The following is a 52,609-nucleotide window of genomic DNA, read 5'->3' on the forward strand; positions in this document are numbered from 1 at the left end:
CGAAGAGGCGCCCCTGCTAAGGGCGTAGGGTCTTAACGGGCCGCGAGGGTTCAAATCCCTCTTACTCCGCCAAAAGAAAACCGCGTATACATGAGGAAATCTCATTGTTGCGCGGTTTTCTTTATGTGTGATACTGCATAATAATGTAAAATACAGTATGAATTTAGGTTGTATTTGAGTCGTAAAGTCGTAAAAAAATCGTATAAACAAAGCCCCCGACTTTCCGGAAATTCCGAACAGTTGGGGGCTTTTCTATGGCCTATTTTGTATATTCAGATCAATCAGTTCAATTTGAAGCTGTCCTTCAGGATCACAATGCGGTTGTACACATGCGGATCATGGCTGTCCGGCGTGAAGTAACCGGTGCGCACGAACTGGAACCGTTCACCGGGCTGGGCGCCTTCCAGGCTCTTTTCCAGCTTGGCATGGGGCATGACGGTGACGCTTTCCGGGTTCAGATAATCCTTGAAGTCGGCGTCGTCGGGGATGCTGTTCATGTTGGCTTCGGTAAACAGCTTGTCATACAGGCGCACCTCGGCATCCACACAGTGTTCGCAGCTCACCCAATGGATGGTGCCGCGGACCTTGCGGCCATCGGCGGGGTTGCCGTTGCGTGTTTCCAGGTCGGCCTCGGCGTGAATGGCGGTGATGTTACCCTCCGCATCCTTGTCCACGCCGGTGCAGCGCACCAGATAGGCACCCATCAGGCGGACTTCGCTGCCCAGGGTCAGGCGCTTGAACTTCGGCGGCGGGACCTCAAAGAAGTCACTGCGGTCGATCCAGACTTCCCTGGTGAAGGCCACCTGCCGGGTGGAAGAATCGTTGGCCTCCCGGTTGGGGTTGTTGGGCAGGTCAAAATATTCGCAGCTGTCGGCGGGGTAGTTGTCGATGATCAGTTTGACCGGGTCCAGAACCGCCACGCGGCGCTGGGCGCTCAGTTCCAGCTCGGCGCGCAGCACAGCTTCCAGCTGACGCATGTCCACCAGACTGTCCGCCTTGGAGATGCCGGCGCCGCGTACGAACTCAAAGATGCTGGTGGGAGTGTAGCCCCGGCGGCGCAGACCGCTCAGAGTGGGCATGCGGGGATCGTCCCAGCCGTCCACAATGCCTTTTTCCACCAGTTCCCGCAGATACCGCTTGCTCATGACGGTGTTGGTCACGTTCAGGCGGGCAAACTCGCGCTGTTTGGGAAATTCGCCGCCGAAGATGTTCCGGATGACCCAGTCATACAGCGGGCGATGGTTCTCGAATTCCAGACTGCACAGGGAGTGGGTGATCCCCTCGATGGCGTCCTGGATGGGATGGGCAAAGTCGTACAGGGGATAGATGCACCACTTGTCGCCCTGGCGGTGATGATGCACGTGCTTGATGCGGTAGATGGCCGGATCACGCAGGTTCATGTTGGGGCTGGCCAGATCGATCTTGGCGCGCAGGGTCTTTTCGCCGTCGGCAAACTCGCCGGCGCGCATGCGGCGGAACAGGTCCAGGTTCTCCTCCGGCGTGCGGTCACGGTAGGGGGAAGGCCGGCTGGGCTTGCCCGCATCGTTGCCGCGGTACTCCTGCATCTCTTCCCGGGTCAGGTCGTCCACATAGGCCTTGCCTTCTTTGATGAGTTTCTCAGCGTACTCGTAGCACTTTTCAAAGTAATCGCTGCCGTAGAAGATGCCACCGTTGGGTTCGGCGCCCAGCCACTTCAGATCGCGCAGGATGCTCTGCACATATTCGTCGTCTTCCCGGGCGGGGTTGGTATCGTCATAGCGCAGATTGAACTTGCCGCCGTAGGTTTTGGCCACCATGTAGTTGATGTAGATGGCCTTGGCGGAACCGATATGCAGGTAGCCGTTGGGTTCCGGCGGGAACCGGGTGTGGATCTCCTTGACCTTGCCTTCGGCCAGGTCGGCGTCGATGACCTCGGTTATAAAATTGGAAAATTTTTCTTCAGACATAATGACACCCCAAATCGAATGTTACAATCCCATATTTTACAATAAATGGCCGTAGAACGCAACCCCTCACCGGTAGTCGATCTCCAGGGTAGGCAGGCCGTTGAGGGTCCAGTCGGCCAGGTTGTCGTCCAGATACTCATAATACCCTTGTGCTGCGATCATGGCTCCGTTGTCTCCGCAGTATTTCAGCTCGGGCAGATACACCTTGGCGCCAAGCTTCTGTACGCCGTCGTTCACCAGCTGGCGCAGCCGTCCGTTGGCTGCCACGCCGCCGGCAAGACAGACCGTCTTGGCGCCGTTGTCGGCTGCGGCGGCCAGAAGCTTCTTGGCCAGGATCTGGGCAATGCGCTCCTGGAAGCTGGCGGCCATATCGGGCACGCTCACCGTCTCGCCCCGCTGCTGAGCGTTGTGGACCTCGTTGACCACGGCGGTCTTCAGCCCGGAAAAACTCACGTTGTATTTGCCCTGTACATGGGGCACCGGCAGGCGATAGGCATGGGGGTCGCCGGTGCGGGCCGCCTGGGATACGCTGGGGCCGCCGGGGTAGGGCAGGCCCAGGGTGCGGGCGACCTTGTCAAAGGCTTCGCCGGCGGCATCGTCCACCGTGCGGCCCAGGATCTGATACCGGCACCAATCCTGCACCAGTACGATGTGGCTGTGCCCGCCGCTGGCCACCAGACACAGGAAAGGCGGCTTCAGGTCCGGGTGGGTCAGATAATTGGCCGCGATGTGGCCGCGCAGATGGTGCACCGGCACCAGGGGCTTGCCGGCGGCGTAGGCCAGCCCTTTGGCAAAGTTGACCCCTACCAGCACAGCACCGATCAGCCCCGGCGCAAAGGTCACGGCCACGGCGTCGATGTCTGCCATGGTCAGGTTGGCATCCGCCAGGGCCTTTTCGGCCACGGCGCTGATGTTTTCCGCATGACGGCGGCTGGCGATCTCCGGCACCACGCCGCCGTACAGGGCCTGCTCGGCCACGCTGGTGGCAATGACGTTGGAGCAGACTTCCCGCCCATCCTTGACCACAGCGGCCGCGGTCTCGTCACAGGTGGATTCAAATCCCAGTATATACATAAAAATCCCAGTCCTCTTTTTATATTCAGTGTGCTTCCAGCCAGGTCTTGCCGGTTCCCACCTCGGCGGTCAGGGGCACGCGGTACTGCACCACCTGCTCCATCTCCTGCTTCAGCAGGGCCTTGACCTGTTCCACTTCCTCCAGCGGTGCTTCCACAATCAGTTCGTCGTGCACCTGCAAGAGCAGCCGGGACCGCAGGCCTTCGTCCCGCAGCCGCTGCCACACATGGACCATGGCCAGCTTGATGATGTCCGCGGCCGTTCCCTGGATGGGGGTGTTGCGGGCCATCCGCTCGCCGGAACTGCGCACCTGGAAGTTGGAACTGGCCAGCTCGGGCAAAGGCCGGCGGCGGCCGAAGAGGGTCTCCACATATCCCTTTTCCTTGGCGTGGGCAATGCAGTCTTTCATATATCCGTCCACACTGGGGAAGGTGTTCAGATAGGTCTGCAAAAACCGTTCGGCTTCCTTCACCGGAATGTTCAGGTCCTTACCCAGGGAGAAGGCCCCCTTGCCGTACATGATGCCGAAGTTGATGGCCTTGGCAGCGCTGCGCAGCTCGTGGGTGACTTCCTCTTCCGGAATGTGGTAGATCTTGGCCGCGGTGGAGCGGTGGATGTCCGCCCCGGAGGCGAAGGCATGGCACATGGCCTCGTCGCCGGTGATGTGGGCCAGGATCCGCAGCTCGATCTGGGAATAGTCGGCATCCACCAGGGTGCAGCCCTCCCCGGCCACAAAGTAGCCCCGAAGACGGCTGCCCAGCTCGGTGCGGATGGGAATGTTCTGCAGATTGGGTTCGGTGGAGCTGATGCGCCCGGTGCGGGCTTCGGTCTGGATGAAGGTGGAATGGATGCGCCCGTCCGGCCCCTGGGCTTTCAGCAGTCCCTCCACATAGGTGGAAAGCAGCTTGGCATAGGTGCGGTATTTCAGGATGTCGTCCACCACTTCGCTGTAGGGGCGCAGGCTTTCCAGCGTCTCGGCGTCGGTGGAATACCCGCTCTTGGTCTTTTTGCGGGGCGGCAGCCCCAGCTTGTCAAACAGGGCTTCGGCCAGCTGTTTGGGACTGTTCAGATTGAACTCATACCCCACGGCGTTGTAGATGCGCCGCAGAATCCCGTCCAGTTCCGCCCGCAGACTGTCCCCGAAAGCGCGGATGCCCTCGGCGTCCACCGCAAAGCCAATGCGTTCCATGTCCGCCAGCACCCGGGCCAGGGGCAGTTCCATCTCGGCCAGCAGCCTGTGCTGCCCCTGCTCATCCAGGTGTTGGGCCAGGGTGTCGCACACAGCGGCCAGCACGCCGGCATCCGGGTATTCCTCGCAGGCAAAGGCAGGGGCAACACCGTATTCTGCCGCCAGAGGCGCTACCTGGTAATCACTGGCGGACGGATTCAAAAGGTAAGCGGCCAGCTTGCCGTCAAACCGGATGGCGGCTCCCACGCCGCCGTGCTCCAAGGCCAGCCGGTACAAAGGCTTGGCATCAAACACAAACAGATCGGCGCTGCTGTCCAGCAGTCCGGACAGGCGGCTTTCGTCCAGGGCGAACACCTCGCTGCCCTGCACGGCATACCAGGCCCCGCCCTCCTTACCGGCGGTGCAGGCCAGATAATACCGGCCTTCCGGCACCAGAGGCAGGGCAGAGGCGGTCACCTTCGGCAGTTCTTCCTGGGGTTGTTCGGCGGATTCCGCCTGGTTCAGCCCCCAGCGGGCGGCCAGCTTGTGCATTTCCAGTTCCGCCAGCAGCTTGGCTGCGGCGGCGGGGTCCCCCTTGGTCCGGCGGTAATGCTCCGGGTCGGTGTCAATGGGGGCATCCCGGCGGATGGTGCCCAGCATGTGGGAGAGGTCGGCCATCTCCCGGGAAGCTGCCAGCTTTTCCCGCTGCTTGGGTTTGATGGCCTTGTCATCCAGATGCTCGTACACCCCTTCCAGGCTGCCGAACTTCTGGACAAGAGCCAGGGCGGTCTTTTCGCCGATTCCCGGCACGCCCGGAATGTTGTCCGAGGAATCCCCCATCAGGCTCTTCACTTCAATGAGCTGAATGGGCTCCACCCCGTACTTTTCCCGGATGGCGGCCGGATCCATGACAAGAGTCTCCTTGTTGGTGGCAAGCAGAACGGTGGTGTTGTCGTCCACCAGCTGCAGGCTGTCCCGGTCCCCGGTGGCCAGCAGGGTCTGTCCGCCGGCGGCCTCACAGGCGGCGGACAGGGTGCCCAGGATGTCGTCGGCTTCCCATCCGGCCAGACTCACCTGGGCAAATCCCAGGTCGGTGAGCAGCTGCTTCATCACCGGCATCTGCTCGGCCAGTTCGGGGGGCATACCGTGACGGGTGGCCTTGTACCCGTCAAAGGCGTTGTGGCGGAAGGTGGGGGCGCGTTCGTCCCAGGCAATGGCCACGGCGTCGGGGCTGTGGTTTGCCAGCAGATTCAGAAGAATATTCTGGAATCCGAAAATGGCATTGGTGTACTTTCCGTCCTTGGTGGTCAGTACCCGAATGCCGAAAAATGCGCGGTTCAAAAGGCTGTTGCCATCCAGTACCAGCAGTTTCATTTTGTCCTCCGTTGTAAAAGTTCGGCTGAAACAGCCGGAACCAGTATATCACAAATTGCGAACTTGTGGGGAGTGTGGTACAATAATCTGACCGGGCGCACGGCGCCCGTACCGTTTTGTAAGAAAGAGGTCCCCATGCAGTTACGAAACCTGAATATCCCGGCGGGAGCGGTGTTCGCCCCCATGGCCGGATTATCCGACGCCGCCTGCCGGCATCTTATGATGCGGCACGGTGCGGCCTGGAGCGTCAGCGAGATGGCCAGTGCCAAGGCCATCACCTTCGGCGATCATAAAAGTGTGCAGCTTTTGCGGGATGATGCCCCCGGCGGGGTATATGCCATCCAGCTGTTCGGCAACGAGCCGGAGATCCTGGCCCATGCCATTGCCATTGTGCGGGAAAAGGGCGTCAAATTCGATATCCTGGATATCAATATGGGATGTCCGGCGCCCAAAATCACCGGCAGCGGAGCGGGCAGCAAACTGATGCTGGACCCGGATCTGTGCGGGGCCATGGTCAAAGCCGCCCGACAGGCTCTGGGCCCGGATACCCCTCTCACCGTCAAGATGCGCATCGGCTGGGACGAGGAACACCTGACCGGTCCCCGGGTGGCTGCTGCCTGTGAGGAAAATGGCGCCGACCTTCTGGTGGTGCACGGCCGCACCCGGGAACAGATGTACATCCCGCCGGTGAACGTGGAAGCCATCGCCGAGATGAAAAGGGCGGTGTCCATCCCGGTACTGGCCAACGGCGACATCACCACCGCCGAGGGCGCCATGGAGATGATGGAACGCACCGGCTGTGACGGTGTCATGATCGGCCGGGGCGCCTTGGGGGATCCCTGGCTGTTTGAGCGGGTGCGGGCTGCCATGCTGGGTCAGCCCCAGCCGGCGGAGCCCACCCTCAACCAGCGGATGACCGCCCTTCGCAACCAGATCTACGAAATGTGTGAGGAAAAAGGGGAGTGGGCGGCCATGCCCCAGGCCCGCAGTCAGGCCATGCATTATATGAAAGGTCTGCGCGGGGCGGCCGCCCTGCGCCGTGCCTGTGCCACCCTGTCTCATTTTGAGGATGTGGACAAACTCATCGACGCGGTCTACCGCTGTCAGGAGTAAGGCTCAGAACCGTCCCCGGGTCAGCTCGTCCAGGTTCTGGGTGTAGCAGGGGAGCATGTGCTCCATGAAATAGTCGGCTTCCGGACAGTGCATGTCCACCAGCGCCTGACGCTGCTGCGCCATGGCCGCCTCGAATTCCCGGTTGCCGGCCTGACTTTCCTCTATGCACTTGATCAGGGCCGAAAGCCGGTCCGCCGCTTTCAGCAGTTTGCGCTCCGCATCGGAAAGCACGGTCCCGGTCAGATACAGCACCCCGGTGTTCTGCAATTCCGGGGGCAGCAGTCCGGCCATAGCCCGGGCGCTCTCCGCCTCCACTGCCTTGTAGGCGGTGCGCAGGGCATCGTTCTTGTATTTTACCGGCGTGGGCATGTCTCCGGTCAGGATCTCCGGGGCATCGTGGTACAGTGCCGCGGTGGCCACCGTGTCCGGTCGGATGCCGGCTCCCGTACCGGTGCAGTTCTGGGCGATCAGGCACAGGGTGTGGGCGATGAGAGCCGTGTCGGCGGTGTGTTCGCTCAGGCTTTCGGGCCGGCCATTGCGCATCAAAGCCCATCGTGTGATGTATTTCATCCGCCCCAGCAGGGCGTTGAAGGGAAACGTTTTCATCTGAGCAGATCCTTTCTGAAACAATAGATTCAGTATACCACATTCCCCGGCGTTGGAAAACGGTTTTTTCCGTCCAAAGGAGGGTTTTTCCATGTCGTTGCTGCCTTTGCGTGCGCGCCGCACCTGCTACTGGCAGGTGTTCGGCCTTTGTCTGGTGCTGGCGGCCGTTCTGTTCGTGCCCCATTGCATCATTGACGGGGTCACCGGCGGCTTCTTCCATTATGCAGGCGACTTCAACGACCAGATGATCCCGTTCTACGCCTACGCCAACGATTTCGTCAAGCAGGGCGGTTCTTTCAGCTGGGCCACCGACCTGGGCAGCGGGTTCCTCAATGCCTACTCCTATTATTGCCTGGGATCGCCCTTTTTCTGGCTGACCATCCTCATCCCTGCCCGCTGGATGCCCTTTACCATGGTGCCCATGCTCTGCCTGAAATTTGCCGTGGCAGGGGGCGGGGCCTACCTTTGGATGCGCCGGTGGGTGCGCAGTGAGGAATGGAGTATCATCGGCGGCGTGCTGTACGCATTCTGCGGATTCAATATCTACAATATCTTCTTTTATTTCTTTCTGGACGCCCCGGCTTTGTTCCCATATATGCTCAACGCCCTGGATGAGGCGGTGCTGGACCGTAAATATGGCCGGTTCCCCTTCTGGGCGGCCCTGAACCTGCTCAACAATTATTTCTTCTTTGCAGGACAGGCGGTGTTTCTGGTCGTCTACTTTGTGTGCATGTGCCTGTCAAAGCGGTATCGCCTGACCCTGCGCCTGTTTGGCCGCCTTGCCCTGGAAACCCTGCTGGGCTGTGCCATGGGGTGTGTACTGCTCCTTCCGGCGGGACTGTCTCTTCTGCAGAATCCACGGACCATCGATCCTTTCAATGGATATGGCTATCTGGTGTACGGCAATCCCCAGCAGTATCTGGCCATCCTGTACAGTGCCTTTATGGCGCCGGATGCGCCCTATCTCACCGACCTGTTTACCCAGGGCATCACCAAATGGACCAGCCTGACGGCGTATCTGCCGGTGGTGGGGATCGTGGCCGGTCTGGCCTTCTGCCGGGTCTGGCGGCGGCACCCCTTCACCCGGATCCTGAAAGTCTGTGTGGTCTGTGCCTTCGTGCCGGTGCTCAACAGTGCCTTTTACGCCCTCAATTCCAGCTATTATGCCCGCTGGTACTACATGCCCATCCTGATTCTGTGTGCGGCCAGTGCCATGGCCCTGCGCCACGAAGGCGTGCGGGAAACGGAAGTCCCCCGGGCCCTGGGGCTGGCAGCTGTGGTGACTGTATCCGCCGCCGCCTTTGCCCTGGTGCCCAACACCGACGAGGACGGCAATTTTGTGCTGGGCGTGGTGGATAACCAGTACCGTTTCTGGGGATTGTTCATCCTCAGCCTGTTGGGGGTGGGGCTGTTTGCCTTGCTGCTGCGCTACGGCCTGCGGCGTCCCCGCCGTTTTTCTTCGGTGCTTCTGGCGGGCATCCTGGGGTTTACCTTTGTGTACGGTACCGTGCACATTTCCATTTGCAAATACGGACAGTGGGACCATGACCTGGACTATCCTGCCGAAACCTGGGGTGATGTGGACGAACTGAACGACGCTCTGCCCTCGGACGGCTTTTACCGGCTGGACGCCTATGAGTGCTACAATAATATGGGCATCTGGCTGGACAAGAGCTGCATCCAGTGTTTCCATTCCACGGTGGCGCCCCATATTCTGGAATTCTATCCCTCTGTGGGCGTCACCCGGGATGTGAGTTCCAAACCGGATATGGACCTGTATGCCCTGCGGGGATTGCTCAGCGTGCGCTATACCCTGGTGCCGGAGGACAAGGTCTCGGCCTGGGAAGCCGATATGACCCGCAGCTGGGCCCTGGTCAGTTCCACCGAACACTACGCGGTGTACGAAAATCAGGATTGGGTCCCTATGGGATTTACCTATGAGTATTATATCACCCCCGACCGCTTTGAGAATCTGCCGGAAAATGAGCGGGCCCAGGTTCTGATGAAAGCCCTGCTCCTCACCGAAGAACAGGCCGAAACCTGGGGCGGCTCCCTCCAGCCGCTGCCGGAGGACCTGCTGGAATCCCGGGACTACGAGACGTATGTGCAGGACTGTGCCGACCGCCGCTCCAGCGGGGTGACCGGTTTCACGGCCACCCGCACCGGGTTTTCTGCCGTGAGCAGCCAGCAGGAAGACACGCTGGTCTTTTTCAGCGTTCCCTACGATGACGGGTTTACCGCCACCGTCAACGGACAGGAGGTGCCCATCCTCAATGTGGATAACGGGCTGATGGCGGTACCGGTGCCGGCAGGGGAGAGCGAGATTCTCTTTACCTACCGCACCCCCGGCCTGTCCGTGTCGGTGCCCGTCAGCCTGACGGCTCTGGCCGCATATGCGGTCTATCTGCTGGTTTTGCGCCGCCGGAAGCAGCCCGAAAACCACCTATCATAAATTTTATATATCTTTAGTATATAAAAGGTCATTTCAGTGAAAAAGGAGAAACCATGAGCAACTACGCCGAACAAATCGCACAGGAACTGTCCCTGTCCGCCAAGAACGTCCAGGGGGCCATTGACCTGATCGATGCGGGCAATACCATCCCGTTCATTGCCCGTTACCGCAAGGAGGCCACCGGGTCCATGGACGACCAGGCGCTGCGCACCCTGGGGGACCGTCTGGAATATCTGCGCGGTCTGGACAAACGAAAGGGCGAGGTGGAATCCTCCATCAGTGAACAGGGGGCCATGACGCCGGAACTGTCCGCAGCCCTGTCTGCCGCCAAGACTCTGGCGGAGGTGGAGGACATCTACCGCCCCTTCAAGCCCAAACGCAAGACCCGGGCCAGCATCGCCCGGGCCCGGGGGCTGCAGCCTCTGGCGGATGCTCTGCTGGCGCAGCGCGCTGACTTTGACCCTGAACAGGAGGCCGCCGCCTACTGCACCGAAGAAGTGCCCGATGCGGCCGCCGCCCTGGCCGGTGCCCAGGACATCATTGCCGAGTTCATCTCGGATGATGCCCGCTGCCGTGCCGAGCTGCGCCGGTATTACCGTGCCTTTGGCCAGATCCGGAGCGTGCAGGCAAAGAAAGAGGACAGCGTTTACGCCCAGTATTATGATTACAGCGAACCCCTGTCCAAGATTCCCGGCCACCGTGTACTGGCCCTGGACCGGGGCGAGAGGGAAGGTTTTCTCAAGGTCAGCATCGCTGTGGATGCCGAGCGTGCCGCGGCCATTGTTGCCTGGATGTTTGCCCGCAAAAAGACCGGCGGTGCCAGCGCTCTGCTGGTGGAAGCCGCCGCAAAGGATGCCTATACCCGGCTGATTCACCCCAGCCTGGAAAACGAGCTGCGGGCCGACCTCACTGCCGCGGCGGCGGAAGGGGCCATTTCGGTCTTTGGCGATAACCTGCGCCAGCTGCTGCTGCAGCCGCCCATCCCGGGCAAGGTGGTCATGGGTCTGGACCCCGGCTACCGTATGGGCTGCAAGGTGGCGGTGGTGGACCCCACCGGCAAGGTGCTGGATACCGGTGTGGTCTATCCGGTGCCGGAATTCAAGAAGGTGGACCAGGCAAAGGCCAGGATCAAGTCCATGGTCCTGCAGCATCATGTGGAGCTCATGGCCATCGGCAACGGCACCGCCGGACACGAGACCGAGGAGTTTGCCGCCCAGGTCATCCGGGAACTGGCCGCGGAAAAAGGCCTGCATCTGCAGTACATGGTGGTCAGTGAGGCCGGCGCCAGCGTCTACTCCGCCTCCAAACTGGCGGCGGAAGAGTTTCCCCAGTTTGATGTGAACCTGCGCAGCGCCGTGTCCATCGCCCGCCGCCTGCAGGACCCCCTGGCCGAACTGGTCAAGATCGATCCCAAGGCCATCGGCGTGGGCCAGTACCAGCATGACATGCCCCAGAAGCGCCTGACCGAGACCCTGGACGGTGTGGTGGAAGACTGCGTCAACTCGGTGGGCGTGGACCTGAACACCGCCTCGGCGCCTCTGCTGCGCCGTGTGGCCGGCATCACCGCCGCCACCGCCAAGAATATCGTGGCCCGACGGGAGGAGGAAGGCGCTTTCACTTCCCGCGCCCAGCTGAAAAAGGTCAAGGGCCTGGGCCCCAAGGCCTTTGAGCAGTGTGCCGGTTTCCTGCGGCTTCCCGGCGCCAAGAATCCCCTGGACGGCACCGCCGTTCACCCCGAAAGCTACGCCGCCGCCAAGGGGCTGCTGGATGCCTGCGGCTACACCGCCGCGGACATCGGCACCGACACCATGCAGGAGCTGCCCCGCCGCATCAAAACCAAAGGCGCCGCCGCCTTGTGCGAGACCCTGGGCGTAGGCGAACCGACCCTTATGGACATCGCAGCGGAACTGTGCCGCCCCGGCCGGGATGTGCGCGACAGCCTGCCCAAGCCGCTTCTGCGCAGTGACATTATGGGGATGGAGGATCTCAAGCCCGGTATGGAACTCACCGGTACGGTACGGAACGTCATTGATTTTGGCGCTTTTGTGGATATCGGGGTGCATCAGGACGGCCTTGTGCACATTTCCCAAATCTCGGACCGCTTTGTCAAACATCCCCGGGACGTGCTCAAGGTCGGCCAGGTCGTCAAGGTGAAGATTCTTCAGGTGGATACGGCAAAAAAACGCATTGCACTGACAATGAAGGGCGTTGCACAGTAAAAAATGACGGGATCGGGGGAGAAAAACCGAAAAACCTTTTCATTATGGAGTAATGTTGTGCGTACGATGCGAACAACCCTTATACAGAATGTGCAAAAAATGGAAAAAAAGGCCCGAAACCATAAAATGGAAAACTATCATATAAAAATAAAGAAATAATGATATAAAAACTGGTGATAAAAAGGCGGAAGTGTTCACTGAAAATTGTAATAGCCCACAAAACGGAAAATGAAGAAATAGCCCTTTTGTGCATCCTGTAGAAAACAAGACCTCCGTTGTCTGCAACATGAATTCCAGGGCGATAATCATGCTATAATACCCACGCAAGGCAAAGGTACGGAGCGCGGCTCCCGATGCCTTGTCCGCGCCGGAATAGGCCGGCGCGTGGGGATATGTATGGAGGTCTTCAATATGGTAAGACAAGTCAAGGTTTCCAACTTCACCGAAGTACAGGGGATCGTGTCTGCCGCTGCCAAATGCTATAACGAGGTTGGCGTGCATGACATGAAGGGCAGCATCGCCGATGCGAAGAGCATCCTCGGCATGATGAGCCTGGACTACAGCCGCCCTGTCAAGATCGTCTGCGAAGACGAGCAGGAACTGGACCGCGTTGTCCGTGCGCTGAAGCAGTAATGAAGGAAACCGCCCCGCAACGGGGTTGAAAAAAGCAGGGCCCGCTCCCGGTCAGGGAGCGGGCCCCTTTTGTTTTTCACAGCAAAAAAATCAGGCGGCGGACCGATAGGCCCACCGCCTGATTCTGATTTGGCAGGGAGGATCAGATCACCTTGTGTTCCATCCATTTGCCGCGCACGAACCGTACCATAAAGAAGATGCCGCGGCAGATCCAGTCAATGAACATGCCCAGCCATACGCCCAGCAGACCCATGTGCAGCTGCAGCACGAAGAAGTAGCTCAGGATCACCCGGAACAGCCACATGCTGAAAATGCTCACCGACATGGTATATTTGGTGTCGCCGCCGGAGCGAAGGGCATTGGGCAGCGTAAAGCTGCATGCCCAGAAGAAGATGCTGAACACCGCAAACCAGCGCAGGACCTGCTCACACATGATGGTGGCTTCGGGACTCAGATTGTACAGACGGCACATCAGCGGAGCGCTGAGGAACAGGGCCATGTTGGTGGCTGCCAGCCCGATTACCGCGATTCCCAGCAGCAGCCAGGCGTAGTGCTTGGCCTGCTTTTTCTCACCGGCCCCCAGGCATTGCCCCACCACCGGGATCATGGCAAGGCTCATGGTATTGCCGGGGATGTTGGTCAGGCTGCTGATGGAGTTTGCCACCGCATTGGCTGCAATGGCCGACGTGCCAAGGGTGGATGTCAGGCTGCTCACGCAGAGCTTGCCGATCTGGAACATGCCGTTTTCCAGCCCGGAGGGGATACCGATCCCCAGAATGCGCAGGATCATGGTCCGGTCAGGGCGCATATCCTGCCATTTTTCAATGCGCAGGGGATTTTCAAACTGCTGCTGCTGCCAGAACACCCAGCAGGCTGCGAAAATACGCCCCACCAGGGTGGCCAGGGCCGCACCCAGTACGCCGAGTCCGAATCCATAGATCAAAAGGGCATTGCCCGCAATGTTGATGATGTTCATGACCAGGCTGGCCAGCATGCTGATGCGGCTGTTACCCTGGGCACGGAACAAAGCCGCGCCAGCGTTGTACGCGCCGATAAACGGGTAGGAGATGGCGCTGATGATGAAATAGGTCTGGGCAAAGTTCATCACGTCGTCATCGATCTGCCCGAATACCAGCCGCAGAATGGGGCGGCAGAGCAGAAGGGTGACCAGCATGACCGAAATGGTGGAAACCGCCAGCACCGTGTACAGCTGGGCGGCGCTGCGGCGGGCATTGTCCTCGTCGTGCCGGCCGATGTACTGGCTGCCGATGACCGCGCCGCCGGTGGCCAGGGCGGACAGGATCTGGATGATCAGAATATTGATGCTGTCTACCAGACTTACGCTGGAAACCGCCGCTTCGCCCACGCCGGATACCATCAGGGTATCCGCCATACCCATGGTCACACTCAGAAGCTGTTCCAGCAGCATGGGAAAAATCAGCCGCTGCAGGGCCTTACGGCTGAACATGGGCTGTCCCGCCCGAATCTGTGCCGTGTCTGTCATTTCTGGATGCACTTCCCCTTCACATGTTTCGGCAAAATGCCGTGTATCGGCTATTATACGCCCCTGCCCGGGGAAATGTCAATATCGATGCAAAACGCATAAATATTGCGCTTTTTGCTTTCGGAGACAAGGGCATAATACCCGGCAAACAACCGGCAAAAAGGGGAAGAGAGCGGGACACCTGCCGGGAACGCATCTTTTTTGCACCGGAGGAAGAACCACTACCAAAATGTGCCGGACGGCGGTATAATAAAAAAGGCGGCTGCCTGTGCGGGACAGCCGTTGGGGATGGCTTATGGTTTGGCGGGGCGGTTCAGATACCGGTAAACGGTGGGGACCGACACCGAAAGCTGTGATGCAATCTCGCTGACGGCGCCCTTGATGTTCATGACGCCGCTTTCGCTGAGACGATGCACCACTTCCACTTTTTCCGGCACCGACATCCGGGCCGGCGGAATGCCGTATTCCCGGATCACGTCGGAGACACGCTGCTGCATCATGGAAGTCAGGGTGGGGACGGACAGTGCAGGGGCTGCCTCCCGGGGCTGTTCCAGCGCGAACCGTTCCAGCACAGCCTGCAAAGCGCCGTTCAGCTCCCTGGCGGGGGAGAGATCCCTGGTTATGCACAGCAGCCCTGCGGGGTGTGCGGCGTCGCCGATGGGGCATACCCGGCAGCAAAGATCTGCGTTGTGGCCCTGCCCGGGGGGAAGCGTGACCCAGTCCTGCGGTGCGGAAAAACCGGCATCCGCCACCTCACGCAATGCCTGGGGGAGGGGACTGCCCGGAGTGTGGCCGGTCCGCGGATGACAAACGGCCACCAAGGATTGTTCCGGAACGGAAAGATCATACACGCAAATTTCGGTGCCGGAGCCGCACACTTCCCCCAAAAAAGGGACGAACTGTTTGACCAGTTCTAACATTTCGTTGTCGCTCACAGGAACACTCTCCCTTATATTTGACTCAGCCAAGCCGATTTGTAAGCAAAATTTGAAAAGAATATCACTTTATTAAAAAAGATAGCAAAATTTTCCAATTTTCGCAACAGGCAAGTTGCACAAAGCGGAACAGGAATTTTTTCCGCCGAAAAACAGGCCGTGCGAAGGATGCAGAACGGGAAAAAAGGAGAATACAGTATGGAGTACGATTTTACATCTCATCTGGAACGTCATGGCATGGATGCCATCGCGGTGGACGGTGTGGGGCATGGCACAGCGCCCGGTGCACCAAAAGACGGTTTTGATGTCATTCCCATGTGGGTGGCGGACATGAACTTCCCCACCTTGCCGGACATCCCCGCGGCCATTACCCGGCGGGCCCAGCATCCGGCTTTCGGATACTTCAGCCCCACGGACGCATACTATGACGCCATCTGCAGCTGGCAGAAACAGCGCAACGGGGTGCAGGGGCTGACCAGAGAGCATATCGGCTATGAGAACGGTGTGTTGGGCGGTGTGGTATCCGCGCTGTCGGTCATGGCGGCTCCCGGGGACGCGGTCCTGGTGCACAGCCCCACCTACATCGGCTTTACCCACAGCCTGGAAAGTGCCGGGTACCACATTGTGCACAGCCCGCTGCATCTGGATGAAAACGGCGTCTGGCGGATGGATTTTGCGGACATGGAACAGAAACTGCGCCAGAACCACATTCATGCAGCCATTCTGTGCAGCCCCCACAATCCCTGTGGCCGTGTCTGGTCCCGGGAAGAGCTGGAACAGGCCATGGAGATCTACCGCCGCTGCGACTGCTATGTGATCTCGGACGAGATCTGGTCGGATATTCTTCTGGACGGGCACAAGCATATCCCCACCCAGTCCGTCAGTGAGGATGCCCGACAGCGCACGGTGGCCCTGTATGCCCCCAGCAAGACCTTCAATCTGGCGGGGCTCATCGGCAGTTATCATATTATCTACAACAGCCGGCTGCGGGACCGGGTAAAGGCTGCGGGCGGCAGATCCCATTACAATTCCATGAATGTGCTTTCCATGCACGCACTCATCGCCGCGTACAGTGACGCCGGCAGCCGTTGGGTGGATGAACTCTGCGCAGTCCTCAGTGGCAATGTCCGCTATGCCTGCGACCATATCGCGGCGCGGTATCCGGGGGTCCGGGTGGCCCACCCTGAAGGCACCTACATGCTGTTCCTGGATTGCAGCGGCTGGTGTGCGGCCCACGGCTGTACCCTGGATGACCTGCTCCGTGCCGGATGGGACGTGGGGGTGGCATGGCAGGACGGCCGTCCCTTCCACGGTCCCTGCGCCATCCGCATGAATCTGGCGCTGCCCCTGGACCGTGTGCAGGAAGCCTTCCGCCGTCTGGATACATACGTGTTCCGCGCATAAATACCAACAAAAAAGGCTGCCTTCACCGGCAGCCTTTTTCCAATGTCAGCAGGAATTTCTTGACGTCCAGCCCGCCGCCGTATCCCCCCAGTCCGCCGTCGGCGTTGATGACCCGGTGGCAGGGGACCAGGATGCTGACCGGGTTGCGGTGGTTGGCCATACCCACCGCCCGACAGGCCTTGGCATTGCCGGCCATGGCGGCTACCTGGGCATAACTGCGGGTCTCTCCGTAGGGGATCTGCTGCAGCGCCGCCCACACCCGCAGCTGAAACGGTGTGCCGTGCAGGGAAAGGGGCAGGTCAAACGCCTTCCGCTTCCCGGCAAAGTATTCATCCAGTTCCCGGGCGGTGCGCTGCAGCAAGGCATTCTCCGGACAGGCTGCCTCGGTGGCCTGCCGCACAAAATATACCCCGCATACCCCGGATTCATCGGCGCACAGCCGTAAAAGTCCCACCGGTGTGCTGTGATACAAAACGGCTTTGATGGATGGCTGCATATCCGAAATCCTCCCGTTCTTTTCGCTTTTTCTCATCATACACGCTATGCCCCCAAAGGGCAAGGGCATACCGCTTCGGATGGCCGCATACCTCTGTGAAAAGAACAACACAGGGGAGGGCAGCGCCATGAATCAAAAGAAGACGGATCGGGCCGGTTCTGTCTGGCGGCCCGTCACACCCGGTCTTGACCGGCACATCCGCCGCCGCATCTGGGTGTTTGCGGGCTGTCTGGCGGTGCTTTGCTTTGGCGGGCTGCTGGGGCGCCTGTTCTGGCTGCAGCTGGTGGACCCGGACGGGTACGCGGCCCACGCCGCTGACCAACAGCTGCGGGATACGGTGGTCCCGGCGGCCCGGGGCGAGATCTATTCGGCCGATGGCACTTTGCTGGCGGCCAGTGAGACCTGCTGGACCATCCGGGCTGCACCCCGGGAACTGGCCGATGAGCTGGTGGAACCTGCGGCAAAAGCGCTCAGTGCCATTCTGGACATTGACGAAGCCGAGACCCTGGAAAAACTCAGCCAGCGCAGCTCCAATGACTGCCTCCTGCGCCGCAGGGTAGACCGGGCCACCGCCGACGCGGTCCGTCTCTGGTGTGAGGAAAACGACGCCCAGGGCATCCAGATCCGGCAGGATACCCGGCGGGTCTATCCCCAGGGGGATTTCATGGGCTGCCTTTTGGGATTCACGGATGTGGACAACGCCGGTCTGTGGGGGCTGGAACTGGAATACAACGAGGACCTGACCGGAGAAAACGGACGGGTCCTCACGGCCAAGAATGCCTGGGGGTATGATATGCCGGAAGAGTACAGCACTCTTCAGCCGGCGGTACCCGGCAACAGCCTGACCCTGACCATTGATGCCAACATCCAGCATATGCTGGAAGGGGCGCTCGCGGCGGCGGTGACCGAGCATCGGGTGGCGGCCCGGGGGGTGGGGATCGTCATGGATGTGCAGACCGGCGCCATTCTGGCCATGACCACCAAGCCGGATTATGATCCCAATGACCCGCGCACCATTGTGGATGAAGAGACCCGTGCGGCGGTCAATGCCCTGTCCGGCGAGGCGCGCAGTCAGGCGCTGCAGGCTGCCCAGCAGGCCCAGTGGCGCAACAAAGCCATCAGCGATCTGTATGAACCGGGCAGCGTGTTCAAGCTCATCACCTGCGCGGCGGCCCTGGATACCGGAGCGGTCACCCCGGAGTCCCAGTTTGTCTGTGCGGGCAAGATCAAGGTTTCGGGCACCACGTTCCGCTGCGCCAACGGGCATATCCACGGGCTGGAGACCCTGGCTCAGGGGCTGGCGGCTTCCTGCAACCCCTGCTTCATCCAGGTGGGGGCCCGGTTGGGAAAAGAGGCGTTCTGTGATTATTTTGCGGCTTTCGGTCTGCGGGAAGCCACCGGCATTGATCTGCCCGGGGAGATCAAGCGCAGCGAATACTATACCGCCGACCGGATGGGGCCGGTGGAGCTGGCCAGCTGTTCTTTCGGGCAGAGCAGCAAGGTCAGTTATCTGCAGATGATCACCGCCGTGGCGGCCATCGTCAACGGGGGCAACCTGATGCAGCCGTATATCGTGCAATCGGTCACCGACGCGGACGGACAGACGGTCAGGACGGTGGAACCGACGGTGAAGCGTCGGGTCATTTCGGAGCAGACTTCCGCCGCCATGCGCACCCTGATGGAAGGCGTTGTCACAGACGGAACGGGAAAAAACGGTGCGGTGGCCGGCTATCGGGTGGGCGGCAAGACCGGCACCAGCCAGAAACTGGACAGCGAGGATGCCTCTGCCCGTATTGCCAGCTTTGTGGCGGTGGCACCCATTGATGACCCTAAAATCGCGGTGCTGGTCTGCCTGGATGAACCCCACAGCTGGACCACCAGCGGCGGTGCGCTGTCCGGGCCGGTCTGCGCCGAGGTCCTGGAACAGGCCCTGCCGTATCTGGGCATCGAACCCAGCTATACCGAAGCCGAGCTGGAAAAATACTTCACCCAGGTGCCGGACGTTTCCGGCTGGCGGGTGGCAGCCGCACGGCAGAAGCTGGCGGAATACGGTCTGGAAGCGTCCGTCATCGGGGATGGAGAGCGGGTCACCAGCCTGTACCCGGCAGCGGGAACCTCAGTGCGGCGGCAGTCTGCCATCACGCTGGACACCACCGGCAGTTTTGATGCGGCTGCCGACGAGTAAAACGGCGGGATCGGTTGTATGGCACCAGGCCGGTATGGTACAATGAGCACAAACGGGAAGCGACAGCCCCGACCACAGAGATGAATAACAGGAAAGACAGAGGTGTCCGGCATGAAATTGAATGCCATCCATCATATTGCCATCATTGTTTCCGATATCCAGACGGCCAAGACTTTCTATGTGGAAAAACTGGGCTTTCCGATCCTGCGGGAAAACTATCGGCCGGACCGGGAAGACTGGAAGCTGGATCTGCGGGTGAACGAGCAGACAGAGCTGGAAATCTTCGCGGAAAAGGACCCGCCCAGGCGGGTGAACCGGCCCGAAGCCTGCGGTCTGCGCCATCTGGCCTTTCATGTGGACAGCGTGGAGGCAACCGTGCAGGAACTGGAAAACCTGGGAATCGCCTGTGAGCCCGTCCGTCTGGACGACTACACCGGCAAAAAGATGACCTTTTTCTTTGATCCGGATGGCCTGCCCATCGAAATTCACGAATAAAACGGAACCGTCCGGGACGTGCGCGGCATGTCCCGGACGGTTTCCTGTATAAACGGATGGGTCACGACATCTTCCGGGTTCCCGAAAGGATGTATTTCTCCTGGTCGGAAATGGCTGTATCCACATCAAACCAGGGGCTGAAAAGCTCGGCCAGCTCTGCGGCAGGCAGCATCCCCATGGACACGCGGGCCGCACGTCCGGCGTGATGCCGGTTGAGCTGGGCGATGCTCATGCTGTGCGCCACGGTCAGGCGTCCTCCCGGGCGCAGCCAGCCGGACAGGTCCCGGAGCAATCCGGCCGGATCGGCAAAATGGGGAAAGGCGTTGTAGACAACGCAGCAGTCATAATCACCGCTGCCCTGCAAAGCCTGGATATCGCTGCACATCACCCGGATGGGCGGCTGTGCCTTTTTCGCCGCGATTTTGGTCATTTCGGGGGAAATGTCCACGGCCAGCACATGGGCCGCCTGCCGCTGGCAGTAAAAGGGGAACAGAACCCCGGTGCCGCAGGCTACATCCAGTACCCGCACACCGGGCTCAATGCCGGCTGCGTCCAGAATCAGGTTGATCTTGTCCCGGTCCACGACCAGGTCCCGGTCCCAGCCGGCAGCCAGCTCATCAAAAAAATGCACCACATCCTGCTTGTCAATAACCGCACAGTGCCGGTCCAGACATTGGAGATTCATGGGATTCTACCTCTTTTCCATATGATGGATTTACTCGGTATAAATTTGTTGATTGCCCGAAATGGCCTGCCCCAGATATTCGTCGATCCACCGGGCTGCGCCTTCCTTGTCCCGGGCACGGATGAGATCGTACAGTTTTTCGGTGTTGCGGCACAATGCCCCGATACCGTATAGCCGGCAGAACCGGGTCCACAGGGTAATGACCGGAGGCTTGAAGGAATAGTAGATCAGCGGCAGGATGCTGTTGCCGCTTACCAGGGCCAGTTCATGCTGGTATGTCCAGGCGGCTTCGGCAGCCTGTGCCGGGGTGGTGCATTCCGCAATGGCGGCCAGCAGCCTGCCCAGTCTGTCCAGGGCCTCGTCGGAAGCCCGGTCAATGGCGTTGGCCACCGCCAGATGTTCCAGCGCCATGCGCACTTCCAGGATGGACTGGACCTCCTCCTTTCCCAGCACGCCGCCCTGATACTCCATGATGGCGATCAGGGTGCTCAGGTTTCCCCGGCGGCGGTAGTCCGCCACCACGGCGCCCTGCCGCGGCCGCACCTCCACAAAGCCCTGTTTGGCCAGTTCGGCCATGCCTCCGTTCACCACCGCACGGCTTACCTGCATTCGCTGGGCCAGCTCCCGCTCGGGGGGCAGCTGCGTCCCCACAGCCAGTTCTCCGGACAGAATCATCCGCTGCAATTGCTGGATGAACAGATCCTTCAGACTGGGCGCATTCAGCTTTTCAAATTCCATGGCGGACCTCCTCTCTGGGCTGTGGCTATACCACATACCATACATGAATTTTATCATACATTTCACCAAATAAAAAGCCTTGCTTTTTCTATATTCACGGAAATGGCCGGACTTTATTGACCATTTTCTCAATGAGCGTTAAACTATTCACAAAAGAAAGTGTGCCTCCGGCCAATGTGCCGGCGTGTGGCAGAACCACAAACAGAGGAGAAAGGACGATTCCCGTGGAAAAGGTAAAGATTCTGGAGATCAAGCAGAGCGTGTTTGCCTCCAACGACCGCGAAGCCGATGAGGTCCGCCGCCAGCTGAAGGAAAAAGGCGTGTTCCTGCTCAACCTCATGTCCTCGCCGGGGTCGGGCAAAACCACCACCCTGCGGCGTACCATCGAGGCGCTGAAGGATGAGATGCGCATCGGCGTCATGGAAGCGGACATTGACTCGGACGTGGACGCCAAAGCCATTGCCGAGACCGGTGCCAAGTCCATCCAGCTGCACACCGGCGGCATGTGCCACCTGGATGCCGATATGACCCGCCAGGGACTGGAAGGCCTGGGCCTGGAAGACGTGGACCTGGCCATTCTGGAAAACGTGGGCAACCTGGTCTGTCCGGCGGAGTTTGATACCGGCGCGGTCAAGAACGCCATGATCCTCTCGGTGCCGGAAGGCCATGACAAGCCCCTGAAGTATCCGCTGATGTTCACCGTCTGCGATGTGGTGCTGGTGAACAAGATCGACGTGATGCCCTACTTTGATTTCGATATGGAAAAATGCAAGGAATACATCCGCATGCGCAACCCTGAAGCCAAGGTCATTCCTATCTGTGCCCGCACCGGGGAGGGGATTGACCAGTGGGCCGACTGGCTGCGCACCCAGGTTGCGGCCTGGAAAAATCCGGACAAGCAGTAAGGACACTACACAGAAAGGAACCGACCATGAGCCAGACCCATTTTCCTCTGGACGAGAGCAAGCTGCCCTTCAAGATTTCCAAGGACGAAAAGCCCCGGGAAAAGATCCTCAAACTGGGCCAGAAGATCACCGACCGCATCCCGGCCAAACTGCGTCCCCTCACCGCCGAAGACCCGGAGTACTGGGGTCTGGCGGGGCTCATCACCGATGAGATGGCGGATGTGGCCCTGAAGATGAAGGTCCGCAAACCCATGACCCTGCCCGAACTGGTCAAGGTCACCGGCAAATCCGCCGAGGAGCTGGAACCCCTTCTGTACCAGATGAGCTATGTGGGCCTGCTGGAATACAACTGGGAGAACGAGCGCCATGAAAAGCAGTACGTGCTGCCCATGTTCGTACCCGGCAGTGCCGAGTTCTTCAACATGCAGAAGAGCCAGATCGAAAACAACCCCGAAGTCACCGCCTTCTTTGAGCGGATGACCTTCCTGCCGCTGGAACACATCACCGCCATGGTGCCGCCGGGAGGCGCCGGCATCGGCATGCATGTCATCCCGGTGGAAAAGGCCATCGAGACCGAAAACCAGTCGGTGGACATCGAGCACATCTCCCACTGGCTGAAAAAGTACGATGGCAAATATGCGGCCAGTCCCTGTTCCTGCCGTATGTCCCGGGCCCGGATGGGGGAGGGCTGCGGCGACGACCCGGAGGACTGGTGCATCGGTGTGGGTGACATGGCCGACTACCTGGTGGAAACCAAAAAGGGCCACTATGTGGACTACGACGAGGTCATGCGCATCCTGAAGCGGGCCGAGGACAACGGTTTTGTGCACCAGATCACCAACATCGACGGCGAAAACAAGATCTTTGCCATCTGCAACTGCAACGTGAACATCTGCAACGCCCTGCGCACCAGCCAGCTGTTCAACACCCCCAATATGAGCCGTTCCGCCTATGTGGCCCATGTCACCCCGGAAAACTGCGTGGCCTGCGGCCGCTGCGTGGAGTACTGCCCCGCCGGTGCGGTCAAGCTGGGCCAGAAGCTGTGCACCAGCCACGGGCCGGTGGAGTATCCCCGCCAGGAACTGCCCGACAACGTGAAGTGGGGCCCGGAAAAGTGGGACATCGACTACCGGGACAACAACCGCATCAACTGCTACGACACCGGCACCGCTCCCTGCAAGACGGCCTGCCCTGCCCACATTGCGGTGCAGGGGTATCTGAAGATGGCTGCCCAGGGCCGCTATACCGAAGCGCTGGCTCTCATCAAGCGGGAAAATCCCTTCCCGGCGGTGTGCGGCCGGGTGTGCAACCGCCGCTGTGAGGATGCCTGCACCCGCGGCACCGTGGACCAGGCGGTGGCCATTGATGAGGTGAAGAAGTTCATTGCCCAGAAGGACCTGGAAGCGGCCACCCGCTACATCCCGCCCATCAACCCGCCTTCCAACCGGGGCGGCTTCAGTGAGAAGGTCGCCATCATCGGCGCCGGTCCGGCGGGTCTGTCCTGCGCCTATTATCTGGCTGAAAAGGGCTACCATCCCACCGTGTTTGAAAAGAATCAGAAGCCCGGCGGCATGCTGACCTACGGCATCCCCTCCTACAAACTGGAAAAGGACGTGGTGGAAGCCGAGATCGACATCATCCGTCAGATGGGCGTGGAGATCCGCTGCGGCGTGGAAGTGGGCAAGGATGTGACCCTGGACGAGCTGCGTGCCCAGGGGTACAAGGCCTTCTATCTGGCCATCGGCTGCCAGGGCGGCCGCAAGGCCGGTGTCCCCGGTGAGGACGCCCCCAACGTGGTCACCGCTGTGGAGCTCCTCCATCGCGTGAACGAAGGGGAGAAGATCAATCTCAGCGGCCGCATTGTGGTGGTCGGCGGCGGCAACGTAGCCATCGACGTGGTGCGTTCCGGTCTGCGCTGCGGTGCTTCCTCGGCGGATATGTTCTGCCTGGAAGCCCGGGACCAGATGCCTGCCACACCCGGCGAGGTCGCCGAGGCGGAGGAAGAGGGCGCCAAGGTCCACTGCGGCTGGGGCCCCAAGGAGATTTTGACCGAGAACGGCAAGGCCACGGCCGTGGTGTTCAAACGCTGCCTGTCGGTGTTTGATGCCGAAGGCCGCTTCAACCCCACTTATGATGACAACGACACCGTCACGGTGGAATGTGAGCATGTGTTCCTGAGCATCGGCCAGAGCATCCAGTGGGGGAACCTGCTGGAAGGCAGCAAGGTGGAGCTGGGCCGGGGCGGCCGTGCTGTGGCTGACTCCCTGACCTACCAGACCGCCCAGCCCGACGTGTTTGTGGGCGGCGACGTGTACACCGGTCCCAAGTTTGCCATCGACGCCATCGCCGCCGGCAAGGAAGGGGCTGTCTCCATCCATCGCTTTGTCCAGCCCAACACCAGCATGACCATCGGCCGCAACCGCCGCCAGTTCATCGAGCTGGACAAGACCGACCTGGCCCTGGAAAGCTACGATACCACCGCCCGTCAGGTGGCCGGCATGGCCCAGGATATCGACTATCACCGCTCCTTCCGGGACGGCCACCAGACCTTCACCGAGGAACAGGTCAAGAAGGAGACCTCCCGCTGCCTGGGCTGCGGCGCTTCGGTGGTGGACCCCAACAAGTGCATCGGCTGCGGCGTCTGCACCACCAAGTGCGAATTCGACGCCATCCACCTTTCCCGTGAACGCCCCGAGTGCAGCACCATGGTACGCAGCGAGGATAAATTCAAGGCCATCCTGCCTTATATGCTCAAGCGGGAATTCAGAATCCGGTTCGGCAAGAAGGAAGACTGAGATGCACGAACTGGGAATTGTCTTTCATATCATCCGCAGCGTGGAAGAAGTGGGCCGCCAGAACGGCGTCAAGCGGGTCAACGCGGTGACGCTGGAACTGGGGGAGGTCTCCGGCGTGCTGGAAGACTACCTTCAGGACTGCTGGAACTGGGCGGCGGCCAGATCCGATATGCTGCGCGGCGCCCGACTGCAGGTGGAGACCATCCCCGCCAAGACCCTTTGCGAGGATTGCGGCCTTGTGTACCCCACCGTGGCTCACGGCAGGACCTGCCCCGGATGCGGCAGCGGACATACGCATCTGATACAGGGCAACGAAACCATGATCCGGGATATTACAGTGCCCGAAGAGGAAGAAGCGGAATCGAAAGAAACTCCCTCCCCGGACACACTGTAAGATAAAACGTTATTTTGAACGGAGGAATTTTGTATGTTGTTTCAGATCTACGGCGAAAACGCCGGCTGGCAGCTGTTCGGATGGCTGCTGGTTTTTGTGGGGCTCATTCTTGTCAATGAGCTGGCCCGCCGTACCAAGCAGGGCGGCATCTTCTGCTTCCTGATTCTGCCTGCAGGCCTGACGGTCTACTTCATTGCGGTGGCTGTGGGAGCCTCTATGGGGGCTGAGTGGGCGCTGAATAACCCCACCTACCTGTACATGAACAGCTGGTTCCATTATGCCAAGCTCTATGCCGCCACCATCGGCTGCATCGGCTTCATGATGCTCAAGTATAAGTGGGGCATCGGCAAGACCCACTGGTTCAAGGCCTTCCCCTTTGTCATTGTGGGCATCAACATCCTCATCGCCGTGGCCAGCGACTTCGAGTCCGGCATCCGGGGGGCCATGGCTCTGGCCGAAACCGGCAGCCGCTGGTGGCTGTCCAGCGAGAACGTCTGGGTTTACGGCGGCTGGTGGAACTGGGTCAACGGCATCGCCGGTATCCTGAATATCCTGTGCATGACCGGCTGGTGGGGCATCTATTCCTCCAAGAAACAGCAGGACATGCTCTGGCCGGATATGACCATCTTCTACATTGTCGCCTACGACCTGTGGAACTTTGAGTACACCTACAACAACCTGCCCACCCACGCCTGGTACTGCGGTCTGGCCCTGCTGCTGGCACCCACCTTTGCCAACGCCCTGTGGAACAAGGGCGGCTGGATCCAGAACCGCGCCAACACCCTGGCCCTGTGGTGCATGTTTGCCCAGGTCTTCCCGCTGTTCCAGGATCAGGGCGTCTTTGCCACCATTCCCGTGCTGTATGTGGACGGCGTGATGGATCCGGCCACCCATCCCACGGCGGCCGACCCCACCATGCAGGGCGTCATTGCACTGCTGGCCCTGGCTGCCAATGTCATCGTGCTGGCCATCATTATCAAGCGCTCCATCGAGCAGAAGAAGAATCCCTACACCAACGAGATCTTCACCGATACCAGGGACTTCCAGCTGGCTATGGCACGCGCCGAAGAACAGTAACCCGCCGTACCCAGGCTGCCTTGGCAGACCAAACGGGGCGGACGGACCGGTACAACCAAAAAAGAGAGATTGCCTTTCCCGGAAATGGGGGAGGCAATCTCTCTTCTTTTTTGTCTTTCCTGTCCCTGCCGCGGATAAAGTTTGTCAGGCTTTTTCCATATCCCGCAGCACATTGAGAAACCGCTCGGCGGCAGGGGAGAAGATCTGGTATTTCTTCCATACAATGTACATGTCTGCCTGCCGCCTGGGTTCCAGCGGGCGAAAACACAGCGGGCTGTCGCCGGTCACATTGATGATGCCGTCCAGACACAGGGCGTATCCCATACCATCCTCCACCATCAGGGACCCGTTGTAAACCAGGTTGTAGGTGCCCACCACCTGCAGCTGACCGGCCGGTTCTCCGAACCATTCCTGCAGCCGGCTGGTTTTGTATATCTGCCGGGATACGATCAGCGGCTGTCCTTTCAGGTCGGACAAACGCAGCGCTGCTTTCTGTGCCAGAGGGCTGTCCCGGCGCATCAGCACACCCCAGGTGTCCTGGTAGGCCAGATGGATCACGTTATACCGGGACAGATCCACCGGCGCAAACAAAAGTCCGAAGTCAATGAGCCCTTTGTCCAGATCCTCCCGCACGTCGGTGGCATCGCCGCTGGAAATATGGATGCGGATGTCCGGATAGGATTCCTGCAGCTGTCGGGCCGCCCGGGTCAGGTAATGGACCCCCACCGTCTCACCGGCGCCAATGTACACCTCCCCGGAAACGGCCTCCTCCGTCTGGGCAAACTCCTGCTCGGTCTTCTGCACCAGATCCAGGATCTCCTCGGCACGTTTGCGCAGCAGCATTCCCTCCGGGGTCAGGGTCACACTATGGCTACCGCGCACAAACAGTTGCTGGCCAAGCTCCTCTTCCAGATCGTGGATCTGGCGGGACAGGGTAGGCTGGGTGACATGCAGGGCGTTGGCCGCATTGGTGATGTTGCCTTCCCGGGCAATGGTCAAAAAGTACCGCAGTACCCGCAATTCCATAAAAGACCCTCCTGTACTTCCTTTATTGTCCCTATACTACCAGAAATATGATATGCTTGCAAGGCATTTCTGAATATAAAATATAAGTATTTGCTATTTTGCGGCAGAAGGACTACACTGAGAGCATACCAAGGCAGACGGGAAAAAGTCTGCCGAGGAACGGGAGGACGGTCGGATGGAAACACAGGAACTTACCCCGGAAACGGTTCGCCAGAACCTGAAGGACGCTGGTTTTGCGCCGCAGGCCGCTGCAGGCTTTCTGGCCTGCTGGCAGGCAGGTGACCACCGGGAACAGATGCGCCTGCTGGCCAAACAGCGCCGCTGTTTGCTGCAGCGCATCCATAAGCAGGAAAAACAGATCAGCTGTCTGGACTATCTGGCCTACTGCCTGGACAGTCCGGCATCCGACAACGACAACGGGAGATGACTCATCCATGAAACGGATTGCAAACCAGACTTTTGATGAAGAGCGGGCCTTGTACGGGCAGAAAGGCATCTTTGTCACCGACTGCCGCTTTGACGGGCCGGCAGACGGGGAGAGCGCCTTCAAGGAAGGCACCGACATCACGGCGGAACACTGCTATTTCAATCTGCGGTATCCCTTCTGGCATGATACCAACCTGGTGATTCACGACGGCGAGATGACCGAACTCTGCCGCGCCGCGCTGTGGTATTCCCGCAACGTTACCATCACCGATACCAACCTTCACGGCATCAAGGCCCTGCGGGAGTGCGACAATGTGACCATGCGCCGCTGTGACATCGACTCTCCGGAATTTGGCTGGTCGGTGCGGGGCATCACCATGGAAGACTGCACCGCCCGGAGTGAATATTTCATGATGCGGTCGGACCACCTGCAGTTCACCAACGTGACCCTGAAAGGCAAATACTCCTTCCAGTACATCCAGGATGCTACCTTTGACCATTGCAGCTTCGACACCAAGGATGCTTTCTGGCATGCCAGACACGTGGTGGTGCGCAACAGCGTGGTAAAGGGGGAGTACCTGGCCTGGTACTGCGAGAACGTCACCTTTGAGAATTGCAGGATCATCGGTACCCAGCCCCTGTGCTACTGCAAGGGACTGCAGCTCATCAACTGCGAGATGGTGGACACCGACCTGGCTTTTGAAAAGAGCGAAGTCCGCGCCACCATCACCACGCCGGTTCTCAGCATCAAGAACCCCCGTTCCGGCCGGATCGAACTGCCGGAAGTGGGGCAGGTCATCCGGGACGACCCGGACTCCCACGGCGAGATCATCTGCAAGCGCATCGGCAGCTGCAAGACCGGCGGATGCGCATGAACCTCTGTTTCAGAAAGGAGAATCCCCATGCTTGGCAACTTTACCTACTGCAATCCCACCCGTGTTCATTTCGGCGAACAATCCCTGGACCAGCTGGGCGCAGAGCTGGCGCAATACGGCAGCAAGGTCCTTTTGACCTACGGCGGCGGTTCGGTAAAAAAATCCGGTCTGTATGCCCGGATCCTTTCCATTTTGCAGGACTGCGGCAAGCAGGTCTTTGAGGTACCCGGCGTCATGCCCAACCCCACGGTGGAAAAGCTGTATGAGGGCTGCCAGGTGGCCAAAGACCATCAGGTGGACCTGATTCTGGCCGTGGGCGGCGGTTCCGTGTGTGACTACGCCAAGGCGGTCTCGGTTTCCGCCTGGTGCACCGAGGACCCCTGGGACAAATACTACCTGCGCATGGAAGAGGTGGACAATCCCATCATCCCGGTGGGCTGCGTGCTGACCATGGTGGGCACCGGCTCGGAGATGAACGGCGGCTCGGTCATCACCAACCATGAACAGAAGCGCAAGATCGGCCATGTGTTCGGCAGCAATGTCATGCCCCGCTTCACCATCCTGAATCCCACCTATACCTATACCGTGCCCATGCGTCAGATGGTGGCGGGCATTTATGATGCCTTCAACCATATCTGCGAGCAGTATTTTTCCGGTGAGGACGACAACACCACCGACTACATAGCCGAAGGTCTGATGCGCTCTCTGGTACACAGCTCCCGTATCGCGGTGCGGGACCCGCAGAACTATGAGGCCCGCAGCAACATCATGTGGGCAGCCACCTGGGCCCTGAACACCCTGCTGGCTATGGGCAAATCCACCGACTGGGAAGTGCATATGATCGGGCAGTCCATCGGTGCTTACACCGATGCCACCCACGGCATGACCCTGTCTGCTGTGTCTATGGCCTATTACCGGTTCATCCTGCCCTACGGAACGGCCAAGTTTGCCCGGTTTGCCGCCAATGTGTGGGGCATTGATCCCACCGGCATGACCGAAAAGGAACTGGCCGAAGCCGGACTTTCCGCCATGGAAGGCTGGATGAAGGAACTGGGCGTGGCCATGAATATCCGGGAACTGGGCGTTACCGAGGAGATGATCGAGGGCATCGCCGACGGTACTTTCCTGCTCACCGGCGGCTACAAGACCCTGACCCGGGAGGATGTGATCGCCATCCTGCGGGCCAGCCTGTGAGGATTGTGGTGAAAACCGGCTTTCTGCGGGCGGCCGCGGTCGTTTTGATGGTGGCGCTGACCGGCTGCGCCCGCCAGCAGCCGATGCAGACTCCGGTACAGCCGACCCCTGCCCCGGCCGCGGCAGCACCTGCCACCCCTGAGCAAGCAAGCGGGGAAGAGACGCTACAGAAAGAAAGCGAGGAAGCCATCATGCAGATTCAGATCGGAGAAACCACTTTTACCGCCGTCCCGGCGGATACGGAAGCCGCCGAAGCCCTGATGGAATTGCTGGCGGACGGCCCCGTCACCATCCAGGCGGAAAATTACGGCGGTTTTGAAAAGGTGGGCAGCCTGCCCCAGGATCTGCCGCAGGCGGACAGCCGCATCACCACCCGGCCGGGGGATGTGATGCTGTACCAGGGGGACTCCATCGTCTTTTTCTATGGCGCCAACACCTGGGCCTACACCCGTCTGGCCACCATTCAGGATGCCTCCGCCGAGGAACTGCGGCAGGCTTTCGGCGGCAGTGAAACATCCATCACGCTTTCCCGGTAAAAACTTTCCGGCGGCAGCTGCTTTTGGGGCAGCTGCCGCTTTTTGCTGTTCAATATCCCGTATATGCGCAAAATCTGACCGTCAGACAGGAAAAAACTTTCCGCGCCCCCTTGCGCCCAAAGGCGGTATGCGGTATTAGTAGTCATTGTGAGCCTGCGCCCGCCAACAGCGGCGCGGCCTTTCGGTGTGAAAAACTCCTGACAGAAAGGACACATAGAATGAACGCTGTACTGAACATCCTGCGCGGTATCGTCATCGGTATCGCCAACGTCATTCCCGGCGTCTCCGGCGGCACCATGGCGGTGTCCATGGGTATTTACGACAAGCTGATCAGCGCGGTCACCGGCCTGTTCAAGCACTTCAAAAAGAGCATTCGCCTGCTGATCCCTCTGGGGGTGGGCATGGTCATCGGCATTGTGGGCTTCGGCTTCCTGCTGGAATACCTGCTCAACAATTTTGTGCTGGCCACCTGCCTGACCTTTGTGGGCCTGATCCTGGGCGGCCTGCCCATCCTGTGGATGAACCTGCGCAAGAACATCGAGAAAAAGCCCTCCCGCCGTATCGGCGCCGGAGAGGTCATCAGCTTCCTGGTGCTGCTGGCCATCGGCGTGGGCCTGCCGCTGGTGCAGGGGGCCGAGGGTGCCATCAAGACCCTGACCATTGATCCGGTCACCATCGTGATCCTGTTCCTGCTGGGTCTGATCGCCAGTGCCACCATGGTCATCCCCGGTGTGTCCGGCAGCATGGTTCTCATGGTCCTGGGCTATTACAGCACCATCCTCTCGCTGGTCACCGGCACGGTGACCATGCTCAAGGACGGCGACTTCGGCGGTGTGGTGCATAACTGCCTGCTGTTGGTTCCCTTTGCCATCGGTGTGGTGCTGGGCATCTTTCTCATTGCCAAGATCATTGAGTATCTGTTCAACCGTTTCCCCAGCCAGACGTTTGCCGCCATCATCGGCCTGATCCTGTCCTCTCCCTTTGCCATCCTGTACTCGGCCAATGCCTTCGGCGCTTTCTCGGTGGTCGAACTCATTGTGGGCCTGGTGCTGGCCGCCCTGGGCGCCTGGGTCACCTGGCTCATGGGCAGCAAGGAAGATGTCTGAGCCGATACCGTAATCCCATACTGACAAAGCCCGCTTTTCCCCGGGAGGGAAGGCGGGCTTTTTGTATGGATTCAGTTTCCGGCATGCAGGCGCCGGTATTCGTTGGGGGTCATGCCGAATTCCTGGCGGAAGATGCGGTTGAAATTGCGGATGGTCTCAAATCCGCACAGGGAGGCGATTTCGGTGATTTTCTTGTCGGTGGCGGCCAGATACCCTTTGGCATACTGGATGCGATATCCATTGACATAGGCAGAAAACCCGACCCCGAAATGCCGGTTGAAGAAACCGGAAAGATAACAGTGGTTGTATCCCAGCGCTTCCGCCATGCCTGTCAGGGTGACCTTTTCCTGGTAATGCTCCTCGATGTAGGCGGCGATGGCGTTGGTCAGGGCGTAGTCGGATTCATTGGCTTTCTCCCGGTCGCATGTCTCATAAAAGCGGCTGCACACGTCGTACAGTACAGACCGGATCCGGTATTTGCTGGTGCGCGGATCACACAGGATCTGTACAAAGGCATCACTCTCAAACCGGCAGACCGGGGGCAGGAACCGCGTGCCCCGCATATCGTTGCAGAAATCTTCCACCCAGTCGTTGGAAAAGATGAACAGAATGCTTTCGTTGAACGTCTCGGTAGCAAAGGAATGGATCTGCCCCGGCAGGGTCAGCACCGCTTCGCCGGCTGTGGCACTGAACTTGTGTCCATCCACCTCACACAGCAGTTCACCTGCAAATACATAGTTCAGTTCAAAGCTGCGATGCATATGTTTGCGGAAAACAAAGTCCGTGTTGGTGCTGTGATACAGATATTCCCGCTTGTCCGAACGGTTCGCCTCAAAATCGATCATATGCCACCACCTGAACTTTTGTCTATAAGTATAAAACATCTTGCTTGTGTTGGCAAGGCTGCGGGGAGTACACTGTGCCTGTAAGGCGGCGGGCAAAGCCCGACCGGAAAACGTTATCTGCCAAGCGAGGAACCACCATGAAAAACGACAAATACTTCAAAAAATGTATCGCGTTCGGTCGGGCCACCGAGGGGCTGCGCGCCGACTTCCAGGAACAGATGCGGGAACTGCAGCAGGACATCGGCTTTGAATATGTCCGCTTCCACGGCATTTTCCATGATGATATGGCCGTGTACGATGAGGACGAAAACGGCAATCCCGTCTACTGGTTCGGATATGTGGACAAACTCATTGACTTTTTGCTGTCGGTGCATATCCGGCCTTTCCTGGAGCTGGCTTTTATGCCCATCCAGCTGGCCACAGTGCCCAACACCACCTTCTGGTGGAAGGCCAACGGCTGCCCTCCCACCGATTATCAGAAGTGGCATGACCTGGTCCGGGCCACCATCCTGCACCTGACGGAACGGTATGGGGAGGAAGAACTCAAGACCTGGTATTTTGAAATCTGGAACGAACCCAATCTGGATTCCTTCTTCCGCGGCACCCAGCAGGAATATTTCCGGCTGTATACCGTCACGGCCGAAGCGGTCAAGTCGGTCTGTCCGGAATATAAGGTGGGCGGCCCTTCCACCAGCGGTGCCGACTTCCGGGACGGCCTGGGATATCTGAAAGAATTCATCCGCTATGTCAGTGAAAATCATCTGCCGGTGGATTTCTTCTGCGCCCATCCGTACCCCACATGCTGGGCGCTGGACGGCGACGGCTCCGAGCGGATGGGATACATCGGCAAGGATATCTGCCTGCAGTTCCTGGACAACATCCGCTCCATCGTGGACGGTTCTCCCTACCCGGATGCGGAGATCATGCTCACCGAGTGGAATTCGTCCCCCAGTCCCCGGGATCTGGTGCACGACACCCCCTTCATGGCCTCGTTCCTTCTGTACAACTATACCCAGAACTATGGCAAGGTGGACAGCCTGGGATACTGGACCTTTACCGACATTTTTGAGGAGAACGGCCCCGGCCGCAGTCCGTTCCACGGCGGGTTCGGCCTCATCAATGTGGACAACGTGAAAAAGCCTTCCTACTGGGCTTTCTGGATGCTCAACCAACTGGGCGAAGAAATTCTGGAAGTGGGTGAAGACCATGTCGTCGCCCGCAGCGGAGACAACTATCAGGTCATTGTCTGGAACTACTGCTATTATACCGACGAATTTGCTGACGGTGACCGCAGCAAACTCACCGAGACCCGGCGGGAGGAAATTTTCCAGAACAAGGAACTGACGGTGGATCTGTCGCTGGAACTGCAGGGAACCTATGACCAGACGGTGTACACCCTGGACGAAGATACCTCCGCCTATCACAACTGGCTCAAGCTGGGGGCGCCCCAGTATCCCACCGCGGACCAGGTGGAGATCATGCAGGAAACCTCCCGCCCCAAGACGGAGCACAGCACCGTGCAGAGCTTCCATATCCGCCCCACCCTCCGGCCTCACGAGGTCAAGTGCTATATTCTGAACAAACGCTGACACCCTCCTATCGGCAGGCAGCTTCCGCAGGGCCTTCCCGGCCCCGGCAGCTGCCTGCTTTTTTGTGTTTTTTCACATGGCCGGACAGCTTCGTCACCCTCTCTCAAAAAGGGACAACAGACTGGTCTTTTGTGCAATTTCCCACCTTTTTTCAATCTTTGTTTATTGTTTGTTTGCAATTTCGTGCTATACTAAACACATGTTCAAGCAGTATGCAACACAGAAAAAGGAGCCGCACATGTCCAAGCAGTCGTTTGTACAATTCAAAGACGTCTGTAAATATTATCAGATGGGCGATACGCGCATCGCCGCGGCCGACCACGTGACCTTTGAGATCGAAAAAGGGGAGTTCTGCGTCATCCTGGGCCCTTCGGGCGCGGGCAAGACCACCGTGCTCAACATGCTCGGCGGTATGGATACCTGTGACGAAGGCACCATCCTCCTGGATGGGGAGGAAGTCAGTGCTTTTGACCAGAAACGCCTGACCCAGTACCGCCGTTATGACGTGGGCTTTGTGTTTCAGTTTTACAATCTGGTACAGAACCTGACCGCCCGGGAAAATGTGGAACTTGCCTCTGAGATCTGCCGTGACCCGCTGGATGCGGATCTGGTGCTGGAGGAAGTGGGCCTTTTGCAGCGGCGCAACAATTTTCCGGCGCAGCTTTCCGGCGGCGAACAGCAGCGGGTGTCCATCGCCCGGGCCCTGGCCAAAAATCCCAAGATTCTTTTGTGTGATGAGCCCACGGGCGCCCTGGACTACAAAACCGGCAAGCAGGTCCTGGCCCTTCTGCAGGATACCTGCCGCCAGAAAGGCCGTACCGTCATCGTCATCACCCACAACAGCGCTTTGGCCGCCATGGCGGACCGGGTCATCCGCATCAACAGCGGCCATGTCATTGACATGCAGTGCAACCCGTCGCCGACCCCGGTCGAAAGGATCGAGTGGTAATGAACAGGACGTACCAAAAAAATATACGCCGCACACTGGCCAGCACACGCAGCCGTTTTCTGGCCATCTTTTCCATTGTGGCCCTGGGGGTCGGCTTTCTGGCCGGCCTTGTGTCCACCACGCCCGATATGCGGGACTCGGTGGAACGGTATCTGGATGATGCCAACCTGTATGACCTGCGCATCATCGGGACCCTGGGACTGACCGATGCCGATGTGCAGGCCCTGGAACAGCTTGATGGCGTGCAGGATGTCCGGGGCGCCTGGTCGGCGGATGTGCTGGTCAAAACCCCCGAATCCGACCAGGCGGTAGCCCGGGTGCACAGCCTGCCCACCGACGCCGACGGCAACCCGGAAGGCGCTTCGGTCATCAACCGGCTGGTACTGGAACAGGGCCGCTGGCCCCAGGCCTCCGGCGAGTGTGTGGTGGAAGCCGGGGCCGGGGACCTGACCCGGGGACTGGACATCGGGGACACCATCCAGGTGCCCGCCAACGACAACGAGGACCTGGAAGATACCCTTGCCACCACCGAGTACACGGTGGTGGGGGTGGTCCATGACGCCACCTACTTCTCTTTTGAACGGGAACCCGCCAGTGTGGGCAGCGGCGCGGTGGAAACCATCTTCTACATACTGCCCCAGGATTTCGCCTATGAAAGCTATACCGAGATCTATCTGACCGTGGACGACGCCCTTGCCATGAACAGCATGGGAGATGCGTATGAAAAGGCGGTCCAGTCAGTCAGCGACGAGGCGGAAGAGATTGCCGGCGCCCGGTGTGAAGCCCGCCTGCAGGAGGTCAAGTCCGACGCCCAACAGGAGATCGACGACGCCTGGGACGAGTACAACGATGCCGCTGCCGAGGCGGATGAAGAACTGTCCGATGCCGCCCGGGAACTGGAAGACGGCCGGCAGGCTCTGGCCGACGGGGAACAGGAAGTGGCCGACGGCGAGCGGGACTATCAGGATGGTCTGGCCGAACTGGCCGACTATGAGCAGCAACTCAAGGACGGCGAAGCCGCCCTGAACGCCGGCATGGCGGAACTGATCAGCGGTCAGGCACAGTGGCAGGAAAACTGGCAGAAGGCCAAGGACGGCGAGACTGCCCTGGCCGAAGGCAAAAAGCAGCTGGAGGAAGCCCAGCGGCAGTATGAGGAAGGCAAGGCGGCCTATGACGCGGCTTTGGCCCAGATCGAAGCCGGGGAAGCGGCCCTGGCCGAAAACAAGACCAAGCTGGACACCGCCCAGGCCCAGTATGAGCAGCTGGCTGAGTTCAATCAGGGTCTGAATGCGTACGAGGAAGGCCTGCAGCAGTATACCGATGGGGTGAACTATGCCCTGGAACAGTATGCCGCCATACTGCCGTATCCCCTTACCGTCACTACGGATCAGATGGAGGACATTCTGCTGGACCTGTCCCAATTGGAGGAGGACCAGTGGCCGGCGGATGATACCCAGATGATGCTGTACATCGTGAACAAGCTAACCGGAAGCCTGGTGCCGCCCACAGACCCGGGCGAGGAAGTTGTGCCTGAACCCGAAACAGAGGAGCCGGAGCGGCCGGAACCGGCGGAAACGGTGACGGAAGAGCCTTCCGCTGCCGATGAGGAAAACGCCGGGGAACAGAACGCAGCGGCCGCCCCGGAATCCGACGAAAAAGACCCCGCTGATACCGCAGAGACCCCCACGGAAGAAAATGCTGCGGATGATCCTGCACCGCAGGAACCGTCCCACACTTCCGAAACCGGAACCGACGCGGCAGCGGAAGACCCTGCGGAACAAACACCCTCTGTGGCGGAAGCGGACGGCAATGCGCTGTCTGCGTCCCAACCGACGTTCGCCGCCACCGAAACCACGGAAGACGCTTCCCGCTCGGTGCGGGAAAATCCTGATCCCGGCCAGCAGGACACAGGAAATCTGTCCCTGGTGGAGGGCGCCCAAAAGCTTATTGAGGGTAAGAAGGAAATCGACGCCGGTATTCAGCTTCTCATCCTGACCTATCAGCAGCAGGGGCAGGAACTGACCGAGGATGAAGCCTACGCCCTGATCTCGGATGAGAACGTGGCCGCCGTCAAGGCACAGCTGGACGACGGCTGGGCCCAGTACAATGCCGGCGCCGCCCAGCTGGCGGAAGGCCGCGCCCAGCTGGAAGCCAATGAGCAGACCCTCATCGACGGCAAAGCACAGCTGGATGCGGGCTGGGCCCAGTACGAAGTCCAGGGGACAGAACTGTATGACGGCATCAACCAGCTGCGTTCTGCCAAGACCACCCTGGACGAAGGCTGGGACCTGCTCATCGACAAGCAGATGGAGCTGGACGATGCCCGCCGGGAGATCGAGGATGCCCGTGCCACTCTAGCCGACGCCAAAGCCGAGCTGGAGGACGCCCGACAGACCATTGCCGAAAAGACCCAGGAGCTGCGGGACGGCGAGATCGAATACGCCGATGCCAAAGCGGAAGCGGACCAGAAGCTGGCCGACGCCCGGGCGGAGATCGAGGACGCCGAAGCCCAACTCAATGACATTGAGGAAGGGGAATGGTACGTCTGGGACCGCGGCCGCAACGTCAGCTATGCCTCCTTTGATTCCAACTCCACAAAACTGGCTGCCCTGGCCAAGGTGTTCCCGGTGTTCTTCTTCCTGGTGGCGGCGCTGGTGGTCTCCACCACCATGACCCGCATGGTGGAAGAAGAACGGCTTCAGATCGGCACCATGAAAGCTTTGGGCTACACCAGCGGTGCCATCATGCAGAAATACCTGCTCTACGCCCTCACGGCTGCCGCGACCGGGGCGGTGTTCGGGCTGGTGCTGGGATTCTTCGGCTTCCCGCGGGTCATCTGGACTGCCTATCAGATGATGTACTACGCTCCGGCCTTCCTGTCCCCCTGGCGGTGGGACGTGGGCCTGCTGGCCGGCGGTTCCCTCATCGCCATCGCCATGGCGGCCACCTGGTCGGCCTGCCGTGCCACCTTGCACGAATACCCAGCCGCCCTCATGCGGCCCCGGGCCCCCAAGGCCGGCAAGCGCATCCTGCTGGAACGGATCACCTTCCTGTGGCGGCGCCTGCCCTTTACCTACAAGGTCACCTGCCGTAATCTGCTGCGCTATAAAAAGCGCTTCTGGATGACCGTCATCGGGGTGGCGGGCTGCACGGCCCTGCTGGTCACCGGTTTCGGCATTTCGGATTCCCTGAACAGCATTGTCACCAAACAGTTCGGGGAGGTTTACCACTATGACCTGCTCACCGCCGTCACCGACGCCGAATATACCCGGGAAGGCCCTGCCTACGAGTACCTCTATCATGACGACGCCGTAAAATCCTCCCTCACCGTCTTCACCCAGCAGGTGGAACAGGAACTGGAGGACGGCAGCACCGTGGACTACTATTATATGGTACCGGAGGACGTGGACCGTTTTGCCGATTTTGCGGACCTGCACAACCGCCAGACCAAAAATCCCACGCCGCTGGGGCAGGAAGGTGTGGTCCTGACCGAAAAGCTGGCCGGTACCCTGGACGTGAAGCCGGGGGATACGGTCACCCTGGAAGATGCCGACGGCAACCAGGCTCAGTTCACTGTCACCGGCGTGTGCGAGCATTATGTATATAATTATGTGTACATGAGTGCCGAAAGCTACGAAAAGGGCTTCGGCCATGAACCGGACTGGAATGCCATCATGAGCCAGCTGACCGATGCCTCCCAGCAGGGGCGGGACGCGGTATCTGCCAGCCTGCTGGCCATGGATGAAGTGGCCAGCCTGAACTTTACTGCCGACAGCATGGCCATGGTGCTCAACATGCTGGAATCCATCGACGCCGTGGTGGTGCTGATCATTGTCTGTGCCGCCTGTCTGGCCTTTGTGGTGCTGTACAACCTGACCAACATCAACATTGCCGAACGTGTCAAGGAGATCGCCACCATCAAGGTGCTGGGCTTCTATGACCGGGAGGTGGATGCCTACGTCAACCGGGAAAGCGTCATCCTCACCCTGATCGGGGCCCTCTTCGGGCTGGTAGGCGGCGTGGCGCTGCACAAGTTCGTCATCCTTACCGTGGAGGTGGACGCGGTCATGTTCGGGCGGGATATCCAGCCCATGAGCTTCGTGTATGCTCTGGCACTGACCTTCCTGTTCAGCCTGTTCGTGAATCTGGTCATGGGGCGCAAACTCAAACAGATCTCCATGGTGGAGAGCATGAAAGCCCCCGAATAATGGTTGTTTCTTTTCCGGGTGAACCGTACCCTGCCGGGGGTTGGTCACCCGGATTTTTATTTGGCCAATGGCGGATTGACGGGACGGGACAAGCAAAGTATGATGAAGAAAAGGCGTTTCCCGGGAAACAAAACCGGTACCGGGACAGGCGGACCGGTCCCCAAAGCGAGGACCGGTCTGACAGACAGGAAAGGCGGACGGATATCATGAATTACCATCAGTATCAATTTTCGGTGCCGCAGGAAAAAATGGTCCGGGTCATCACAGATACCGATGCCAAGAATGAGGCGGATGACCAATTTGCCATCGTTCAGGCGCTCCTGAGCCCCAAGTTTGAAAATGTGGGTTTGATTGCGGCCCATTTCGGCACCGACCGGGTTCCGGATTCCATGGAGCGGAGCTACCGGGAACTGCAGACCATTTTTGAAAAGATGGACCTGCCTTCCCGGGATATGCTGTACAAGGGTGCGCCCCATGCAATGGAACGGGACGACCTGCCGGTGGAATCGGAAGGGGCCCGTCTGATCGTGCGGGAGGCGATGAAGGCAGATCCCAGGCCCTTGTATGTGCTCTTTCTGGGGCCGCTCACGGATCTGGCTTCGGCTTACCTGATGGAACCCCGGATCGCCGGACGCTTGTGTGCCATATGGATCGGCGGCGGCCGGTATCCGGATGGAGGTCCGGAATACAACCTGGGAAATGACATCACGGCGGCGCGGGTGGTTTTTGCCAGCAATATGGAGCTGTGGCAGGTGCCGCAGGATGTTTATCAGATGATGACAGTCTCGCTGGCTGAACTGGAATACCGGGTCCGGCCCTGCGGCAAGATCGGTGCCTATCTCTGTGACCAGCTGGAAGCGCACAGCCATGAACCGGGGCCAAGAACCAGTCCTTTCCGGGCAGGGGAGGCCTGGGTACTGGGCGATAACCCCGCCGTGGGGCTGCTGCTGTACGGGCACCGGTATGATTATGATTGTGTGCCGGCACCGCAGATCACGGCGGATGGCCGGTATCTCCACACCGGTCTTTCCCGCAAAATCCGCGTATACAACCGGGTGGACAACCGGTTTATCCTGGAAGATCTGTATGCCAAACTGGCTTTGTTTTCCCGAAATCAGGCTTCCTGTCAGACCCATCCATGAATCATGCCATCGGTGCCCCTGTCCTCCGTCCTTCGGAGGCAGGGGCGCTGCTTTTGGGGCAGAAAGAGGGAAGGCAGACAAAATGTGCAGGAAATGTGATTTTTGCCCGGGAGTCATTGACAGGCGGGCCGACTTTGAGTATAATGACAGACTGTACGCAATCAAACAGTTGGAACATGAACAATTTCCGCGGCACGAAATGACGGCCGCCAAGAGAGGTGATTCTCACGCAGGAAAAACGGACCGCAGACCCTGATATGCGGCGGGTGGGTCGGGCGCTGACCCACACATCCCACCAGATCAACCGGGCCCTGGACGCTTGCATCGGTGAGACGGTCAGCCAGGAGCTGACCGGCATGCGGGGGATGGTTCTGGGGTACATTGTCCGTACCACCCGTTCGGGGCGGCCGGTGTACCAGCGGGACCTGGAACATTGTTTCCGGGTGCAGCGTTCCAGCATCACCACCATGCTCAAGGGCATCGAGAGCGCCGGCTTCATCACCCGCACGGCGGTGGAACAGGATGCGCGCCTGAAAAGTCTGGCTGCCACCGAGAAAGGTCTGGCCTGCTACGATCAGCTGGAACGCTGCATCAATGCGTTTGAGGCGCGGCTGCAGCAGGGCGTGACCGAATCGGAACTGACCAGTCTGGAAACGGTTCTGGACAAGCTGCTGTGCAACGCCAAAGCTGTGCAGACCGATCCGCATATCGAATAAGAAAGGAATAGGAGAAAGTACACACACTATGTTTAAGACACTGTACAAAGAGATCGATGGCTTCAAGCTGGTCTCGGTGCTCACACCGGTGTGCATGATCGGCGAAGTCGTCATGGAAATGATCGTACCGCGCCTGATGGCTTCCATCATTGACGACGGCGTCACCGCCGGCAACATGGAGCACATCTACCGGGTGGGTGGCTGGATGATCGTGGCCGCCATCATCGGTCTGGTCTTCGGCGTGCTGGGCGCGGTGTTCGGCTCCCGTGCCGCCACCGGCTTCGCCCGCAACCTGCGCCGGTCCATGTACCGCAATATCCAGACCTTCAGCTTTTCCAACATCGACAAGTACTCCACCGCCGGTCTGGTCACCCGTATGACCACCGACGTCACCAACATCCAGAACGCCTACCAGATGATCCTGCGCATGTTCGTGCGCGCCCCGGCCAGCATGGTCATCGCCATGGTCATGTCCTTTGCCATCAACCGGGAACTGGCCAGCGTCTATCTGGTGGCCGTTATCCTGCTGGGGGCCGCGCTGATCTTCATCATGACCCGCGCCACCCGCTATTTCGGCGAAGCCTTCCGCAAGTACGACGACCTGAACGAGAGCGTGCAGGAAAATGTCTCGGCCATCCGCGTGGTCAAGGCATATGTGCGGGAAAAGTTCGAGGGTGAAAAGTTCCAGAAAGCCAGCGGCAATGTCCAGAAGCTGCTGCTGCGCGCGGAAATGATCCTGTCCTGGAACGCACCCCTGATGCAGTTCACCGTGTACACCTGCATTCTGGTCATCTCCTGGCTGGGCGCCCGGATGATCGTGTCCAGCGGTGCTACCGCCCTGACCACCGGCGAACTCATGAGCATGCTGACCTACTGCATGAACATCCTCATGAGCCTGATGATGCTGTCCATGGTCTTCGTCATGATCACCATGTCCGCCGCTTCCGCCCGCCGTGTGGCCGAGGTCCTGAGCGAAAAGTCCGACCTGACCAACCCCGAGAACCCCGTCATGGAAGTCAAGAATGGCGCTGTGCAGTTCGAGCATGTGGGCTTCCGCTACAAGCGGGACGGACGGGAAGTTCTGTCCGACATCGACCTGAACATCCGTTCCGGCGAGACTGTGGGCATCATCGGCGGCACCGGCAGCGCCAAGACCAGTCTGGTCCAGCTGCTGCCCCGTCTGTATGATGTCAGCGCCGGCACCGTGCGCGTGGGCGGTGTGGACGTGCGCAAGTACGACCTGGAAACCCTGCGTGACAGTGTGGCCATGGTGCTGCAGAAGAATGAGCTGTTCTCCGGCACCATTGCCGAGAACCTGCGCTGGGGCAACGCCAATGCCACCGACGAGGAGATCGCCGAAGCCTGCCGTCAGGCCTGCGCCGATGAATTCATCGAGCGCTTCCCCGACAAGTATGAGACCCACATCGAGCAGGGCGGCACCAATGTGTCCGGCGGCCAGAAGCAGCGTCTGTGCATTGCCCGCGCTCTGCTGAAGAAGCCCAAGATCCTGATCCTGGACGACTCCACTTCCGCCGTGGATACCGCCACCGATGCCAAGATCCGGCACAGCTTTGCGGAAAAGATCCCCGGCACCACCGTGTTCATCATTGCCCAGCGTATCTCCAGCATTGAACACGCCGACCATGTTCTGGTTCTGGACGGCGGCCGTATCCAGGGATGGGGCACCCCGCAGGAACTGCTGGAAACCAACAAGATCTACCAGGAGGTCTACCGCAGCCAGACCAAGGGCGGCGGCGACTTTGACGAGAAGGGAGGCGAGGAATAATGGCACAGGAACGCGTAAAGGTTGTCCATGCGGGCCGTGGCGCCCATGGTCCCCGCCCCAAGGTAAAGAACCCCGGCAAGATCCTCAAGCGGATCATGGGGTATGTGCTGCATGTGTATCGTGTGCCGTACCTCATCGCCATTGCCTGCATCGTGATCTCGGTGCTGGCCAACATTCAGGGTACTTTGTTCATGCAGACCCTGATTGATTCCTACATCCTGCCCCTGCTCACCGAAAAGAGCAACGACTTCTCCGGTCTGCTGTTCGCCATCCTGCGCACCGGCTGCTTCTACGCCATCGGCGTGGCGGCTACCTTCACCCAGACCCGTCTGATGGCCATCATCACCCAGGGCACTCTGAAAAAGCTGCGTGACGAACTGTTCACCCACATGCAGACCCTGCCCATCAAGTATTTCGATACCCACGCCCACGGCGATATCATGTCGGTGTACACCAACGATATTGATACCCTGCGCCAGATGATCAGCCAGAGCATCCCCCAGATGCTCAACAGCGGCATCACCATCATCGGCGTGCTCTTCTCCATGATCTTCCTCAGCATCCCCCTGACCCTGGTCACCCTGGTCATGGTGGGCGTCATGCTGCTGGTCACCCGCTACCTCACCGGCAATTCCGGCCGCTACTTTGTGGCCCAGCAGCGGGAACTGGGCAAGGTCAACGGCTTCATCGAAGAGATGATGAACGGCCAGAAGGTCGTCAAGGTCTTCTGCCATGAGGAAAAGGCCATTGAGGACTTCAACATCCTCAACGACGAACTGTTCGAGAGCGCCAACAAGGCCAACACCTACTCCCTGGTGGCCATGCCCTTCAACGGCCAGCTGGGCAACCTGAGCTATGTTCTGTGCGCCATCATCGGCGGCGCCCTGGCTCTGTCCGGTGCCACCGGTCTGACCCTGGGCAAACTGGCCAGCTTCCTGACCTTCAACCGCAGCTTCAACATGCCCATCAACCAGGTGTCCATGCAGTTCAACTCCATCGTCATGGCTCTGGCCGGCGGTCAGCGTATCTTTGACCTGCTGGACGAACCCTCCGAGGTGGACGAGGGCAATATCACTCTGGTCAACGCCAAGCGTCTGGCGGACGACTCCGTCACCGAAGCCCAGACCCGCACCGGTCTGTGGGCCTGGAAGGTCCCCCAGAAGGACGGCACCAACAAGTATGTGGAGCTCAAGGGCGATATCGTCTTCAAGGACGTGGACTTCGGCTATGTGCCCGAAAAGATCGTCCTGCACGACATCAACCTCTATGGCCGTCCGGGCCAGAAGATTGCGTTTGTCGGTTCCACCGGTGCCGGCAAGACCACCATCACCAACCTGATCAACCGCTTCTACGATATCCAGAAGGGCCAGATCCTCTACGACGGTCTGGATATTACTTCCATCCGCAAGGACGACCTGCGTTCCTCCCTGGGCATCGTGCTGCAGGATACCCACCTGTTCACCGGCACGGTCATGGAGAACATCCGTTACGGTCGTCTGGATGCTTCGGATGAAGAATGCCGTGCTGCGGCCCGTCTGGCCAACGCCGAGCTGTTCATCCGCCATCTGCCCAACGGGTTTGATACCATGCTCACCGGCGACGGCACCAATCTGAGCCAGGGCCAGCGCCAGCTGCTGGCCATCGCCCGTGCCGCCGTGGCCGACCCGCCGGTTCTGATCCTGGACGAAGCCACTTCCTCCATTGATACCCGCACCGAGACGCTGGTGCAGCAGGGCATGGACGGTCTGATGTACGGGCGCACCACCTTTGTCATCGCCCACCGCCTGTCCACCGTGCGCAACTCCGACTGCATCATGGTTCTGGAGCAGGGCCGCATCATTGAACGCGGTACCCACGACGAACTGATCGAGCAGAAGGGCCGCTATTATCGGCTTTATACCGGTAATTTTGCGGAAAATTCCTAACAAATTCCGAAATATTGCCGGGATGTCGCTGGACATTCCGGCAATTTTTGTACAACTTGCCGTTAGAGCGCCAAAAACTTGACGTTATGGAAAAAAATGGCTATAATAACCACATAGGGACGGCGAATGCAGTTCCGTTTGCCGCTGTCAGAGGGACAAAAAGCGCAACAATTTTGATGTGCGCAGGACAGCGGCCTGCCAATGCGTGAATCAAGAAAATTATACGAAAAACCTAACAGGAGGGGTATCAACATGGCAGTCAGCAAGAAGGTCGCTCAGACCGTGATCAAGGAAGACAAGTTCTATACCATCAGCGCCGCCAACGGCAAGGTCGTGGAAGTCGCCGATTACAACACCGACAACGGCGCCCGCATCCAGCTGTGGGACAACGCCAATGCCGAGTGGCAGCAGTGGGGCTTCGTCCGCGCTGGCGAAGGTGTCTACCGCATCAAGAACCGCTTCACCGGCAAGATGCTGGACCTGTACCAGGGCGGCATCGGCGACGGCACCGCTGTCCATCAGTGGGAAGGCGCTCCCGCCAGCAGCCAGCTGTGGGTGGTGGAGGCCGGCAATGATGGCCGCGTCAAGATCAAGTCCAACGTTTCCGGCAAGTGTCTGGACGTGGTGGGCATGAACAGCGAAAACGGCGCCGGCCTGCAGATCTGGGCCGATGTGAACGGTGACAACCAGCATTGGGTCATCTCCGAAGTCACCCGCAAGCCCAAGGCTGTCAAGGCTGCCGCCAAGGCCAAGGAAGAGGCTGTTGCCGAAACCAAGCCCGCTGCCGAGAAGGCCCCGGCCAAGAAAGCTCCCGCCAAGAAGGCTGCCGCTCCCAAGGCCGAAGCCAAGCCCGCCGCTGAGGTGAAGGCTGCTGCCGAGACCAAGCCCGCCGCCAAGAAGGCCGCTGCGCCCAAGGCTGCCGAGAAGCCTGCCGAAAAGAAGGCTCCCGCCGCCAAGAAGCCGGCTGCCAAGAAGACCACCAAGGCCGGCAAGTAATTTTTTCCAATATGTTGCTGCAAGGCACCCCGTCCGTGTACCGGCCGGGGTGCCTTTTTGTGCTCTGCATCCGGCGCCGCAGCGGGCCTGCCCTTGCGCAATACGGGGCTTTGGGGTACAATGTTAAAAAAACAAAACCGGCAAGGAGCTGCAAACATGACGCAATATAAAGTTTTGGCCCTGGATCTGGATGGAACCCTGACCAACAGTGACAAGATCGTGACCCCGCGCACCAAGGCTGCCCTGCACCAGGCTGCGGAACAGGGTGTCCGCATTGTGCTGGCCAGCGGCCGTCCCACCGCGGGCATCCGTCCGCTGGCCAGGGAACTGGGGCTGGAACAGACCGGCGGCTATATCCTCAGCTATAATGGCGGCAAGATCATCGAGTGCGCCACCGGCCAGGAGATGGTCCAGCATCCCTTTCCCGCGGAGCTCATCCCCACAGTGTGCACCTTCGCACGTTACTGGAACGTGGTGCCCCTGACCTACGACAACGAGGGAATCGTCACCGAGGTGCCCGACCACCCCTATGTGCTGGAAGAGGCCCGCATCAACAAGCTGCCGGTGCGTCAGGTGCCCGACCTGCCTGCCGAAGTGACCTATCCCGTCAACAAGCTGCTGCTGGTGGGGGACCCGGTGGATATGCCCCATGTGGAAGAGCTGATGCAGCAGGAATTTGCAGGCAAACTGTCCATCTACCGCTCCGCTCCCTTCTTTATCGAAACCATGCCCTTGGGTGTGGAGAAAGCGGCATCTCTGAGCGTGCTGCTCCAGACGCTGGGCCTGACCCCCGCCGAACTCATGGCCTGCGGCGATGGCTGGAACGACCTGCCCATGATCAAGTTTGCCGGTCTGGGCGTGGCCATGGGCAATGCGGTGCCGCCGGTAAAGGCGGCGGCCGGCTTTGTCAGCACCGACAACGACCATGATGGCGTGGGCGTGGCGGTGGAACGCTTTATTCTGGGACAGGAGGTGTGAACGTGGGCAGAAATCTGATTGTATTCGATCTGGAATGGAACATCGGGTATCAGCCCAAGACCTTCCGGTACCATGATACTGAACTCACCCTGCGGGGAGAGATCATCCAGATCGGCGCTGTGCGCATCAGCGAGAGCGGGGAAGTCCTGGATACTTTTGAGATCACCCTACGTCCGCGGATTTTCCGCAAGCTGCAGCGTCACATTGCCAAGGTCACCGGCATGAGCCAGGGAGACCTGGATGCGGGCGTTCCCATCGCTGAAGGTCTGGCACGATTTGTGAAGTGGGCCGGACCGGATGCCGAATTTGCGGAATGGGGCCTGGATGATGTGCCGGTCCTCAAGCAGAACCTGTTCCTGTGCGGGCTGGACGAAAGCTGGCCCACCCGCTGGTATGATCTGCAGCGGATCTTCCTGCAGGCCTATCCCCGCAAGGAAGGGGAGGGTATGACCCTGGAGAGTGTGGTGGACCGGCTGGGAATTGAAAAGCAGGACCCCTTCCACAACGCTCTGGATGATGCCCTGTATACCGTCAAGGTCTGCCGCAAACTGCCTCTGGCGGAAGGCTTGGCCGCCTATCCCGACGAGGAGGCCCAGCTGATCGAAGCGCTTCTCACCGATCCGGACGCCGATTACCGGGATGTACAGACCTGGTTCGGCCTGATGGAGCATGACGCCTACAAAACGGACCCCGCCTTGTGCCGGGTGACCTGTCCGGAGTGCGGAGCCGCCCTGACTCTGGGAGACATCTGGCTCAAGCGCGGCAATACCGGCTATTATACCGAGGGTGTCTGTCCGCAGCACGGCTCCTGGTTCGTGCGGTTCAAGCTGTCTCGCCGGGACGGTCTGCACTGGAATTTTGCCCGCTGCACCGAGGCCATCAGTCCCGATACCTACGAACGCTGGAAACGGCAGGAAGCCGCCCAGCGGGAACGGATGCGCCGCAAGGCGGAAAAGGCCCGGGCCGAAGCGCTGGAAGACCAATAAAGGAGAGAAGCTCTCATGGCTGACCAAACCATCTATACCGTTGTGGTGGCGGACGACGAGGACGAACTTCGTCAGGCTGTCTGCACCATGATCCCCTGGGAGGAACTGGGATTTCATCTGGTGGGCAACGCCAGCAACGGTCTGGACGCCCTGGAACTGGTGGAAAAGCTGGAACCGGATCTGCTGCTCACCGATATCCGCATGCCCTTTATTTCGGGCATTGAGCTGGCCCGTCAGGTGCGGGAGATCCGTCCGGCCATGCACATTGCCTTTTTGAGCGGATACGACGATTTTGAATACGCCAAACAGGCCATCCAGTACAACATCATCAGCTATATGCTCAAGCCCCTGACCATGGAAGGTCTGGCAACGGAACTGCGGGGGATCCACGAAAAGATCGACCGTCAGTTTGCCGCTTTTCAGCAGCAGCTGAACGCGGCGGCGGCCCAGACCGGCCGGGATGAGTTCCTGGTCCCTCTGGTACTGGATGGCCATGCCGAGCTGCCTGCTCATGATACGGAATTTCATCTGCGGGCGGACGCCTGCCGGTGCGGGCTGCTGCGCGGGGCAGATGATCACCCGCAGTATGTGGTGCTGACCACCTCGCTGTATGATGAACAGGGCAACAACTGCACCCTGCCCACCTTTGTACATGTGATCGAGACGCTGGCCGGCAAGTATCTGCGCCATGCGGTGTTCTGCAGCCCCGGCCGGGTGGTGGCGGTGCTCATGGGCAATGCTTCGGACTTTGAAGAGTATCTGCATATCCTGGCGGAAGAGATCCTCCAGACAGCCCACCGTGTGCTGGGCCGGCGGGGAAGTGTGGGGGTCAGCCGCCGCACCGACCGTCTGGGCGGGCTGCATGCGGCCTATCGGGAAGCTGTTGAGGCCGCCGGCTTTACGCCGTCGGAGGAAGGCGGCGTCCAGTTTATCACCGACGTTCACCGGGGCACGCCCGCAGCCGTAGAGGCGGTCACCGCCTGCCTGGAAGAGGTGAAGGCGGCTTTCCGTGCCGGAGACCGGGATGCATTGTGTGCTGGTCTGTCCCGCATGTGCAGCCAGCAGCCGGGGGAAAGTACCGGCCCCTGGCTGGATGCGGTGGCTATCCAGCTCATGGCGGAAGTGTACCGGGTCCTGGAAGCCGGTGCCGGACCGGAAGCGCTGAATGAACTGGACCGCCGGGGACTTCTGCCGGACCTGTCTTTCCACTACCGTAACGCCGGAGAGCTGCGGCAGGCCCTGCAGGACCTGTGCCTGGGAGCCATGGACCAGCTCAGCACCCAACAGAAAAAAGGCGGCAGCCTTCTGTGCCAGAAGGCCCTGGCCGCCATCGACGAACATTATATGGATAAGGATCTGTCCCTGGTATCCCTCAGTGCCATGCTGGATGTGAGCCCCAACCATCTCAGTGCCTGCATCAAGAAGTATGCAGGGGAGACCTTCATCAACATCCTCATCGGCAAGCGGATGGATGCAGCCCGGGAGCTGCTTATGACCACGTCGCTGAAGATCCAGCAGATCGCTGCCCGGTGCGGGTATACCGACCAGCACTATTTCAGCTACTGCTTCAAGAAATACTGCGGGACTTCTCCCAATGCCCTGCGCCGGCAGCAGGGGGCGAAGCAATGACCGCCCTGCGCCATCCCCGCCGTCCCCGTCTGCTGACCATGCTGGTGGGGATGGTGGCCGGGGTCACCGCCGTGGTGCTGGGCGCTGTCAGCACCATTTTTATTGCCCAGTACCGGGCCGGTATGGTCCAGAGCGCCAGGACCACCAGTGCGCAGGCCTGCACCCAGGCTGCGGTCACGGTGGCACGGTATGTGCGGGATATGAATGAGGTCATGGACCTGGTCCAGACCTCCATGGAATATGAGGGGGCCGAGCGGGATGAATTCCTGCGCGACCTTCTTCGGGTACGCTCGGATGTGGTGGCGGTCACCACCTATACCGAGGACGGGACCCTGGTGGATTGCTGGGCGCTGGGCCATGAGCCCCGCACCGAGATCCTGCAGAACCTCTCCTTTGATGCGCAGAGTGCGGCTGTGTCGGACAGCTATGTTACACCACCCCATGTGGAAACCATCTTTGAAGGATATTATCCCTGGGTGGTGACCATAGCAGCCCGCCTGGAAGGGGAGGAACAGGCGGCATGGGTGTCCCTGGACATCAGCTTTTCCACCATCTCGGAGTATATTTCCAGCGTAGGCATCGGTGCCCACGGCTATTGCTTCCTGATGGATGAGGAAGGAACCATCGTATACCATCCCCAGCAGCAGCTGATCTATTCCGGTCTGAAAAGCGAGGATACCGCCCACCTGGCTGAACTGGGGGACGGAACCTGGGCGGAAAAAACGGTGATCTATTCCATCACCGGCATTGAGAACAGCACCTGGCGGGTGGTGGGCGTCAGCTATGTGGATGAGCTGGTGGACCTGAGCGTGCAGGCCATGCTGCGCATCTGTCTGGCCGTGGTGGTCACGGTATTGGCTGTGGTGCTGGGGGCCGGCTGGCTGCTTTCCCGCATCCTGTCCCGGCCGCTGGCGGCGCTGGCTTCCGCCATGGAACGGTTCGAGCAGGACGCGGACCACTTTGCCTATGAGCCGGTGGCCGGTACCCGGGAAGTGGAAGAGCTTTCCGATTCCTTCGGCCACATGGTGCACCGCATCCAGCATCTGATGGCCACTGTCCGGGAAGAAGAGGTCAACCTGCGCAAAACGGAACTCAAGGCGCTGCAGGCTCAGATCAACCCGCACTTCCTGTACAATACGCTGGATTCCATCGCCTGGATGTGTGAGCAGGGCCGCAATACGGATGCCGTCAATATGGTGCACGCTCTGGCACGCCTGTTCCGCATCAGCATCAGCAAGGGGCATGAACTCATTCCCATCCGCAAGGAGCTGGAGCATGCCGAAAGCTATCTGCAGATCCAGAAATACCGCTACAAGAACCAGTTTTCCTATGATTTCCAAGTGGACGAAAGCTGTCTGGACTGTCTGTGCAACAAAATTACCCTGCAGCCCATCCTGGAAAACGCCATTGCCCACGGTCTGGACCTGATGGTGGAACCCGGTCACATTGATGTGGAGGTCTGCCGTGACGGCCAGGATATCCTGTTCCGGGTACGGGATGACGGTGTGGGAATGGACGAAGAGCAGGTCCGGCACATCCTGCACAGCGAACCGGGAGACCGTACCGGCATTGGTATCAAGAACGTCAATGACCGTCTGCGCATCTATTTCGGGGAGGGCTACGGTCTGCACATCGAGAGTGAGCCGGATGTGGGGACCTGTGTGGAGATCCGCATGCCGCAAGTACGGGAGGGTGAATATGAAACGAAATAACACCCGCCTGCGCGCCGTCGGGGCGCTGGGAATGGCCGCTGCCGTCCTGCTCCTGTCGCTGTCCGGCTGTATGGGTGACCCCACCGCCGGTGACCCCCACAAGGTGGCGCTGGTGGTCAAATCCAGCGAGACCCAGTTTTTCCTTTCCATGTTTGCGGGTGCGGAGGCCGCCGCCGCGGAATACAACATTGATCTGACCATCACCGCGCCGGAATCCGAAGAAGACTACGTCGCCCAGAATCTTCTGGTGGAGCAGGCCGTGCAGGATGGTGCCGAAGCCATTGTTTTTTCCGCCACCGATTATGAGAACACCGCGGTGGCCATTGATTCCGCTGCCCAGAAAGGCGTTTCCATTGTGGCCATTGACTCGGATGTGAATTCCACGGCGGTGGCCACCTATATCGGTACCGACAACTATGCCGCCGGCCGTATGGCCGCCCAGGCGGCGCTGGAGCGCACGGAAGGGCAGCTGAACGTAGGCATCATCAATTATGGTCTGAACAGTGCCAACGGCCAGGAACGGGAACGGGGAGCCTGCGATGCCCTGGAAGAGAGCGGCCGTGCCCAGGTGGTGCAGGTGGTGCATACTCTGGCGGAAGCCGGCGCCGCCCAGGCGGATACCGTGACCCTTCTGCAGCAGAACCCGGAGATCAATGTCCTGCTCGCCTTCAATGAACCCACCAGTGTGGGGGCGGCAGGTGCCGTGCGGGAGCTGGGCCTTTCGGATACGGTGTTTCTGGTCGGATTTGACTCCAACGTGGAAACGGTGGATGATCTGCAGACCGGAGCGGTGGATGCCCTGGTTGTGCAGAATCCCTATGCCATGGGCTATCTGGGGGTGGAAAGCGCCTACAAACTCCTCAGCGGACAGGGGTCTGAGCTGTCCCAGACTGTGGATACTGCCACCCGCATCGTGGATCGGAAAAATCTTTTCGCTATGGACAGCCAAAAGGCCCTTTTTGCGTTCGGTTAACGGAATAAAATTCCATCATTTGGCCCGGAGTTAAACAATCTGCACAAAAAGTGCCGACAAAATGCTTGCAAAACAGCCAAATGGGATAAAAAAACACCCTGTATTTCGGTGAAATTTCACCTTGAAAACAGGGTGTTTTTCCTTTACCATAAATATTGTCAGGCGGGACCGTGAGAGGAACGGCTCCGCAAAAAAATCTCATAGTTAGAAGGAGAAATACTATGAAAAAAGCGCTTGCATTGACCGTGGCTGCGGCCATGGCACTCAGTCTGGCAGCCTGCTCCGGCGGCGACACCACCACTACCACTTCCGATTCCACCACTTCCACCGGCACCTCTGAGGCCGCTACTTCCGCCGATGCCACTTCCGGCGAAGTTGCCAACAAGGACAAGCCTCTGGTCTGGTTCAACCGTCAGCCCTCCAACAGCTCTACCGGTGAGCTGGACATGACTGCTCTGCAGTTCAACGACAACACCTACTACGTCGGCTTCGACGCCAACCAGGGCGCCGAGCTGCAGGGCCAGATGGTTCTGGATTACATCACCAAGAACATCGATACCATCGACAAGAACGGTGACGGCATCATTGGCTACGTTCTGGCCATCGGCGATATCGGCCACAACGACTCCATCGCCCGTACCCGCGGCGTCCGCAGCGCTCTGGGCACCGCCGTTGAGGTTGACGGCGCTGTGAACAGCGATCCTGTCGGCACCAACACCGACGGCACCGCCACTGCCGTTAAGGACGGCTCTCTGGAAGTCAACGGCAAGACCTACATCGTCCGTGAGCTGGCTTCTCAGGAAATGAAGAACTC

40 protein-coding genes and 1 pseudogene are annotated in these 52,609 nt (G+C 59.6%); 30 read left to right on the forward strand and 11 right to left on the reverse strand.

Annotation, left to right across the window (positions count from 1 at the left end):
• Window positions 1-281 precede the first annotated feature (281 nt).
• The 3 genes from Q0K17_RS01575 to polA form a co-directional block, all read right to left on the reverse strand.
• Entirely contained in the window at window positions 282-1,946 is a 1,665-nt protein-coding gene (locus Q0K17_RS01575; protein WP_294539079.1) for a glutamine--tRNA ligase/YqeY domain fusion protein, read from the reverse strand.
• Between the two features lie 66 nt (window positions 1,947-2,012).
• Complete coding sequence (gene tsaD, locus Q0K17_RS01580; protein ID WP_294539082.1) at window positions 2,013-3,020, reverse strand: tRNA (adenosine(37)-N6)-threonylcarbamoyltransferase complex transferase subunit TsaD; 1,008 nt, start codon at window positions 3,018-3,020, stop codon at window positions 2,013-2,015.
• Between the two features lie 25 nt (window positions 3,021-3,045).
• Window positions 3,046-5,562, reverse strand: coding sequence for a DNA polymerase I (polA, locus tag Q0K17_RS01585; RefSeq protein WP_294539085.1), 2,517 nt, complete (start codon window positions 5,560-5,562; stop codon window positions 3,046-3,048).
• Between the two features lie 135 nt (window positions 5,563-5,697).
• Between polA and dusB the strand changes: the two genes are divergently transcribed.
• Window positions 5,698-6,675 (forward strand): tRNA dihydrouridine synthase DusB, encoded by a 978-nt coding sequence (gene dusB, locus Q0K17_RS01590; protein WP_294539088.1) that lies wholly within the window; start codon window positions 5,698-5,700, stop codon window positions 6,673-6,675.
• Window positions 6,676-6,678: 3 nt separating this feature from the next.
• On the opposite strand, the gene yfbR is transcribed toward dusB, so the two are convergent.
• Window positions 6,679-7,281, reverse strand: a complete 603-nt coding sequence (gene yfbR / locus Q0K17_RS01595) for a 5'-deoxynucleotidase (RefSeq protein WP_294539091.1) — start codon at window positions 7,279-7,281, stop codon at window positions 6,679-6,681.
• 91 nt (window positions 7,282-7,372) lie between these two features.
• On the opposite strand from yfbR, the gene Q0K17_RS01600 reads away from it, so the two are divergent.
• From Q0K17_RS01600 to Q0K17_RS01610, 3 genes are all read left to right on the forward strand, one after another.
• Window positions 7,373-9,733: a YfhO family protein gene (locus tag Q0K17_RS01600; protein WP_294539094.1), complete on the forward strand. Its 2,361-nt coding sequence runs from the start codon at window positions 7,373-7,375 to the stop codon at window positions 9,731-9,733.
• A 53-nt stretch (window positions 9,734-9,786) separates the two neighbouring features.
• Window positions 9,787-11,952: a Tex family protein gene (locus tag Q0K17_RS01605; RefSeq protein ID WP_294539097.1), complete on the forward strand. Its 2,166-nt coding sequence runs from the start codon at window positions 9,787-9,789 to the stop codon at window positions 11,950-11,952.
• Between the two features lie 411 nt (window positions 11,953-12,363).
• Window positions 12,364-12,585 carry an HPr family phosphocarrier protein gene (locus Q0K17_RS01610; protein ID WP_294539101.1) on the forward strand — a complete coding sequence of 74 codons (222 nt, stop codon included), beginning with the start codon at window positions 12,364-12,366 and terminating at the stop codon, window positions 12,583-12,585.
• Between the two features lie 142 nt (window positions 12,586-12,727).
• On the opposite strand, the gene Q0K17_RS01615 is transcribed toward Q0K17_RS01610, so the two are convergent.
• Both Q0K17_RS01615 and Q0K17_RS01620 read right to left on the reverse strand, forming a co-directional pair.
• On the reverse strand, window positions 12,728-14,089 hold the full coding sequence (locus Q0K17_RS01615) for an MATE family efflux transporter (RefSeq protein ID WP_294539103.1): 1,362 nt from the start codon (window positions 14,087-14,089) through the stop codon (window positions 12,728-12,730).
• A 293-nt stretch (window positions 14,090-14,382) separates the two neighbouring features.
• Window positions 14,383-15,024, reverse strand: a complete 642-nt coding sequence (locus tag Q0K17_RS01620) for a helix-turn-helix domain-containing protein (RefSeq protein WP_294539106.1) — start codon at window positions 15,022-15,024, stop codon at window positions 14,383-14,385.
• Between the two features lie 198 nt (window positions 15,025-15,222).
• Between Q0K17_RS01620 and Q0K17_RS01625 the strand changes: the two genes are divergently transcribed.
• A complete protein-coding gene (locus Q0K17_RS01625; RefSeq protein ID WP_294539109.1) occupies window positions 15,223-16,428 on the forward strand; it encodes an aminotransferase class I/II-fold pyridoxal phosphate-dependent enzyme in 1,206 nt (401 codons plus the stop codon).
• Window positions 16,429-16,450: 22 nt separating this feature from the next.
• On the opposite strand, the gene Q0K17_RS01630 is transcribed toward Q0K17_RS01625, so the two are convergent.
• Window positions 16,451-16,924: a methylated-DNA--[protein]-cysteine S-methyltransferase gene (locus tag Q0K17_RS01630; protein ID WP_294539112.1), complete on the reverse strand. Its 474-nt coding sequence runs from the start codon at window positions 16,922-16,924 to the stop codon at window positions 16,451-16,453.
• 127 nt (window positions 16,925-17,051) lie between these two features.
• Between Q0K17_RS01630 and Q0K17_RS01635 the strand changes: the two genes are divergently transcribed.
• Window positions 17,052-19,109, forward strand: coding sequence for a penicillin-binding transpeptidase domain-containing protein (locus tag Q0K17_RS01635; protein ID WP_294539115.1), 2,058 nt, complete (start codon window positions 17,052-17,054; stop codon window positions 19,107-19,109).
• 111 nt (window positions 19,110-19,220) lie between these two features.
• Window positions 19,221-19,604: a VOC family protein gene (locus Q0K17_RS01640; protein ID WP_294539118.1), complete on the forward strand. Its 384-nt coding sequence runs from the start codon at window positions 19,221-19,223 to the stop codon at window positions 19,602-19,604.
• 61 nt (window positions 19,605-19,665) lie between these two features.
• Here Q0K17_RS01640 and Q0K17_RS01645 read toward each other — a convergent pair whose 3' ends face one another.
• Both Q0K17_RS01645 and Q0K17_RS01650 read right to left on the reverse strand, forming a co-directional pair.
• Window positions 19,666-20,289: a class I SAM-dependent methyltransferase gene (locus tag Q0K17_RS01645; protein ID WP_294539121.1), complete on the reverse strand. Its 624-nt coding sequence runs from the start codon at window positions 20,287-20,289 to the stop codon at window positions 19,666-19,668.
• Window positions 20,290-20,319: 30 nt separating this feature from the next.
• A complete protein-coding gene (locus Q0K17_RS01650; protein WP_294539124.1) occupies window positions 20,320-21,027 on the reverse strand; it encodes a GntR family transcriptional regulator in 708 nt (235 codons plus the stop codon).
• Between the two features lie 224 nt (window positions 21,028-21,251).
• On the opposite strand from Q0K17_RS01650, the gene hypB reads away from it, so the two are divergent.
• Genes hypB through Q0K17_RS01670 form a run of 4 tightly spaced genes read left to right on the forward strand, consistent with a single transcriptional unit; the run spans window position 21,252 to window position 26,198 of the window.
• A complete protein-coding gene (hypB, locus tag Q0K17_RS01655; RefSeq protein ID WP_294539128.1) occupies window positions 21,252-21,932 on the forward strand; it encodes a hydrogenase nickel incorporation protein HypB in 681 nt (226 codons plus the stop codon).
• Window positions 21,933-21,958: 26 nt separating this feature from the next.
• Window positions 21,959-24,727, forward strand: a complete 2,769-nt coding sequence (locus Q0K17_RS01660) for an FAD-dependent oxidoreductase (RefSeq protein WP_294539131.1) — start codon at window positions 21,959-21,961, stop codon at window positions 24,725-24,727.
• 1 nt (window position 24,728) lies between these two features.
• The gene (locus Q0K17_RS01665; RefSeq protein ID WP_294539134.1) at window positions 24,729-25,121 is read left to right on the forward strand and encodes a hydrogenase maturation nickel metallochaperone HypA; all 393 of its coding nucleotides are present in this window, start codon (window positions 24,729-24,731) and stop codon (window positions 25,119-25,121) included.
• Window positions 25,122-25,154: 33 nt separating this feature from the next.
• A complete protein-coding gene (locus Q0K17_RS01670; protein ID WP_294539137.1) occupies window positions 25,155-26,198 on the forward strand; it encodes a DUF5692 family protein in 1,044 nt (347 codons plus the stop codon).
• 144 nt (window positions 26,199-26,342) lie between these two features.
• Here the strand turns inward: Q0K17_RS01670 and Q0K17_RS01675 are convergent, their stop codons facing one another.
• Complete coding sequence (locus tag Q0K17_RS01675) at window positions 26,343-27,224, reverse strand: LysR family transcriptional regulator (protein ID WP_294539140.1); 882 nt, start codon at window positions 27,222-27,224, stop codon at window positions 26,343-26,345.
• Window positions 27,225-27,399: 175 nt separating this feature from the next.
• Here Q0K17_RS01675 and Q0K17_RS01680 point away from each other — a divergent pair, with 175 nt between their 5' ends.
• The 5 genes from Q0K17_RS01680 to Q0K17_RS01700 all read left to right on the forward strand — a co-directional run bounded on the left by Q0K17_RS01680 (window position 27,400) and on the right by Q0K17_RS01700 (window position 31,361).
• Window positions 27,400-27,651: a hypothetical protein gene (locus Q0K17_RS01680; RefSeq protein ID WP_294539143.1), complete on the forward strand. Its 252-nt coding sequence runs from the start codon at window positions 27,400-27,402 to the stop codon at window positions 27,649-27,651.
• Window positions 27,652-27,658: 7 nt separating this feature from the next.
• On the forward strand, window positions 27,659-28,525 hold the full coding sequence (locus Q0K17_RS01685; protein WP_294539146.1) for a DUF3737 family protein: 867 nt from the start codon (window positions 27,659-27,661) through the stop codon (window positions 28,523-28,525).
• Between the two features lie 27 nt (window positions 28,526-28,552).
• A complete protein-coding gene (locus Q0K17_RS01690; RefSeq protein ID WP_294539149.1) occupies window positions 28,553-29,719 on the forward strand; it encodes an iron-containing alcohol dehydrogenase in 1,167 nt (388 codons plus the stop codon).
• Window positions 29,720-29,727: 8 nt separating this feature from the next.
• Window positions 29,728-30,255 (forward strand): cyclophilin-like fold protein, encoded by a 528-nt coding sequence (locus tag Q0K17_RS01695; RefSeq protein WP_294539152.1) that lies wholly within the window; start codon window positions 29,728-29,730, stop codon window positions 30,253-30,255.
• A gap of 218 nt (window positions 30,256-30,473) precedes the next feature.
• Complete coding sequence (locus Q0K17_RS01700; RefSeq protein ID WP_294539154.1) at window positions 30,474-31,361, forward strand: DUF368 domain-containing protein; 888 nt, start codon at window positions 30,474-30,476, stop codon at window positions 31,359-31,361.
• A 71-nt stretch (window positions 31,362-31,432) separates the two neighbouring features.
• Here Q0K17_RS01700 and Q0K17_RS01705 read toward each other — a convergent pair whose 3' ends face one another.
• On the reverse strand, window positions 31,433-32,206 hold the full coding sequence (locus Q0K17_RS01705) for an AraC family transcriptional regulator (RefSeq protein WP_294539156.1): 774 nt from the start codon (window positions 32,204-32,206) through the stop codon (window positions 31,433-31,435).
• 137 nt (window positions 32,207-32,343) lie between these two features.
• Between Q0K17_RS01705 and Q0K17_RS01710 the strand changes: the two genes are divergently transcribed.
• The 14 genes and pseudogenes from Q0K17_RS01710 to Q0K17_RS01775 form a co-directional block, all read left to right on the forward strand.
• A complete protein-coding gene (locus tag Q0K17_RS01710) occupies window positions 32,344-33,795 on the forward strand; it encodes a hypothetical protein (protein ID WP_294539159.1) in 1,452 nt (483 codons plus the stop codon).
• A gap of 289 nt (window positions 33,796-34,084) precedes the next feature.
• Entirely contained in the window at window positions 34,085-34,744 is a 660-nt protein-coding gene (locus tag Q0K17_RS01715; RefSeq protein ID WP_294539163.1) for an ABC transporter ATP-binding protein, read from the forward strand.
• Window positions 34,744-38,952: an FtsX-like permease family protein gene (locus Q0K17_RS01720; protein WP_294539165.1), complete on the forward strand. Its 4,209-nt coding sequence runs from the start codon at window positions 34,744-34,746 to the stop codon at window positions 38,950-38,952. The genes Q0K17_RS01715 and Q0K17_RS01720 overlap by 1 nt, the downstream gene beginning before the upstream one ends.
• Window positions 38,953-39,158: 206 nt before the next feature.
• Window positions 39,159-40,094, forward strand: a complete 936-nt coding sequence (locus tag Q0K17_RS01725) for a nucleoside hydrolase (protein WP_294539168.1) — start codon at window positions 39,159-39,161, stop codon at window positions 40,092-40,094.
• A 257-nt stretch (window positions 40,095-40,351) separates the two neighbouring features.
• Window positions 40,352-40,810 (forward strand): MarR family winged helix-turn-helix transcriptional regulator, encoded by a 459-nt coding sequence (locus Q0K17_RS01730; protein ID WP_294539171.1) that lies wholly within the window; start codon window positions 40,352-40,354, stop codon window positions 40,808-40,810.
• Window positions 40,811-40,838: 28 nt separating this feature from the next.
• Entirely contained in the window at window positions 40,839-42,596 is a 1,758-nt protein-coding gene (locus Q0K17_RS01735; RefSeq protein ID WP_294539175.1) for an ABC transporter ATP-binding protein, read from the forward strand.
• A complete protein-coding gene (locus tag Q0K17_RS01740; protein ID WP_294539178.1) occupies window positions 42,596-44,521 on the forward strand; it encodes an ABC transporter ATP-binding protein in 1,926 nt (641 codons plus the stop codon). Before Q0K17_RS01735 ends, Q0K17_RS01740 begins: the two co-directional genes overlap by 1 nt.
• Before the next feature lie 252 nt (window positions 44,522-44,773).
• Window positions 44,774-45,517, forward strand: coding sequence for an RICIN domain-containing protein (locus Q0K17_RS01745; RefSeq protein WP_294539181.1), 744 nt, complete (start codon window positions 44,774-44,776; stop codon window positions 45,515-45,517).
• 156 nt (window positions 45,518-45,673) lie between these two features.
• On the forward strand, window positions 45,674-46,495 hold the full coding sequence (locus Q0K17_RS01750) for a Cof-type HAD-IIB family hydrolase (RefSeq protein WP_294539184.1): 822 nt from the start codon (window positions 45,674-45,676) through the stop codon (window positions 46,493-46,495).
• 2 nt (window positions 46,496-46,497) lie between these two features.
• Complete coding sequence (locus tag Q0K17_RS01755) at window positions 46,498-47,481, forward strand: 3'-5' exonuclease (protein WP_294539187.1); 984 nt, start codon at window positions 46,498-46,500, stop codon at window positions 47,479-47,481.
• Window positions 47,482-47,496: 15 nt separating this feature from the next.
• Window positions 47,497-49,110, forward strand: a complete 1,614-nt coding sequence (locus Q0K17_RS01760; protein ID WP_294539190.1) for a response regulator — start codon at window positions 47,497-47,499, stop codon at window positions 49,108-49,110.
• On the forward strand, window positions 49,107-50,822 hold the full coding sequence (locus tag Q0K17_RS01765) for a sensor histidine kinase (protein WP_294539192.1): 1,716 nt from the start codon (window positions 49,107-49,109) through the stop codon (window positions 50,820-50,822). Before Q0K17_RS01760 ends, Q0K17_RS01765 begins: the two co-directional genes overlap by 4 nt.
• Window positions 50,809-51,795, forward strand: coding sequence for a substrate-binding domain-containing protein (locus Q0K17_RS01770; protein WP_294539196.1), 987 nt, complete (start codon window positions 50,809-50,811; stop codon window positions 51,793-51,795). The genes Q0K17_RS01765 and Q0K17_RS01770 overlap by 14 nt, the downstream gene beginning before the upstream one ends.
• A gap of 221 nt (window positions 51,796-52,016) precedes the next feature.
• A pseudogene (locus Q0K17_RS01775) lies at window positions 52,017-52,609 on the forward strand (sugar-binding protein); the annotation flags it as partial.

Origin of the sequence: uncultured Gemmiger sp., assembly GCA_944388105.1 — a bacterium.
In the GTDB taxonomy this organism is placed as follows: domain Bacteria; phylum Bacillota; class Clostridia; order Oscillospirales; family Ruminococcaceae; genus Gemmiger.

Coding starts and splice junctions, on each gene's coding strand:
- Q0K17_RS01575 (WP_294539079.1), bottom strand. CDS start 1,946: ATGTCTGAAGAAAAATTTTCCAATTTTATAACCGAGGTCATCGACGCC.
- tsaD (WP_294539082.1), bottom strand. CDS start 3,020: ATGTATATACTGGGATTTGAATCCACCTGTGACGAGACCGCGGCCGCT.
- polA (WP_294539085.1), bottom strand. CDS start 5,562: ATGAAACTGCTGGTACTGGATGGCAACAGCCTTTTGAACCGCGCATTT.
- dusB (WP_294539088.1), top strand. CDS start 5,698: ATGCAGTTACGAAACCTGAATATCCCGGCGGGAGCGGTGTTCGCCCCC.
- yfbR (WP_294539091.1), bottom strand. CDS start 7,281: ATGAAAACGTTTCCCTTCAACGCCCTGCTGGGGCGGATGAAATACATC.
- Q0K17_RS01600 (WP_294539094.1), top strand. CDS start 7,373: ATGTCGTTGCTGCCTTTGCGTGCGCGCCGCACCTGCTACTGGCAGGTG.
- Q0K17_RS01605 (WP_294539097.1), top strand. CDS start 9,787: ATGAGCAACTACGCCGAACAAATCGCACAGGAACTGTCCCTGTCCGCC.
- Q0K17_RS01610 (WP_294539101.1), top strand. CDS start 12,364: ATGGTAAGACAAGTCAAGGTTTCCAACTTCACCGAAGTACAGGGGATC.
- Q0K17_RS01615 (WP_294539103.1), bottom strand. CDS start 14,089: ATGACAGACACGGCACAGATTCGGGCGGGACAGCCCATGTTCAGCCGT.
- Q0K17_RS01625 (WP_294539109.1), top strand. CDS start 15,223: ATGGAGTACGATTTTACATCTCATCTGGAACGTCATGGCATGGATGCC.
- Q0K17_RS01630 (WP_294539112.1), bottom strand. CDS start 16,924: ATGCAGCCATCCATCAAAGCCGTTTTGTATCACAGCACACCGGTGGGA.
- Q0K17_RS01635 (WP_294539115.1), top strand. CDS start 17,052: ATGAATCAAAAGAAGACGGATCGGGCCGGTTCTGTCTGGCGGCCCGTC.
- Q0K17_RS01640 (WP_294539118.1), top strand. CDS start 19,221: ATGAAATTGAATGCCATCCATCATATTGCCATCATTGTTTCCGATATC.
- Q0K17_RS01645 (WP_294539121.1), bottom strand. CDS start 20,289: ATGAATCTCCAATGTCTGGACCGGCACTGTGCGGTTATTGACAAGCAG.
- Q0K17_RS01650 (WP_294539124.1), bottom strand. CDS start 21,027: ATGGAATTTGAAAAGCTGAATGCGCCCAGTCTGAAGGATCTGTTCATC.
- Q0K17_RS01660 (WP_294539131.1), top strand. CDS start 21,959: ATGAGCCAGACCCATTTTCCTCTGGACGAGAGCAAGCTGCCCTTCAAG.
- Q0K17_RS01665 (WP_294539134.1), top strand. CDS start 24,729: ATGCACGAACTGGGAATTGTCTTTCATATCATCCGCAGCGTGGAAGAA.
- Q0K17_RS01670 (WP_294539137.1), top strand. CDS start 25,155: ATGTTGTTTCAGATCTACGGCGAAAACGCCGGCTGGCAGCTGTTCGGA.
- Q0K17_RS01675 (WP_294539140.1), bottom strand. CDS start 27,224: ATGGAATTGCGGGTACTGCGGTACTTTTTGACCATTGCCCGGGAAGGC.
- Q0K17_RS01680 (WP_294539143.1), top strand. CDS start 27,400: ATGGAAACACAGGAACTTACCCCGGAAACGGTTCGCCAGAACCTGAAG.
- Q0K17_RS01685 (WP_294539146.1), top strand. CDS start 27,659: ATGAAACGGATTGCAAACCAGACTTTTGATGAAGAGCGGGCCTTGTAC.
- Q0K17_RS01690 (WP_294539149.1), top strand. CDS start 28,553: ATGCTTGGCAACTTTACCTACTGCAATCCCACCCGTGTTCATTTCGGC.
- Q0K17_RS01700 (WP_294539154.1), top strand. CDS start 30,474: ATGAACGCTGTACTGAACATCCTGCGCGGTATCGTCATCGGTATCGCC.
- Q0K17_RS01705 (WP_294539156.1), bottom strand. CDS start 32,206: ATGATCGATTTTGAGGCGAACCGTTCGGACAAGCGGGAATATCTGTAT.
- Q0K17_RS01710 (WP_294539159.1), top strand. CDS start 32,344: ATGAAAAACGACAAATACTTCAAAAAATGTATCGCGTTCGGTCGGGCC.
- Q0K17_RS01715 (WP_294539163.1), top strand. CDS start 34,085: ATGGGCGATACGCGCATCGCCGCGGCCGACCACGTGACCTTTGAGATC.
- Q0K17_RS01720 (WP_294539165.1), top strand. CDS start 34,744: ATGAACAGGACGTACCAAAAAAATATACGCCGCACACTGGCCAGCACA.
- Q0K17_RS01725 (WP_294539168.1), top strand. CDS start 39,159: ATGAATTACCATCAGTATCAATTTTCGGTGCCGCAGGAAAAAATGGTC.
- Q0K17_RS01730 (WP_294539171.1), top strand. CDS start 40,352: ATGCGGCGGGTGGGTCGGGCGCTGACCCACACATCCCACCAGATCAAC.
- Q0K17_RS01735 (WP_294539175.1), top strand. CDS start 40,839: ATGTTTAAGACACTGTACAAAGAGATCGATGGCTTCAAGCTGGTCTCG.
- Q0K17_RS01740 (WP_294539178.1), top strand. CDS start 42,596: ATGGCACAGGAACGCGTAAAGGTTGTCCATGCGGGCCGTGGCGCCCAT.
- Q0K17_RS01745 (WP_294539181.1), top strand. CDS start 44,774: ATGGCAGTCAGCAAGAAGGTCGCTCAGACCGTGATCAAGGAAGACAAG.
- Q0K17_RS01750 (WP_294539184.1), top strand. CDS start 45,674: ATGACGCAATATAAAGTTTTGGCCCTGGATCTGGATGGAACCCTGACC.
- Q0K17_RS01760 (WP_294539190.1), top strand. CDS start 47,497: ATGGCTGACCAAACCATCTATACCGTTGTGGTGGCGGACGACGAGGAC.
- Q0K17_RS01765 (WP_294539192.1), top strand. CDS start 49,107: ATGACCGCCCTGCGCCATCCCCGCCGTCCCCGTCTGCTGACCATGCTG.
- Q0K17_RS01770 (WP_294539196.1), top strand. CDS start 50,809: ATGAAACGAAATAACACCCGCCTGCGCGCCGTCGGGGCGCTGGGAATG.